39 protein-coding genes, 3 tRNA genes and 2 pseudogenes are annotated in these 47763 nt (G+C 41.5%); 21 read left to right on the forward strand and 23 right to left on the reverse strand.

What is annotated here, in order from left to right:
- From tuf to RI561_RS09175, 11 genes and pseudogenes are all read left to right on the forward strand, one after another.
- A pseudogene (gene tuf, locus RI561_RS09125) lies at positions 1-406 on the forward strand (elongation factor Tu); the annotation flags it as partial.
- Between the two features lie 64 nt (positions 407-470).
- Positions 471-543, forward strand: a tRNA-Trp gene (locus RI561_RS09130).
- A 17-nt stretch (positions 544-560) separates the two neighbouring features.
- Positions 561-743, forward strand: coding sequence for a preprotein translocase subunit SecE (secE, locus tag RI561_RS09135; protein ID WP_395079929.1), 183 nt, complete (start codon positions 561-563; stop codon positions 741-743).
- Positions 744-745: 2 nt separating this feature from the next.
- Entirely contained in the window at positions 746-1303 is a 558-nt protein-coding gene (nusG, locus tag RI561_RS09140) for a transcription termination/antitermination protein NusG (protein WP_395079930.1), read from the forward strand.
- Between the two features lie 73 nt (positions 1304-1376).
- On the forward strand, positions 1377-1808 hold the full coding sequence (gene rplK, locus RI561_RS09145; protein ID WP_395079931.1) for a 50S ribosomal protein L11: 432 nt from the start codon (positions 1377-1379) through the stop codon (positions 1806-1808).
- A 12-nt stretch (positions 1809-1820) separates the two neighbouring features.
- Positions 1821-2519: a 50S ribosomal protein L1 gene (gene rplA / locus RI561_RS09150; protein WP_395079932.1), complete on the forward strand. Its 699-nt coding sequence runs from the start codon at positions 1821-1823 to the stop codon at positions 2517-2519.
- A 17-nt stretch (positions 2520-2536) separates the two neighbouring features.
- The gene (rplJ, locus tag RI561_RS09155; RefSeq protein ID WP_395079933.1) at positions 2537-3058 is read left to right on the forward strand and encodes a 50S ribosomal protein L10; all 522 of its coding nucleotides are present in this window, start codon (positions 2537-2539) and stop codon (positions 3056-3058) included.
- Between the two features lie 55 nt (positions 3059-3113).
- Positions 3114-3494 carry a 50S ribosomal protein L7/L12 gene (gene rplL, locus RI561_RS09160; protein ID WP_395079934.1) on the forward strand — a complete coding sequence of 127 codons (381 nt, stop codon included), beginning with the start codon at positions 3114-3116 and terminating at the stop codon, positions 3492-3494.
- A gap of 146 nt (positions 3495-3640) precedes the next feature.
- A complete protein-coding gene (rpoB, locus tag RI561_RS09165; RefSeq protein ID WP_395079966.1) occupies positions 3641-7456 on the forward strand; it encodes a DNA-directed RNA polymerase subunit beta in 3816 nt (1271 codons plus the stop codon).
- Positions 7457-7486: 30 nt separating this feature from the next.
- Positions 7487-11803 (forward strand): DNA-directed RNA polymerase subunit beta', encoded by a 4317-nt coding sequence (gene rpoC / locus RI561_RS09170; RefSeq protein WP_395079935.1) that lies wholly within the window; start codon positions 7487-7489, stop codon positions 11801-11803.
- 135 nt (positions 11804-11938) lie between these two features.
- Complete coding sequence (locus tag RI561_RS09175) at positions 11939-12190, forward strand: hypothetical protein (RefSeq protein WP_395079936.1); 252 nt, start codon at positions 11939-11941, stop codon at positions 12188-12190.
- A 108-nt stretch (positions 12191-12298) separates the two neighbouring features.
- On the opposite strand, the gene RI561_RS09180 is transcribed toward RI561_RS09175, so the two are convergent.
- From RI561_RS09180 to RI561_RS09200, 5 genes and pseudogenes are all read right to left on the reverse strand, one after another.
- On the reverse strand, positions 12299-12445 hold the full coding sequence (locus RI561_RS09180) for a DUF86 domain-containing protein (RefSeq protein WP_395079967.1): 147 nt from the start codon (positions 12443-12445) through the stop codon (positions 12299-12301).
- Between the two features lie 143 nt (positions 12446-12588).
- A complete protein-coding gene (locus RI561_RS09185) occupies positions 12589-12918 on the reverse strand; it encodes a nucleotidyltransferase family protein (protein WP_395079937.1) in 330 nt (109 codons plus the stop codon).
- 160 nt (positions 12919-13078) lie between these two features.
- Positions 13079-14629: pseudogene (locus RI561_RS09190) on the reverse strand (M20/M25/M40 family metallo-hydrolase).
- Positions 14630-14799: 170 nt separating this feature from the next.
- Positions 14800-15201, reverse strand: coding sequence for a DoxX family protein (locus tag RI561_RS09195; RefSeq protein WP_395079938.1), 402 nt, complete (start codon positions 15199-15201; stop codon positions 14800-14802).
- A gap of 172 nt (positions 15202-15373) precedes the next feature.
- Complete coding sequence (locus RI561_RS09200) at positions 15374-15721, reverse strand: rhodanese-like domain-containing protein (RefSeq protein WP_395079939.1); 348 nt, start codon at positions 15719-15721, stop codon at positions 15374-15376.
- Positions 15722-15912: 191 nt separating this feature from the next.
- Between RI561_RS09200 and RI561_RS09205 the strand changes: the two genes are divergently transcribed.
- Entirely contained in the window at positions 15913-16602 is a 690-nt protein-coding gene (locus RI561_RS09205; protein ID WP_395079940.1) for a hypothetical protein, read from the forward strand.
- A 22-nt stretch (positions 16603-16624) separates the two neighbouring features.
- On the opposite strand, the gene RI561_RS09210 is transcribed toward RI561_RS09205, so the two are convergent.
- The 3 genes from RI561_RS09210 to RI561_RS09220 form a co-directional block, all read right to left on the reverse strand.
- Positions 16625-17761 carry an amidohydrolase gene (locus RI561_RS09210; protein WP_395079941.1) on the reverse strand — a complete coding sequence of 379 codons (1137 nt, stop codon included), beginning with the start codon at positions 17759-17761 and terminating at the stop codon, positions 16625-16627.
- A gap of 2 nt (positions 17762-17763) precedes the next feature.
- Entirely contained in the window at positions 17764-18219 is a 456-nt protein-coding gene (locus RI561_RS09215) for a Rid family detoxifying hydrolase (protein ID WP_395079942.1), read from the reverse strand.
- 132 nt (positions 18220-18351) lie between these two features.
- Complete coding sequence (locus tag RI561_RS09220) at positions 18352-19641, reverse strand: aminotransferase class V-fold PLP-dependent enzyme (protein WP_395079943.1); 1290 nt, start codon at positions 19639-19641, stop codon at positions 18352-18354.
- Between the two features lie 229 nt (positions 19642-19870).
- Here RI561_RS09220 and RI561_RS09225 point away from each other — a divergent pair, with 229 nt between their 5' ends.
- Positions 19871-21034, forward strand: a complete 1164-nt coding sequence (locus RI561_RS09225; RefSeq protein ID WP_395079944.1) for a DUF3179 domain-containing protein — start codon at positions 19871-19873, stop codon at positions 21032-21034.
- 80 nt (positions 21035-21114) lie between these two features.
- On the opposite strand, the gene RI561_RS09230 is transcribed toward RI561_RS09225, so the two are convergent.
- The gene (locus tag RI561_RS09230; RefSeq protein ID WP_395079945.1) at positions 21115-21438 is read right to left on the reverse strand and encodes a YtxH domain-containing protein; all 324 of its coding nucleotides are present in this window, start codon (positions 21436-21438) and stop codon (positions 21115-21117) included.
- Between the two features lie 615 nt (positions 21439-22053).
- Between RI561_RS09230 and RI561_RS09235 the strand changes: the two genes are divergently transcribed.
- A complete protein-coding gene (locus RI561_RS09235) occupies positions 22054-22302 on the forward strand; it encodes a hypothetical protein (protein WP_395079946.1) in 249 nt (82 codons plus the stop codon).
- A 94-nt stretch (positions 22303-22396) separates the two neighbouring features.
- Here RI561_RS09235 and RI561_RS09240 read toward each other — a convergent pair whose 3' ends face one another.
- The 3 genes from RI561_RS09240 to RI561_RS09250 are packed head-to-tail and all read right to left on the reverse strand — an operon-like array spanning position 22397 to position 30081.
- Complete coding sequence (locus RI561_RS09240; RefSeq protein WP_395079947.1) at positions 22397-25588, reverse strand: efflux RND transporter permease subunit; 3192 nt, start codon at positions 25586-25588, stop codon at positions 22397-22399.
- The gene (locus RI561_RS09245; RefSeq protein ID WP_395079948.1) at positions 25585-28713 is read right to left on the reverse strand and encodes an efflux RND transporter permease subunit; all 3129 of its coding nucleotides are present in this window, start codon (positions 28711-28713) and stop codon (positions 25585-25587) included. Before RI561_RS09245 ends, RI561_RS09240 begins: the two co-directional genes overlap by 4 nt.
- Positions 28714-28722: 9 nt before the next feature.
- Complete coding sequence (locus RI561_RS09250) at positions 28723-30081, reverse strand: efflux RND transporter periplasmic adaptor subunit (protein WP_395079949.1); 1359 nt, start codon at positions 30079-30081, stop codon at positions 28723-28725.
- Positions 30082-30276: 195 nt separating this feature from the next.
- Here RI561_RS09250 and fsa point away from each other — a divergent pair, with 195 nt between their 5' ends.
- Positions 30277-30936: a fructose-6-phosphate aldolase gene (fsa, locus tag RI561_RS09255; protein ID WP_395079950.1), complete on the forward strand. Its 660-nt coding sequence runs from the start codon at positions 30277-30279 to the stop codon at positions 30934-30936.
- Between the two features lie 356 nt (positions 30937-31292).
- On the opposite strand, the gene RI561_RS09260 is transcribed toward fsa, so the two are convergent.
- A complete protein-coding gene (locus RI561_RS09260) occupies positions 31293-31610 on the reverse strand; it encodes a hypothetical protein (protein ID WP_395079951.1) in 318 nt (105 codons plus the stop codon).
- A 157-nt stretch (positions 31611-31767) separates the two neighbouring features.
- On the opposite strand from RI561_RS09260, the gene RI561_RS09265 reads away from it, so the two are divergent.
- The gene (locus RI561_RS09265) at positions 31768-33963 is read left to right on the forward strand and encodes an acylase (protein ID WP_395079952.1); all 2196 of its coding nucleotides are present in this window, start codon (positions 31768-31770) and stop codon (positions 33961-33963) included.
- Positions 33964-34004: 41 nt separating this feature from the next.
- On the opposite strand, the gene RI561_RS09270 is transcribed toward RI561_RS09265, so the two are convergent.
- From RI561_RS09270 to RI561_RS09280, 3 genes are all read right to left on the reverse strand, one after another.
- Positions 34005-35483, reverse strand: a complete 1479-nt coding sequence (locus RI561_RS09270; protein ID WP_395079953.1) for a phytoene desaturase — start codon at positions 35481-35483, stop codon at positions 34005-34007.
- A 73-nt stretch (positions 35484-35556) separates the two neighbouring features.
- A complete protein-coding gene (locus RI561_RS09275) occupies positions 35557-36228 on the reverse strand; it encodes a septal ring lytic transglycosylase RlpA family protein (protein ID WP_395079954.1) in 672 nt (223 codons plus the stop codon).
- A 126-nt stretch (positions 36229-36354) separates the two neighbouring features.
- A tRNA-Thr gene (locus tag RI561_RS09280) sits at positions 36355-36426 on the reverse strand.
- A 120-nt stretch (positions 36427-36546) separates the two neighbouring features.
- On the opposite strand from RI561_RS09280, the gene RI561_RS09285 reads away from it, so the two are divergent.
- On the forward strand, positions 36547-37140 hold the full coding sequence (locus RI561_RS09285; protein ID WP_395079955.1) for a rhomboid family intramembrane serine protease: 594 nt from the start codon (positions 36547-36549) through the stop codon (positions 37138-37140).
- Between the two features lies 1 nt (position 37141).
- Here the strand turns inward: RI561_RS09285 and serC are convergent, their stop codons facing one another.
- Positions 37142-38221 carry a 3-phosphoserine/phosphohydroxythreonine transaminase gene (gene serC / locus RI561_RS09290; RefSeq protein ID WP_395079956.1) on the reverse strand — a complete coding sequence of 360 codons (1080 nt, stop codon included), beginning with the start codon at positions 38219-38221 and terminating at the stop codon, positions 37142-37144.
- 40 nt (positions 38222-38261) lie between these two features.
- Complete coding sequence (locus RI561_RS09295; RefSeq protein WP_395079957.1) at positions 38262-39473, reverse strand: DUF1015 domain-containing protein; 1212 nt, start codon at positions 39471-39473, stop codon at positions 38262-38264.
- 125 nt (positions 39474-39598) lie between these two features.
- Between RI561_RS09295 and RI561_RS09300 the strand changes: the two genes are divergently transcribed.
- On the forward strand, positions 39599-39919 hold the full coding sequence (locus RI561_RS09300; protein WP_395079958.1) for a DUF1844 domain-containing protein: 321 nt from the start codon (positions 39599-39601) through the stop codon (positions 39917-39919).
- Positions 39912-40337, forward strand: coding sequence for an NUDIX hydrolase (locus RI561_RS09305; RefSeq protein ID WP_395079959.1), 426 nt, complete (start codon positions 39912-39914; stop codon positions 40335-40337). Before RI561_RS09300 ends, RI561_RS09305 begins: the two co-directional genes overlap by 8 nt.
- A gap of 235 nt (positions 40338-40572) precedes the next feature.
- Here the strand turns inward: RI561_RS09305 and RI561_RS09310 are convergent, their stop codons facing one another.
- From RI561_RS09310 to proS, 5 genes are all read right to left on the reverse strand, one after another.
- Entirely contained in the window at positions 40573-41229 is a 657-nt protein-coding gene (locus RI561_RS09310; protein ID WP_395079960.1) for an energy transducer TonB, read from the reverse strand.
- 196 nt (positions 41230-41425) lie between these two features.
- On the reverse strand, positions 41426-42082 hold the full coding sequence (locus RI561_RS09315; RefSeq protein ID WP_395079961.1) for an energy transducer TonB: 657 nt from the start codon (positions 42080-42082) through the stop codon (positions 41426-41428).
- 182 nt (positions 42083-42264) lie between these two features.
- On the reverse strand, positions 42265-42663 hold the full coding sequence (locus RI561_RS09320; RefSeq protein ID WP_395079962.1) for a VanZ family protein: 399 nt from the start codon (positions 42661-42663) through the stop codon (positions 42265-42267).
- Entirely contained in the window at positions 42664-44163 is a 1500-nt protein-coding gene (locus tag RI561_RS09325; protein WP_395079963.1) for an NAD(P)H-hydrate epimerase, read from the reverse strand. It abuts the gene before it with no gap.
- A 243-nt stretch (positions 44164-44406) separates the two neighbouring features.
- Positions 44407-45873 carry a proline--tRNA ligase gene (gene proS, locus RI561_RS09330; protein ID WP_395079964.1) on the reverse strand — a complete coding sequence of 489 codons (1467 nt, stop codon included), beginning with the start codon at positions 45871-45873 and terminating at the stop codon, positions 44407-44409.
- Positions 45874-46476: 603 nt separating this feature from the next.
- Here proS and RI561_RS09335 point away from each other — a divergent pair.
- Positions 46477-46550 (forward strand) — tRNA-Met (locus RI561_RS09335).
- Positions 46551-46697: 147 nt separating this feature from the next.
- Positions 46698-47141 (forward strand): hypothetical protein, encoded by a 444-nt coding sequence (locus RI561_RS09340; RefSeq protein WP_395079965.1) that lies wholly within the window; start codon positions 46698-46700, stop codon positions 47139-47141.
- Positions 47142-47763: the final 622 nt, after the last annotated feature.

Consider the following 47763-nt stretch of genomic DNA (forward strand, 5'->3'; position numbering starts at 1 on the left):
GATGTTCCGCCGTATGCTCGATGAAGGGCAGGCGGGCGATAATGCCGGTATTCTGCTTCGCGGTATTAACAAAGAGCAGATTGAGCGCGGTATGGTGCTGTGTAAGCCCGGCTCGATTACCCCGCATAAAGAATTTGAGTGTGAGGTATATGTGCTGAGCAAAGACGAAGGCGGGCGCCATACGCCGTTCTTCAAAGGCTACCGCCCGCAGTTTTATTTCCGTACCACCGATGTGACGGGAGCATGTGAGCTTCCGGACGGAGTGGAGATGGTGATGCCTGGAGATAATGTGAAGCTGAATGTTTCACTTATCCAGCCGGTAGCGATGGAAGAAGGACTGCGGTTTGCGATTCGCGAGGGCGGACGTACCGTAGGTGCCGGAGTTGTAACTAAAATCTTAGACTAAGAAGTTACCTAAATAAGGCCAGTGCAAAGAGCAGTCGGATTCCGCCTGCTCTTGTGCGCTTTATACGGGTGTAGCTCAGTTGGCAGAGCACTGGTCTCCAAAACCAGGTGTCGGGAGTTCGAGCCTCTCCACCCGTGCAGATAAAAATAATAATATGAGTAAGATTACTAATTTTTTTGATGGTGTTGTATCGGAATTCAAGAAAGTTTCTTGGCCGACCCAAAAAGAATTGATAGACAACACAGTAATTGTGGTTGTTTTTTCAATCATAATATCGCTATTCATTTTTGGAGTAGATCAATTATACAGCACAATATTAGAAGCTATTTATAACTAATAATGAGTAAAGAACTAACACATGACTGGTATGTAGTCCGATGTTTTTCCAGTCATGAGAAAAAGGTTAAAGAGTTTCTTGAGCGAGAGATAGAAGACCAAGGTTTAGAGGATAAAATCATAGAAGTTTTGATTCCTACTGAGACAGTTGTTGAAATCCGCTCAGGTAAGAAGCGAACCAGGGAGAAAAATTTCTTCCCGGGTTATATCCTTTTGAATACTCATTATGATGAAGAAGTAAACAATTTGATACAAAGTGCACCATCTTGTCTTGGTTTTTTGAAGACAGGTAAAAATGAAACGGTGCCAACTCCACTGAAAGAGCACGAAGTTAAACGCATCATTGGCAGAGTGCGAGACAGTGGAGAAGATATGGGTAATATTGAAATCCCATATAGCGAAGGCGACTTGGTTAAAGTTATTTCCGGTCCGTTTAAAGATTTTGACGGAACTGTTCAGGAAGTAAATACTGAAAAACTTAAACTGAGGGTTATGGTTAGTATTTTTGGCCGTAAGACTCCTGTTGAAGTTGATGTAAACCAAGTTGAATCCGCAAATTAAAGAACCTAGTTGATGCACACTAGCTATTACGCAAACTAAACAGAAGTTATTAATTATAGGATCCTGAGAATCCATGGCTAAAAAAGTTGAAAATATCCTGAAGCTCCAGATTGTTGGGGGGCAGGCAAACCCTGCACCACCTGTTGGGCCGGCTCTCGGTCAGGCAGGAATCAATATTATGGAGTTTTGTAAAGCCTTTAATGCTAAGACTCAGGACAAGGCCGGAACTGTTGTTCCTGTTGAGATTACGGTTTATGCTGACAAGTCTTTTACATTCAAAACAAAGACACCGCCAGCGCCTGTTCTTCTCAAGAAAGCAGCGAAAATCAAGTCCGGATCAGGTGAACCAAACCGAAAAAAAGTAGGAACGGTTACCTGGAGCCAATGCAAAGATATTGCACAGGAAAAAATGGAAGACTTAAATGCGTTTGACATAGAAGCCGGTGCGGAAATGGTTGCAGGAACGGCTCGCAGTATGGGTCTTAGAGTAAATCGCGAAAAGTAAGGAATTGTGATCATGGCAAACAGAGGAAAAAAATATCAACAGGCCGTGGCACTCGTGAATCCCGAGGTAGAGTATACTTTGGAAGAAGCGTGCGATCTGGTTAAAAAAACATCTAATGCAAACTTCGATGAATCTGTAGATTTGGATGTGCGGTTGGGAGTAGATCCCCGGCACGCCGATCAAATGGTTCGTGGTACAGTGAGTTTACCTCATGGTACCGGTAAAGAAGTTCGTGTGTTGGCTCTCGTTAATGAGGCCAAACAAGATGAAGCCAGAGAAGCTGGTGCCGACCATGTTGGTCTTGATGATTACATCACAAAAATTGAAGAAGGGTGGGCTGATATCGACGTGATTATAGCTACACCTGACGTAATGGGAAAACTCGGTAAGCTTGGGCGCTTTTTAGGGCCCCGCGGACTGATGCCTAACCCGAAAAGTGGAACTGTAACAATGGATGTGGCTGATGCTGTTAAAACAGTAAAGGCCGGTCAAATTGATTTCCGCGTTGATAAAACCGGAATATTACATACATCTATTGGAAAAGTAAGTTTTGATGCAAGTGACTTAAAGGAAAATGCTGAAGCATTTCTCCGTACAGTTATGAGCCTCAGACCAGCTTCCGCAAAAGGACTGTACGTGAAAAGTGTTTTCATGAGCAGTACAATGGGACCTAGCATCCCAATAAGCAGAACCGCAGTAACATCCTTATAATAGGAGGAAATTGAATTATGCCTACTGCAGAAAAGCAAGCAGTTTTAGACGAAATTACTGAAAACCTGAAAAGCTCAAGTGCAATTTATGTAACGAACTATTCAGGAATGTCAGTACCCGAAGTCAACGATCTGCGAGGTGCATTTCGTAAGGGAGATGTTCGCTTCAAAGTGTATAAAAATAAGTTAATGAAGCTCGCAATGGAAGATGTTGGAGGATTTGAAGACATTATTCCTGAATTATATGAGCAGAATGCTTTTGCATTTGTTGAAGAAGAATTGGCTGCACCCGCCAAGGTATTGAAGGACTTTATCAAGGAACACAATAAACCACAGTTTAAAGCAGCAATCGTAGATGGAGATTTCTATGATGAAGAAAAACTGGACGTTCTCGCGGCTATGAAGTCGAAGGACGAGATTATTGGAGATATCCTTGGACTGTTAATGGCGCCACTAACAAATGTTGTAAGTGCGCTTGAATCTCAAGGTTCAAACCTTGTAGGTGCTGTGAAGACCATCGCTGAAAAAGGCGAAGAATAACCCTTATTTAATCAACTAGAATTTTTTATATCTAAAACAACTGGAGAAGAAACAAATGGCTGACGTTAAAGATTTAGCTGAACAGCTTGTCAACCTAACAATTAAAGAAGCAAACGAACTTGCAACTATTCTTGAAGAAGAATACGATATCAAACCTGCTCAGGCTGCTGTCGCAGTAGCTGGTGGAGCTGCAGGCGGCGGAGAAGCCGGCGGTGGTGAAGAGCAAACTGAGTTTGACGTAGTTCTTAAGAGTGCCGGTGCTAAGAAAATTGCCGTAATTAAAGAAGTACGCGGTATTACCGGACTTGGGCTGAAAGAAGCCAAAGAGTTAGTTGATGGAGCTCCTAACAACGTAAAAGAAGCTGTTTCCAAAGATGAAGCAGAAGACATCAAATCCAAGCTTGAAGAAGCTGGTGCTGAAGTAGAGCTTAAGTAACTCTTACTTAACAAATTCGTTGGTAGCCAATGCCGTGAAAACGGTATTGGCTATTGGCGTCTATAGTAATTGACCCCTTTTTCGTGGGTTAGCCCAAATCACATTTACCTTCAATCTAAGAGGAGAGGTTCCTTTTGAGCAAGAAGATGCAAACTATTCCAAACACGAACCGCCTGTCGTTTGGTAAAACCAAGCAAGTACTTGATTATCCTGATTTTTTGGATATTCAATTAGAATCATTCGAAAAATTCGCACAACTTGATATTGCTCCTAACGAGCGAGAAAATCAAGGGCTGCAAAGAATTTTCAATGAAAATTTTCCTATTCAGGATAGCCGTGAAACTCATATTCTCGAGTTTTTATACTACGATATTGATGTTCCGCGCTACACTGAATCAGAATGCCAAGACAGAGGTTTAACATATTCTGTACCCCTTAAAGCAAAATTAAGGCTCTCATCTGTTGATGAAAGTGATGAAGCCAGTGAAACTATTGAACAAGAAGTATTCTTGGGAGATCTGCCGTGGATGACCAATCGTGGTACATTCATAGTTAACGGAGCTGAACGAGTTATTGTAAGTCAGCTGCACCGTTCTCCAGGAGTGTTCTTTGGTCAAAATGTTCATCCAAATGGTACTCAGCTTTACTCTGCACGAGTAATTCCTTTCAAGGGTTCCTGGATTGAATTTACCACTGACATTCGTGATGTACTTTGGGCCTACATCGATCGTAAGAAAAAGGTGCCTGCAACTACCCTGTTACGTGCACTTGGATATTCTTCCGATATTGAACTATTAAGCTTATTTGAGCTTTCTGAAGATATTAAATTCGGCTCAAAAGCTGACTACAAAAAGAAATTGGTAGGCAAAAGACTTGCTGAAAATATTGTAGTAGAAAGCATGGAAGAAGTGGTCGATGATGAGACCGGTGAAGTTACCGAAGCTCTAAACCGACAAATTATTTTTGAACGTGATCATGAATTAACTGAAGATGATTATGGTGCTCTTAAAGAAGCAGATGTTGAAAAAGTATTAGTTCAGAAAATTTCAGCTGAAGAATCTGAGCGATCTGTAATGATGAATACATTACGTAAAGATCCAACGTATGATGAATCTTCTGCACTGGGTGAAATTTATCAACAAATTCGCTCCGGAGAGATGCCGGATCCGGAAACAGCTCGTTCTATATTAGAGCGTCTATTCTTTAGCGATAAAAAGTATGACTTAGGTGAAGTAGGTCGCTATAGATTAAATAAGCGACTTAAGATGGATCAAGAAAACGATCTGCAATATTTAACGAAAGAAGATATTGTAGCTATTGTCAAAGAAGTCATTCGCCTTAAGAACATGAAATCTCAGGTTGATGATATTGATCACTTGAGTAACCGTCGTGTACGTACAGTAGGTGAGCAACTTGGACAGCAATTCTCAATTGGGCTTGCACGTATGGCACGTACCATCCGAGAGCGAATGAATTCTCGTGATGCTGAGCAGCTTACCCCACAGGATCTGGTTAATGCACGTACTATTTCGAGTGTTATTAATACATTCTTTGGTACCAATCAGCTTTCTCAGTTTATGGATCAAACCAATCCAATTGCTGAATTGACGCACAAGCGTCGTATGTCAGCTTTAGGTCCTGGTGGTTTAACTCGGGAGCGTGCCGGTTTTGAGGTTCGTGACGTTCACTACACACACTATGGTCGTTTATGTCCAATTGAAACGCCTGAGGGTCCAAACATTGGCTTGATTTCTTCTTTATGTGTTCATGCTAAGGTAAATGACTTTGGTTTTATTGAAACTCCATACCGTAAGGTGAAGGAAGGAAAAGTTTCAAAAGACGTAGAGTATTTAGCGGCTGAACAAGAAGATGAGACTGTTATTGCACAGGCAAACGCAGAACTTGATGACAAAGGCATGTTTGAAACAGATGCCATTTTCTCAAGAACGCGAGAAGGTAATTACCTGCGTGTGAAGCCTGAAGAAATTGAATACATGGATGTTGCTACCAATCAGATTACTTCGTTGGCGGCGGCACTTATTCCATTTATTGAACATGATGATGCTAACCGTGCATTGATGGGATCTAACATGCAGCGTCAAGCTGTTCCTCTATTACGTCCTGAGGCCCCTGTAGTGGGTACAGGGCTGGAGCAGCGTGCTGCCCGAGATTCCCGAGCTATTGTTACTGCTGAAGCTGATGGCGAAGTGGTATATGTAAGTGCAACGGAAATCAGAGTTAAATACAATCGTACCGAAGAGGAGCAACATTGCTACTTTGATGGTGGTGTGAAAACGTATAAGCTTAATAAGTTTGTTCGAACAAACCAGGATACAACCATAAACCAGCGTCCCGTAGTTAAAATTGGTGACAAGGTTAAACAAGGTCAGGCATTGGCAGATGGTTGTTCTACTCACGATGGTGAGCTTGCTCTTGGGCGGAACCTGTTGGTGGCATTTATGCCATGGAGAGGGTACAACTTTGAGGATGCGATTGTAGTGAGTGAGCGTATTGTTCAAGACGATATTTACACTTCAATTCACATTACGGAATTTGAACAACAGGTACGTGATACTAAGCGAGGTGAGGAAGAACTGACCCGCGAAATTCCTAATGTTAGTGAAGAAGCTACTGCTGATCTTGATGAGCGTGGTATTATTAGAATTGGTGCTAAAATAGAGCATGGTGATATCCTGGTAGGTAAAATTACTCCTAAAGGAGAAACAGATCCTACCCCGGAAGAAAAACTACTCCGTGCTATTTTTGGTGACAAGGCCGGTGATGTGAAAGATGCATCCCTTAAAGTACCGCCAAGTGTTGAAGGTACAGTTATTGATACCAAGCTTTTTAGCCGAAAACGAGATGAGCTCATTTCCCGAAAAGAAGAGAAGAAGCGAGTTGAGCAGGAAGAAGAACGACATGCACAAAAAGTTGCTGAGTTAAATCAGCAATGGGCGGATAAAATGTATTCGCTATTGCGTGATAAAACTTCTCCCGGTGTATACAACTACAGCAACGTAGAGCTTATTCCGAAAGGCGAGAAGTACAAGAAGTCAGTTTTTGAAGAATTAGATCCTGTAAACATCAACGAAAATATTGACTGGGCCACAGATGGTGAGCTGGTTAAGAAAGTTAGAATGTTGTTTAAGAATTACCGCGAGCTTCGTCGTGAAGTAGATACCGAAGCTAAGCGTCGTAAATTTGCGATCCAGGTAGGAGACGAATTACCCCCGGGAATCATCCAAAAAGCTAAAGTTTATGTTGCTAAGAAACGTAAGCTGAAAGTGGGTGATAAGATGGCCGGTCGTCACGGAAACAAAGGTGTGGTTGCTAAGATTGTGCCACAGGAAGATATGCCGTTTATGGAAGATGGAACCCCGGTAGACATTTGTCTTAACCCGTTGGGTGTACCGTCTCGTATGAACCTTGGTCAGATTTACGAAACCATCCTTGGATGGGCAGCTAAGAAATTAGGTGTTACTTTTGCATCACCTATTTTTGATGGTGCTTCCATGGATGAAGTTAGAGAACAATTAAGAGAAGCCGGATTACCGGAAGATGGTCGAGTGAAGCTTTATGACGGCCGCACCGGTGAACCGTTTGCACAGAAAACAACCGTAGGTCAAATCTACATGCTGAAATTGAATCACTTGATTCAGGATAAAATGCATGCAAGATCTATTGGTCCATATTCACTTATTACGCAGCAGCCATTGGGTGGTAAAGCTCAATTTGGTGGTCAGCGTCTTGGTGAGATGGAGGTTTGGGCTCTGTACGCATACGGTGCATCCAGTATTCTCAAAGAAATGCTCACTGTAAAAAGTGATGACGTTAAAGGGCGCTCAAAAGTATATGAAGCCATTGTGAAAGGTGAAAACCTGCCAGATGGCGACGTGCCCGAATCATTTAAGGTATTACTCCGCGAGATGATGGGGTTAGGCCTTGAAATGCATATTGAATAATTTCACTGTTAATAAATTGGAGGAAGATCCTTGCCAGTAACAAAAACATTAACAGTTACCAAAGACTTTGACAGCGTTGGGGTATCCCTCGCTTCCGCTGAAACGATTTTATCTCGTTCTCACGGCGAAGTCTTGACTCCGGAAACTATTAATTATCGAACATTTAAGCCGGAAATGGATGGTCTTTTCTGTGAAAAGATCTTCGGTCCGGTAAAAGATTATGAATGCCATTGTGGTAAATACAAGCGTATTCGCTATAAAGGTATCATCTGCGACCGTTGTGGTGTAGAAGTTACCCGTAAAGCAGTGCGCCGAGAGCGAATGGGGCATATTACCCTTACCGTTCCTGTAGTACACATTTGGTATTTTAAATCACTTCCAAACAAGATCGCATACCTTCTTGGAATGTCTTCCAAGAACCTGGAAAAAATTGTGTATTACGAGACATTCGTAATTATTAATCCGGGTGTAGCTCGAGACTTGGGATATGCCCAGGGCGACCAGATATCTGAAGAAGAGAAATGGGATATCATCGAGCAATTGCCGGAAGACAATCAAGAGTTGGATGACGATGATGATGATAAATTTATCGTAAAAGAAGGTGCAGATGCATTACAAGCCCTTCTTGCTGATCAGGATCTTGATGAACTCGCTTACCAGTTGCGTTATGAAGTGAAGAATGAAACTTCACAAATGCGTAAGAAGAAAAAACTGAAGCGACTTCAGGTTATTGAATCTTTCCGTGCTGCAAATCAGCATACTGAAAACCGACCTGAATGGATGGTTCAAAGTGTAATTCCTGTGATTCCACCAGAATTACGCCCTCTTGTACCTCTTGAAGGTGGCCGATTTGCAACATCAGATCTGAATGATCTTTATCGTCGCGTTATCATTAGAAATAACCGACTGAAAAGACTTATTGATATTAAAGCTCCTGATGTGATTCTCCGAAACGAGAAGCGCATGTTACAGGAAGCGGTTGATTCACTCTACGATAATTCAAGAAAATCAAACGCTGTACGAAATAACAACCGACCACTTAAGTCACTTTCAGATATGCTGAAAGGGAAGAGTGGCCGTTTCCGTCAAAACCTTCTTGGTAAGCGTGTTGACTATTCCGGTCGTTCTGTAATTGTAGTAGGACCCGAGCTGAAAATGCATGAATGTGGTCTGCCAAAGGAGATGGCGGTTGAGCTTTACAAACCATTCATTATTCGCCGATTGATAGAGCGTGGATATGTGAAAACGGTTAAGAGCGCTAAAAAAGTAGTTGACCGACGTGACGCCGTAGTTTGGGAGGTCCTTGAAAATGTTATTGATGGACACCCGGTACTTCTAAACCGTGCCCCAACATTGCACAGGTTAGGTATTCAGGCATTTCAGCCGGTATTGATTGAAGAAAAAGCTATTCGACTTCACCCTCTCGCCTGTACAGCATTTAATGCTGACTTCGATGGTGATCAGATGGCCGTTCACCTTCCATTAAGTCATGATGCGGTAATTGAAGCATCTGTACTTATGTTAGGTTCACACAACATTTTGGCACCTGCCAACGGTGGCCCAATTGCCGTTCCATCTCAGGATATGATTCTTGGTCTGTATTATCTGACCAAGCCCGATGACGGTCGCAAAGGTGAAGGAAAAACATTTTCTTCCCCGGAAGAAGTACTAATCGCATTTGATCAAGGTAAACTTGATGCCCATGCAAAAGTCAATGTACGAATACCGGTTACGAACGAAGAAGGTGAAGAGGGCTTTGAAGTTATTAAGACTTCAGCCGGACGGGTGATCTTTAATGAGATTGTACCTGAGGAAATTCCTTTCATTAATAAAACACTTGGTAAGAAAGAGCTTAGAAATCTTATCGGTCGAATTCATGACGAAGTAGGAACAGCTAAAACATCTGCTTTCCTCGACGATATGAAGAAAATGGGTTATGAGGAAGCTACCATCGGTGGGCTTTCCTTCAGCCTGGATGATATTATTATTCCGGATGAAAAAGAAAAACTCATTACCGGTGCCAAGGATGAAGTGACGGACGTGCAAGGTCGTTACGAAATGGGTTTCATTACCGATAATGAACGGTATAACCAGGTTATTGATAAGTGGACCTCCACAACAAACCGTGTTTCTGAAACATTGTTTCAGGCACTTGCTTCCGATCGAAACGGATTCAACCCTGTGTATATGATGGCTGATTCCGGTGCTCGTGGTTCCAAAGAGCAGATTCGACAGCTTGGAGGTATGCGTGGTTTGATGGCCAAGCCGCAGAAGAGTTCCATGCAGCAAGGGAATGAAGTTATTGAGAACCCGATCCTTTCTTCTTTCAAAGAGGGACTGACTGTTCTTGAATATTTTATCTCTACTCACGGTGCGCGGAAAGGTCTTGCCGATACGGCACTTAAAACTGCTGATGCCGGTTATTTAACCCGACGTCTGGTCGATGTATCTCAGGATGTTATTATAAATGAGGTAGATTGTGGTACGTTACGTGGTATTAAGATGACGGCGCTGAAAGACAATGAGGACATCATTGAAAGTCTTGAAGACCGAATTCTTGGCCGTGTATCACTGCATGAGATATATGACCCAATTTCTGATGACCTCATTTGCGGGTCTAACGAGGTAATTGATGAAGAAGTAGCAAGTAATATTGCCGAGACTTCTATTGATGAAGTTGAAATCCGTTCTGTGCTTACGTGCGAATCGCCAAGAGGTGTATGTGCGAAATGTTACGGACGTGATCTTGCTCGCGGAACCATGGTTGAAAAAGGTGAGGCAGTAGGTGTTATTGCTGCTCAGTCTATTGGTGAGCCGGGTACGCAGCTTACACTTCGAACCTTCCACGTGGGTGGTACGGCATCTCGACTTGAGGCTGAATCACAGCACAAAACTAAGTTTGAAGGTAAAGTAGAATTTGAAAACGTTCGCGTTGTAGTCTATAACGACGGTGAAGAAGATCACAATGTGGTTCTTTCCCGAGCCGGTGAGATTAAGATCGTGAACGATGAAGGTACCGTATTAATCACGTATAACGTGCCGTACGGTTCCGAGATGTTAGTAGAAGAAGGTGACATTGTTCCTAAAGGAGCAGTGCTCTGTAAGTGGGATCCATACAATGCCCTGATCTTCTCTGAAATTGAAGGTACCGTTGAGTACAAAGATATTATTGATGGAGTAACTTCATCTGATGATACCGATGCTCAAACCGGTCACCGTGAAAAAGTAATTACTGATTCCAAGGATCGCTCACTGGTTCCAACCCTTGTTATTAAAGGAACTAAAGATCGAATTCGTGAAAGTACGCTTCCGGTAGATACGCACATCGTTATTGACGATGGTGAGAAAGTTGAAGCCGGTCAGGTAATAGCGAAGATTCCACGTGTAGCATCCAAGTCTAAGGATATTACCGCCGGTCTGCCGCGTATTACTGAACTGTTTGAAGCACGTTCCCCAAGCGAACCTGCCGTTGTTACTGAAATTGACGGTATCGTTGAAATGGGTGGACGTAAGCGTGGTTCTCAAGAGGTGTTTGTGAAGTCGAAAGATGGTACAGATGAGAAGAAGTATCTGATTTCGCTCAGTAAGCATATTCTTGTTCAGGAAAATGATTACGTGAAAGCAGGTCAACCGCTTTCTGACGGTACTATTCCGGCTCAGGATATCCTGAATATTCTCGGTCCTTATGCAGTACAGTCCTATCTCGTGAATGAAATTCAGGAGGTATACCGACTACAGGGTGTGAAAATCAATGACAAGCACATTGAGACTATTGTTCGCACTATGATGCAGAAGGTAGAGATTACCGATCCGGGCGATACCATGTTCCTTGAAGGTGATAAAGTAGATCGCTTCGAAGTAAACGAGCGCAATGATGAACTGATTGGTAAGTTTGTTGTTACAAACCCCGGTGGTTCTGAACTGAAGAAAGGAACGATCCTTGATCGCCGTGAAGTACGCGACCATAACAACGAGTTGATCAAAGAAGGTAAAGAAGAGCTCGAAACCCGAGAAGCAGAACCGGCTATTTCTAAGCCCATTCTGTTGGGTATCACAAGAGCTGCCCTTTCAACCGACAGCTGGTTGTCAGCCGCTTCCTTCCAGGAGACTACGAAGGTGCTTACGCAAGCTTCCATTGAAGCCAAGAAAGACTTCCTCCGCGGACTCAAAGAGAATGTGGTGGTTGGACATAAAGTACCGGCCGGTACAGGACTCCGGGACTACGAAGATATCGTGGTTGGATCCAAAGCCGATATGGAAGAAGGAGACGAAGACATTGCCAAAGTGTTTGAAGAACTTGGCGGTAGTGGAAACGGTGAAAGCGAAACCGCTGAAGCTGAAGACTAATACTTCGTTGGCCTTTTAAAGAATTGAAAGCCCCGTTCATTAAGTTGAATGGGTCTTTTTTGTTTGTATAGCCCGGTACAGTTGTTCACAAATTATTATAGATTAGATTTATAGAATTTAAACTCAGGAATTAATATGAAAGACAAATCTGGTAGCGATCAAACTCCATTAATTGAAAGAAATCCCTGGCTTTTTATAGTAGTATATGGAGTACTATTCTGGGGAGTAACAACAGCAGTATTGTACTCTGCACTCATGTCCTTTCTCTTTGATGATAGTATGTGGGATATATTTAGCTATTCCATCATCGTTTTTCCAATTGGAGGGTTCGCTTGGGGAGGAGCAATGTTATGGTGGTATAAAACAAATCAAAAAAAGAAAAGCTAAATGAGGTTATAGGTTTTAGTCTCGTTGAGTGACTCGCTAATCAAAGAAAGGAATAGTGCGAGCTTATGAATCAAAGCTAAACTCATATTTTGATTTGATCCTAAATTCTCAGCCTACTTCTTTCTTAAGTTTTGGAAGATGATTTGTAACAATATTCCAAACAATTAAATCATCTACGCTATCATAACCGTGAATGATGAAATTTCTGGTATCAACAATTCTCTGAGCATTGCTGATTTGTATAGAAGGATTCAGTTTTAAAAGTTGATTAGTGGCTTCAACCGATGATTTCGATTTCCCGTTCTACAGCACGACGAATAAGCTTATTGTTTTGATACTCCTTCAGTTCCTTTACGTTCTTCAAATAATCTTCGACAGATGTGATAGAAGTATGAATATCAAATAGATACTTCTTGCTGTTTTTGGTCATAGATAAGCACTTTTGTTTTATCAATGCTCTCAATAAAATAAGGATTGGAGAGAGAGTTTTTTGTCACAAGATCTATTTCTCTTTCAAAAAGATCTGTAAAAGCTTGACGGATAGAAAAGTAGTTTTCAGAGTACTCTTCAGGAGATAAGGTATCCTGAAAAGAGATCAAAAAATCAATATCACTGGATTCACTGGAGGAATTTGAAGCAGCAGATCCAAAGACATATAAAGATTCAACTCCAAATGTTTTACACAAGTTGGAAATATCCCGTTTATGATGTGTTATAATCGAATCCATAATTCAATATAATGGATTTGACCCAATATTTGAATCTCATACCAAACGTTCTCATAGATAATGTGAATAATTAGTTCGAATTACCCTCCGCAAATAAAAAAAGCCACTCCAATTACTCAAAGTGGCTTTCTCAGATTCATAAAATCAATTGGAGTTGGCTTTAGTTCTTCGTTCCATCCCGGTTGGGAGTTCGTGGCGAAGGCCATGTCATCTGCTCTCCGGTACGCGGATTTATGGGCAGTACAGCCCGGTCACGGGGGAAAGTTTCGGGGTCTTCGCTGGCCATGTAGGTTAAGATAGCCGTCAGGATTACGTTATTTCGGACGTCATCAAACACAATTTTGTCGTAGGTATCGCGATTGGTATGCCAGGTATAATTCCAGTAGCTCCAGCTTAGCGAGCTCAGGGAAAATCCGGGAGCACCTGCCGTCACAAAAGAGGCATAATCAGAACCACCACCGCCGGGAGTACCGGGAAAAGTCGTTTCAATATGACGGGTGATATCACGGGGGACAGGTGACAGCCAGCGCTGCATAAATTCATAAGAATGAAGAAATCCCTGACCTGAAATACTCACTACCCGACCGGTACCATTATCCTGGTTGAATAAACCCTGAAGGCCGTCTACTATCTCAGGGTTGTCTTCAACAAATGCTCCGGAGCCATTGAGTCCTTGCTCTTCACTACCCCAAAGTCCCACAACAATAGTTCGCTTTGGATTTGGATACAGCTTCTTCAAAATTCGAGCCGTTTCCATCATGGTGATGGAGCCGGTTGCGTTATCAGTTGCTCCGGTTCCGCCATCCCAAGAATCATAGTGGGCAGAAAGAATAATATACTCATCCGGCTTTTCCGTACCCGGTATAGTTGCGATGGTATTGAACATAGGAACATCACCCAGCTCTTTAGATTGTGCATTTACGTGTACTTGTGGATCATCTCCATACTCTACCATCCGGTAAAGCATTCCGTAATCTTCAAGAGATAGGTCAACAACTGGAATAGTTTCTGTGTTGGCACTAAAGATCTTGTTTACTCCAAAGCCATTTGACCAGCGAGACTGAAATAAACCAACCGCTCCGGCTTCCTCTAACTTGCTATTAAGATCTCTGCCGTATCCAATTCGGTTCAGGTTTTCTCTCCACGCACGACTTTGTTCCTGTCGCATTTCACGCATGTTATCGAATGACTCTTCCGTTGCGAATTCTTCCCAGTTATAATCCGGTCGGCCGGTGATCTGAGGTTGTGAAACAAGGATGATCTTTCCTTCAATGGTTTCAAGCCATTTGTCAAATTCGGCCTAACTTTCGACTGTTGGTAAAATATCAAGCGAAGCCGTTATACCACCTTCCGGCGTTGCAGGACTCCATGCTAGCTGTTGTCCTTCAAGAGAAACCACACGAGGTGAAATCAAATCAACATGGGTGATACCACGCTCCCAGCCGCGCCACATTCCAAATTGCTGATTTTCTGAATCAATACCCCATTCGTTAAATTGCTCCACTGCCCAATCATGAGCATGTTGCTGTTGCGGTGTGCCCACCAAACGGGGGCCGATTACATCCGTCAGCTGATGCCCTAAATATTCTAATTGTGAGTTTTCATTGGCCTCGTTTACGATAGCCTCCACCATATCATTAGTACTTTGTGCAAATACAGAAGTAGTTGTACATACCAATAAGACTGTAAAAATTTGAAGAAGTCTTTTCATTACCAATCTCCGATTATGTTAAAATTTTAGCCACAGAATATAGGTGTATGGAAGATGAAAGAGAGGAGGTATTATTTCTTTTTACGATTGAGATGTTATTTATAGAAATAGAAAACCCACAGCACCAATGAAGTTACTGTGGGAGTAATTAAGAAAGGTCGAAGTTAAAGTTAATCTTCAGCTGCGGGCGATTTATCCAGGGATGCTTCAAGTGAGTAACTTCCGGTTCCCATCATAGATATGGCTAAACTGGTCAGCATGAGCATGATTTCGAGGCGCATACCACTGAAACCTCCATCGCCCCCCATTTTTACGGTAAATATGGCGACCAGCATAGTGATGGCCAACAATATCCCGGGGATTTCAACTTTATATCCCACCAACATCATGATGCCGCCCAAAAATTCAACAAGCGCGACAACCCATGCCATGACACCGGCTAACGGAATCCCAATATTGCCAAAAAATTGTTGGGTTCCTTCAATTCCGGTGAGTTTACCCCATCCGGCTAAAATAAAAATAACACCTACTCCTATTCTAATCAGTAAAAGAGCTAAGTCTTTATTCTTCATTTATCCTCCGATTTTTTGTTAAAAGGCTAAGTACAATCTATCTGAAAAGAGTCAAACTTCAAAAAAACATTGATATGGTTAATTTTACTGTAAAAAGGGAAAAGCTAGAATAGCTATTAAATAAGAAAAGCCGCCTCTAATGAGACGGCCTGTTTAAATTTAATCGTAAGTGTTAGGCGTCTGTGCCAATCAATTCATAGCCTGCTTGGCGCCATCCGGCAAGACCTTCTTCAAAATCACTGACATTTGTATAGCCCATTTCTTCTAATTTTTGGGCAAGTTCAGGAGAGGCCGTGCAATCATTATTGGCACAATAAACTACAATTTCAGCGTCCATATAAGGGATGACTTCCCTGGCAATCTCAGCATTTTCAGTAGGAATATTGATAGAGCCGGGGATGTGCTTGGCCTGATATGCGTCCTTAGCCAAAGCGTTAATAATGATGGGTAAATGTTCCCCCGTTAATTTACGATGTAATGTTTCAGCGTCAATAGTTTGAAGTGTTGCTGTAAGCGTCATAATCTTAAGCTTTAGATTCGACTTTTATCTTCACTCACAAAACAAATCTCAACCGTATGACATTCAGATCAAAATGCGGGAGAAATATAAATGAAGACTTAAATAGAAAGAACTACAGCTTGATAATCTTTGGAAATTTCGTTTTATGTTTAAGAAACAAAATTAATTACTTACAGAAAAAAGGAGACGTTATGTTTTGTAGAAGGGGAACAAATTTAAGCCATGACTATACCGGGATTTTAATTGGTATATTAGTTTTACTGATTACTGCTTGTAGCGACAATTCTACTAATAGTAATGGAGATTCATCAACCCAGGCATTAACTATTGAAGCGGAAGTCCCGGGTTATGAATTAGGAGCTCAAGACCTTTATCAAAGTGAAGATTTCGTGGATTTGATTGAGGGTTCCATTGACGAAGAGGGAACTTTAACCGTTAACTTCTTAAGTGGTGAAGCAATTGCTGAGGCTTTAAAACCACTGGCTGATGATACCGATGTTTTTGTTGGGATGTATTGCAGGGAAGAGATAATGGGGCAAGTTGATTCCAATCATCTTTTTGTAGATGTGAACCTCTTTAATTTTACCTATGGTGAAGACAATAATACGGGTGCTATTGGACTGAGTTCGAATATGACAAATCGGAATGTGTATCCTCCTCAAAGTGATACCAAAGGTGATTATCAAGTCCGATGGATTTATGCATCCCAAGAAATTACAATTTCAGAAAACTGTCAGATTGAGAGCGACAAAACCGAAGAGGTAAATGTTGAATTTACCAAAGGGTGGAATGAAGTTATTTTTGATGTCAGTGATAGAGATAACAAAAAAATGTATACCGGTAACCGTCCTTCTGGAGTGAATTGGGTTATCGGCACTTAAGTTGAATCTGATACTTTATATGCTATAACAGCTTTTGCTCATAAATGTGGTAAAATATATTTGCTGCTGGTTCTATGATATCATCCGGAAAATCGTATTCAGGATCATGAAGATTAGGGGTGTTTTCTCCGGAACCATACCCAAATTGTACGCACTTGTTGGTGGCTGTGAAGTAAGCAAAATCTTCGGACCAATTGTTTGGGTGATTCATTTCTTCAAGTTCATAATTGTTGGAATGAGCTACCTTTCTGACCATATCAGCGCAATCCGAATTGTTTACAGTAGCAGGATAGATTTCTCCATAGTCATATGAAAATTCGAGTCCGTATTCACCCGCATATTTTGTTATGATAGATTCCACCTTCTCACAAAGGAGTTCCAGGTCCGTACCTTGATAAGCTCTTAATGTAATACCCATTTCAAGATCGGAGGGAGAGACTCCAAACGAAATTTCCCCCATCCTGATATAAATCAAAGTAGATATAACATGATCCCGAAATTCCTTTTTTGACTGTGTGAGTTGCTGAACATCCTCAATAATCTGGTGGGCAGCAGGGTAAGGTGGATTCCCTTTCTCGGGTTCGGCAGCGTGAGAAGTCCGCCCTCTCAGCTTGATGGTAATTCCACAGGAAGCAGCGGCAAAACTACCATTCTTTACCAAGATTTTATGCTTAGGCTCACCCGGAATGTTGTGTAAGGCAAACATAAAATCCGGAGAGAGCTTATGAAATTCAGGCGATTCCACTACATCCTTGGCACCAAGTTCCGATTCTTCAGCGGGTTGAAATAATAGGACGGCTTTACCTTTTTTAGGCCGGTTTTCTGAAATCAATTTCCCGAGATAAGCAATGATTGCCATATGTCCATCGTGGCCACAAAGGTGAGCCACTCCATCAATAGAAGAACGATGTGCCATTTTTGGAGATTGTTCCTGAATGGGCAAAGCATCAAGTTCGCATCGGAAGACGATCGTCTCTCCGGGTTCCTCTCCTTCAAACACAAACATTTTACCGGTTCCGGCTACGGGAATTTCTTCATCAGGATCAAATTGTTGTATGAAGGCAGAAATCCGTTTTGAAGTGTCAAACTCCTTTTTCGAAAGCTCAGGGTAGCGGTGTAAAGTCTTGCGAAGGTTAATAAAATCTTTAATATCGTTCATGGTTATTTGGCGGCGGTTATCATGATTTCAACTTTAGCGTCCAATGGAATTCGGCTTACTTCAACAACAGCCCGGGCAGGTGGATTATTGGGAAAGTACTGGACATAAATATCATTAAAAGTGCTGTAGTCATCCATATCAGCCAGGTAAACTTGTGATTTGACCACATCCGACAATGTATAACCGGAAGCGATTAATATAGCTTCAATATTTTGCAAAGTCTGATGGGTTTGAGCGGTAAGATCATCACCGGCTAACTCACCTGTTTCAGGAATCAAGCCAATTTGACCCGAAAGATATAAGGTGTTGCCAACCTCCACGGCTTGGGAATAAACCCCAACGGCAGCTGGAGCATTTTCAGTATTTATGGTGGTCTTTTTTTGAATAGGACTTTCATTTTCCGAGCAGGAAAAGATAAAAACAGCAGATATAAATAAAAGTATAATTGAGTTTTTCACGGTTTTCGTAATTGGATTAGTATATAGCGTTTGAACCAGGATTTCTGCAGGATATTGCTCGATTAACAGGATTTGGTAATTCTGATAATCTTTTTCATCCTTAATAATCTTGGTTCAAATTCTATTCTTGTCTCACACCTTAGCAATTTGTTCCTTCATGGCATCAATAAACCTGCCTATTTCTTCCATGGTGGTATATACATTCGGAGTTACCCGAATACCTTTAAACTGAGCATGATTGATTGGAGTTGTGATTATTCGATAATCTCTCCAAAGCGAGCTATTCAATTCACCCGGTTCCATGCCTTTGATTTCAACAGTAGCAATTCCACAGGCGTATTTGGGATCACGACTGGTATGGAGGACTACTTTATCACCATCCACCAGTTCATCGATCCAGACATCATTTAGATATTTGAGTCGGGCTTCTTTTCTTTCTGAGCCGATACCTTCATGAAAAGTTAAAGCTTCGGCAATAGCGAGATAATTGGCAGCGGGATGAGTCCCAATTTCTTCAAATTTTCGAATGTCTTCATCTTGCGATTCCATGGCAGCCATTAATGGCCAAAGGTCTTTGATCTTATCTTTTTTCACGTAAAGCATACCGGTTCCGTGAGGGGCAAATAACCATTTATGCAGACTGGTAGTGTAATAATCACAGTCAAGATCGGAGTGATTGAAATCAAAGTGGGCATAGGCATGAGCTCCATCTACAATAACAGGGATCCCTTTTTGGCGAGCCATGTTTACTACTTTTTTTACCGGAAGAATTTGTCCCGTAAGGTTGATGATATGGCACATCAAAATCAGCTTTGTTTTTGGGGTGATGTTTTCCTCAAAAAGCCGGACAATTTCCTCATCATTTTCTGCAGGAACAGGAATACTGAATTGCTTCAGCTTAATGCCCTCGCGACGTTCTCTTTGTTTGAATGTGTTGATCATTCGGGGATAATCCTGATCGGTGGTAAGTACTTCATCGCCCGGTTCAAGATCAAAGCCAAACTGACAAATTTGGAGACTTTCGGAGGCATTACGGGTCAGGGCTATTTCTTCCGGATCTACCCCAAAGTTTCGGGCAAGTCTTTTGCGAACGCCTTCTCGCTGAGGTTCCAGAATTCTCCACATGGTGTAAACCGGAGCTTTATTGGAGTAATCGAGGTGGCGTTTCATAGCATCCTGAACAAATTCCGGGGCCGGACTAACTCCCCCATTGTTTAAATTTATGAGGCTGCGGTCAACGGTAAAAGCTTGCTGAACTTGAGACCAATAGTCTTCATTCCGTGCAATGGCAGAAGCCGAGCCTGAAAACCCCTGAAGCTCTTTTGTGATATCCCTTGCTTTAAGGGGGCTAAAAAAAGCCCCTGTGCCAAGAATTGCAGCTCCGGTTCCAATTTTTTTAAGAAAGTCTTTCCGTGATTCCATAATCCCGAGATCTAATTTAATGTGTATCGGGAATTACCCATTGCAACGGAAAAATGCAAGGCGTAAAAATTCCTTTTCTTAAACATTGATTTAGTAATATGGTGATACAATTAGTAAAATTACGTAAGATGGTTTTGAGATAACCCATCAGAACTTTACGGACTGTTTTAGAAAGCTATTGTACCAAAACTTAATTGACCGTATCAATCAACTTAGAGTGGATATTAAAATGGAATACAATAGTAGAAACGGGAACTTACCTGAGACCAGTTTCAAGAGTTATAAAATAAATTTCTTTTTTGGAATCTTATTACTAACTATTGGGCTCAATTATGGTTGCGACGGAAAAAGTTCTATCACAAACAACAACAGTGAACAAGAAAATATTTATGAACAGGAGAGCGAATGGTTAGTACCTGAGCATGAGGTTATTGATGGGGGACCGGGGAAGGACGGGATTCCACCTATTGAAGACCCAAAATATGTAACAGTTAATGAGTCGGATTATATTCCTAATGAACGCAGGGTTTTAGGCTTAAAAATGTATGGCAATGTCAGGGCTTATCCTCATCAGATTTTAGATTGGCATGAGATTGTAAATGACAAAATTGGAGGAGTTAATTTCAACCTCACGTATTGTCCACTTACCGCAACGGGAATTGCATGGATTCCAAGAGTTGGGCCCGAATTTGGAACTTCAGGGTTGATCTTTAGAAATAATTTGGTAGCCTATGATCGAAATACAGGAAGTTTATGGTCTCAAATGCGTTTGAGAGCTATTAATGGTGAAAATTTGGGGGAAAGCATGAATCCGCTTAACGTGATTGACACCAAATGGGAAACATGGAAAGCCATGTACCCTAATTCAGAAGTACTTTCAAGAAATACAGGGCACTCCAGAGATTATAACTCTTATGCGTATGGGAAAAACTTTCAGAATAGTCATGGGATCATTGTTTTTCCAATAACTCATGGAACGGACACGAGGCTAAAGGCAAAAGAAAGAGTTCATGCTGTTTTCCCAGATGATTCACTGGAAGAGAGTTCGACAGTCAGGGTTTACCAATACAGTAAATTTGGAGACGGAATAAGAGTAATATCAGATTCTATCAAAACTAATGAATACCTGATAGTTGGAAGTACTTCCCTCGATTTTGTTGTAGCCTATAAGATCCAGTCAGAAAGTACTAAAGAGTTAAAATTTGAACCGGTCCAAAATGAATTGCCTATAATCCTCAAAGATAATGAAGGAAATAAATGGGATGTTTTTGGTGAAGCAGTTGAGGGACCCCTTAAAGGGGTAAGGCTAAAACCCGCAAGATCATATTCAGGATATTGGTATGCATTCAGGGATATGTTTGATCGCCCCGAGATTTACCAATTTGGTGAATAGTCGGGATGCTCTAAATAAAAAACCTCGTCCAGTAAGTGAACGAGGGTAATTATATAATTTAGTTTATGATCGGAAGCTAATTAAGCCTCAGAAGCTTTTTCCTTCTTTTTTGCAGTCTCAATAGACTCTAACAAATCTTCGGCTTCTTTAATAAGTCCTTCAGCTTTTTCTTTGGCTTCTAAAACTACTTTATCGCCTTTTTCTTTGGCTTCAGAAACCAAAATTTCCTTTTCTGCCCGTAACTCGTCGATAAGATCATTGAGCTCATCGTAATAGTTACTCAATTGATATGACAAACGATCGCGGGTATTTTTTCCCGTGTCGGGTGCATAAAGTAAAGCGATAGCTGCACCAACAAGTGCTCCTGAAATAATTCCTGATAAAAAATCTGATGATCTACTCATAATGTTTTCTCCTTTTCTTATTTAAATGAAGTATAGTCAGAACACGTTCCAAAATCCAAGTGATGTAGAATAAAAAATGAGTCACAGAAAATAATTTGCAAAAAAAAAATAATTTAATTCGCTTAAACAATAACAAATAGATACTTAAAATGGATTTTAAAAAACAATTAAGTAAAAAAATATTCAGTGTATTAATTTTAACCATATTGATGGCCGTGAACATAAAGGTAGGTCTAAACTTTGATTCCGAAAAAGCCACTCTAATGGAAAGCATCGAGCTTAGTCTAGATACAAATGAAGTGACCGCACAGTCTCCCTGTGCTCAGCGGCAGTGTTATTCATCTGGGTTAGAGGATTGTGCTGGTACTGGATGTATAAATAAGCGGAGATGTGGAGGTTTATCCTGTGACTGTAGCTTTGACTGGGTTAAATATACTGGAAGTCATACCACAGGAAAATGTAATTATCCGCAGGAATGAGGTTAATTATCTTTAGAAAACAGCTCTAATTTTTAATTATTAGTTAAGGGTCTTATGAAGCAAACGACTCAGAGACGATCCGCTTTGACTCGTTTGCTTCATAAGACCCTTATTTTATAAAGAATACTCAGAATATGTGGATGTATTCGTTATTGGTGATAATAAAGATTTCTTGAGCCAGTATGAGGCTGAATTCCCAACAGTACTTCTTGAAACTAATTCTATTATAACGGAACCTGAAATGGATCATCTTAACCCATATGCTTATCTAGTAGATTCCAAGGGTAATATTCAAAACATGTATTATGCAGAGGTTGGTAACGAAAAGAAAAGCAACCTCTTTTACAAAAGAATGAGTGATTTTATTGAGACTATCAATAATTAGTATTGTCGAATATCAATGAAAAAATTATGCTTTTCCTACCTACAGGAAGACAAACTGTTTGAGTACAAATTAGATGATGTTTTAGCATAATTTACTAAGCTTTCACCGTTTCCCCTCTTTGCCTGCTAAACAACTCCTTAAACCACTCAATCGTCATACTTAGTGAAACGGAAAGTACCGGGGTAATGAACAAGGTCAGGATAGAACCAAACATCAACCCGCCAATAACCGATTTAGCCAATGGAGACCAGGTTTCTGCACCGGAGCCAAGTTCGAGTGAAAGCGGAATCATGGAGCAAATTGTGGTGATTGCGGTTAACAAAATAGGACGCATTCTTCGCCGGCAGGCTTCCAGTATTTCATGTAAGAGTTTAGAGTCCTTAATGGTTGGCTTTTCCTTCCAGAAAAAGACGGGAATAAACAAGTTTTTCCAGCTTACTGATTTACGGTTCAGCATATCATAATCCATTCCCTTGGTGTAAAGGTGCATATAATCCACCAACACAATTCCGTTGTTCACGATAATACCAACCAACATGAAAATTCCGATTTGAGCAGTAGTTGTCAGAGGGTCACCAATTAGGAACAAGAATGCTATGGCACCAAACATGGCTAATGGAATACAGAGCCAGATCACAAAAGGATCACGGAAGTTTTCGAAGAGGGATGCCATGATCATGAACATCAAAATCAGTGCAGCAAGCAAGGCAAAACCAAACTCTGCAAATCCCTCTTGGGTTTCGGCAGTTCCGCCGGTAAATTCATAGCGGTAACCATCGGGTAACACAATTTCAGACTCGATGAAATTTCTGATCTGTTCTTCATACTCTAAGGCATTACCCTGAATCTGGATATTTACATCTAATACGGTCTCACGGTCTCTTCGCTGAAAGGAATCAACGCCACGTACCGGAACAAACTCTCCAACGGCCTGAACCGGAACCCGTTGGCCTTCATACTCAAACACTTCAAGATCAAAAAGATCTTCGCGGCTGGTAAGGGCTTCTTTCTGTGTGCGAACCTCAATGGGAATTTCACGTCCTTCGTTGATAAAATAACCGGCGTTGTTGCCCAATGTTTGTGTTCGTAAAGCTCCTGCCACGGTATTTAAATTCGTGCCCATGCGTGCCAGTCGTTCCCGGTCGGCGATGAAGTGTAATTCCGGAGTAGGGTCCGTTCTACCGTTATCGACATCAATGACGGTAGGGTCTTCCATTAAATTCGCTTCAATTTGTGCTGAAATAGCCAAAAGTTGCTCTATCTCAGGACCTATGAGGCTAAGTCGAATGGCGTTGCCACCGGAATCCCAACCGCGACCAAAACTTAAGCCACCGCCTTCAACCCGAACTCTTACATCAACACCCGGAGCGGTAAGATCTTCCCGAAGTTGGGCAGCAAATTGTGTACTGGTGACTTCCCGCTCTGTCTCAGGAACCAATGTTAGGCTAATTTCACCCCGGTTACTGGAAGTACTCCAGCGGCTTCGGCCAATATTGGTAATCATGGTTTCAACTTCCGGCATGTCTTCAACCCTTCGGCTAAAATCATCCAATACATCGGCGGTTTTGATGAGTTGACTTCCCTCTGGTAAACTAATCGTTACATCAATTTGTCCGGAATCGGCTTCCGGGAATCCCTCTTTTGGGATGCCGGTGTACAGAAGTACAGTAGCAACCGCAATAACTACCATAGCCGTAAGTGGAATCCATTTGTGCATGAAGAACCAGCTTAAAACTTTGGTGTATCCTTTTTCCAGTTTGGCTATACCCCGGAAAGCGAGATTCTTGGTGTTAAATTGTTTTGAATCAAGCGTGAGTAAAGAGATAACGGGAACCAAAATCACGGAAGAGAGGAAGGAAAACCCAATGGAGAAACAGATGGCGTATGCAAATTCTCTGAAGAATGCCCCTTGGGTTCCTGAGATCAAAATAATGGGAATGAATACACCTAAAGTAGTCAGGGTTGAACCGAGGAGGGCACCGATTACTTCGTTGGTGCCTTTGAGGGCGGCATCAAATCGGGAGAGTCCTTCTTCCAGTTTTCGGGCAATACTTTCGGTTACTACAATGGAGTTATCTACCAACAGCCCGATGGCCAAGGCCAGTGCAGAAATGGTGAGGATATTGAGTGTTAAATCGGCTGCATACATAGCTGCAAAAGTAGCCGCTATGGAGACAGGAATCGTAGAGGCTACAACAAGAGAGATTCTCCACCCACCCATAAAAATCAAAATGACTAAAATAACAACAACAAGTGCAGCTAAAGCAGATTGGGAAAGATTATTGATAGAGTCTTCAATGGTTTTACCTTCATCGGAAAGGACCCTTAAGGTTACGCCGGGCGGTAAAATTTCATTGATTTCGGGGACCATTTCTTTTACGGCGTTTACCACATCGAGGGTGTTGGCATCGGAGTTTTTCTGAACTTCGACTGATACACTGTTTTTGCCGTTCACTTTTACGAGACTGGTGACATCTGTAAAGCCATCGCTTACATCAGCTACATCTTTCACCCGAATTGGAATCTCATTCTCAGACATCTGAATGATCGTATTCCTAATTTGGTCTACGGATTCGTAGGTTGATTCAGCGCGGATACTGTAATTAGTTCGGTCGGAAACTACATTACCAATGGGCAACTGCACGTTGTTTGAACGAAGAGCATTTTCAATATCCGAGGGAACGAGGTTGTGTTGCGCCAGCGACATCGGGGAGACATCCACATAAATACGTCGTTCAAGTCCGCCTTGGGTTTCGGCTGAAGCAAGTCCTTCAATACGTTCCAGTCGCGTTTCTACAAGTTCAAGGCCAATATTTCGAAGTTCATCCAGTCCGCGATTATCTGCATCGATACTAAGTCGCATAATGGGCCTGTTTTCGGGATCGAATTGGAAAATAACGGGCTCTTGGGCTTGCTGGGGGAGTTCACCCCTAACCTGATCTAAGGCTTTTCTGACTTTTAGTTCCGTTTTTCGAATATCGGAACCTTCTCTAAGGCGGAGAATAATAAAAGCACTTCCCCGGTTTACCCGCGCTTCCAATGACTCTATACCTTCAATAGCGGATAGCGCTCCTTCAATCGGATTAACAATTATGCGGTTGATATCCTCCGGGGCTACATTGTTATACCCGGTAGATACTGCCAATACCGGAATATTGAAGGAGGGATATAGCGTAACTTTTAAGTTACCTAATGAAAATACACCGAAACCGATCACGATTAACGTCATCATGATGACGGTGATGGGTCGTTTTAAAATGCTGCCTGCTACTGAGAATTTTTTCATGCCAGGGCCTCTTTTGGTTTAGCTAAAGGATCTTCTTTGTGAACCGCATCAAAACCAAACTTTTCAACGAGTCCGTTAATGATGTTATAAAAACAGGGTACTACAAAAAGCATCAATAAGGTACTCATGGTCAAACCACCGATTACGGTTCGTGCCATAGGGCTCCAGGTTTCTGAACCGGCGCCAAGTTCAAGTGCCAGCGGCACCATCGACAAAATAGTGGTAAATGCGGTCATAAGAATAGGACGTAAACGTCTTGTTGCTCCATCAACAATTGCTTTTTCACGAACGATTCCACGAGCCTGTAAAATTTTGATATAATCGATCATAACAATCCCGTTGTTCACAACAATACCGGTAAGCAGAATCAAGCCCACCATGGATGTCACACTAATGGAGGTACCGGTGATCCATAAAATGATCAATACACCGGAAAGTGCAAGCGGAATAGTTAAAATGATAATGAAGGGTTCTACCAAGCTTTCAAACTGTGAAGCCATCACCATATAGGTTAGAATACCCGCAATCATAAATGCGATCATCAGGAAGCCAAATGATTCAGCTTGTTCTTCTGCCGTTCCTGAAATTTCATATCGATATTCATCGGGCCAGTTTACCTGATCCAGGGTAGAGCGAGCTCGTTCGGATGCTGCAGCGAGATCAATGCCATCTAATTCTGCTGTTACTTCAGTCACACGTTCCTGATCAATTCGTAAAACATTGGTAGGACCTGTATAGCGTTCAATACGGGCAAGGTTTTTAAGGGGCATCCAGTCACCGGCCGGTGTCTGAACCTGAATGTTAGATAGATCAACTGACTGGGCCTTGTCTTTGGGGGCAAGTTCAACCACCACTTCATATTCAACACCCTGATCTACAAAAGCAGTAGCAACGTTTCCTTTCACTGCATTACTTACGGCACTGGCAACCTGGTTGGTGGTCATGCCTACTCTTGAAATCCGTTCCCGATCCATGATGAGTCGCAACTCAGGCCTTCCCTGATCGGAAGAGCTGAATACGTTATTTATCCCTTCAATATCTAACAGGCGGTTTTTAACGCCGTTAGCTAATTCTTTTTTAGTGCCGGGGTCATACCCAAAAATCTGGACTATCAGACCATTTTCGCCATCCGGACTCAAGGGGTCAATGATGATTTCCTGAATTTCTACACCCGGAACAATTTGAAGATCACGGAGCAGGGAAGCCGTAATCTCAGATTGAGAGCGTTGACGTTCACTTTGCCCAACCAATTCAACCCGAACTGTTCCGGTAAATCCACCGGGATCATCAGCACCTTCAATGCCTTCTTTGTCGCCATAATCGGAAACAATAAGACGGGCCTCCGGAACTTCCTGTTGCACTATAGATTCAACCTGAGCCATTGAACGCTCGAGCTCAAATAAATTAACACCGGGTTCACGCTGAACTTCTAATACAAAAGCATTTTCATCGACCCTTGGGAAAAATTCGCCGCCAATCACATAAAAAAGCGGAATAGTAGCTCCGAAAAAGAGAAAGGCGATAAGGACAATGAGTCCACTTTTGCCAATCACTCTTTGAAGCTGTGATTTATAGGTGGCTTCAAGTTTATCCAAAAGGCCACCGAAGAAATTGGCGATTTTGTTGTCGGCACTGATGTTTTGGACGGTGTCCTTGTAAAACTGGGAAGCCATTAGCGGAATGAGAGTCAGTGCTACCAAGGTAGATACAACCAGTGAAAATGATATAGTCAGAGCAAGGTCCCTGAATAAAAATCCGGCAATTCCGGGTACAAACAGAATTGGTAAAAATACTACTAAGGTGGTGAGGGTTGAGACAATAATCGGAACGGCCACCTCTTTAGCTCCATCTACAGAAGCTTCATCTCTGCTGGCACCTTCTTCTCTAAACTTGAAAATATTTTCGAGCACCACCACTGCATTATCAACTACCAAACCCACAGCAAGCGTCAACCCTGAAAGTGAGATTATGTTCAAACTTAAATCGGCTATATCCATTACCATGAACGTAGTGACGATAGAAACAGGTATAGATATGGCAATAATGGTTGCTGATCGTCCGCTCCTCAAGAAAGCCAAAAGAATCAAAACCACAAGAAATATTGCCTGAATACCAGTCCATAACAAGTTGCTTATGGACTGCTCAATAAAATCTGCTTTGTTAGTAAGTACGCTCACTTCAACATCTGAAGGCAAGCTGTTTTTAATTTGGTCAAGTCCGTCAACAACAGAATTCGCAGCTGTAACTACATTAGCATCACTTTGCCTGTATACATTTACTACAATTCCATCTTCGCCATTCACTCGAACATTTCCGATGGGTTGCTGTATGCCGTCATCCACATCAGCCACATCTTTAAGTAGTAAAGGCTGTCCCTCTCTTACCGTAATAATGGTATTTCGAATTTGGTCTACATTTTGAAATTCACCGATGGTACGTAGCGAATAATTGGTGTTACCCTCAACGAGTTGTCCGGCCGGTATCTGGATATTTTCTTGCTGAAGTTTCTGCGCGATCTCAGATATAGATAGATCATAGAGACGCATGCGCTCATTGTCTATGCGGACGTTAATTTGACGCTCAAGCCCTCCGGAGGTTTCTGCGGACGCAATACCATTAATCCGTTCAATGCGCTGCTCTAAGACCTGTTTTGAGTATGTGCGAAGTTCCCGCGAGCTTCTGGCATTGGAGGTAACTGTGAGAACTACGATAGGCTCTTGGTTCGGATCATAAGAAAATACGAGAGGCGTTTCAGCATCATCGGGAATAGATCGCTCCACGAACCCTAATTCTTTTCGGACATCATTTTCAGCCTGGTAAAGATCGGTTCCCCATTCAAAATTAAGTTTTACTACCGAAGCCCCCTGACTTGAAAGCGAACGAACCCTGCGAATACCGCTTATACTTCCAACAGATTCCTCAATAGGTCGGGTTACAAGGGTTTCGATATCTTCCGGTGCAACACCTTCATAGCTGGTATAAACAGTGATGGTAGGAAAGGAAACATCAGGATACAGGTTCAGCCTTAAATTCTGGAGGCCATATAAACCAAAGCCCAGCAGAATCAGGGTACTCATTAAAAATGTTATTGGACGGTCAACCGCCAGTTTGGATAAAGATCCCATTATATATCCTTAGTTTGAAGTTGAATCAGCAGTTTCAGCTTGTTGCTCACGCAGTTCCCTTAAATAAGCCATTCGCTCTTCGCGAGACATTCCTTGCATTGCTTCGCGTGCTTCAGCTCGTTCTTCTTCACTCATATTTGCTAATGGATTTTGCTGCCCGGTTCTGGATGTGTTTTGGTTGGCTTGTCCATCAATCTGCCGTTCTTGTGGAAGCTGGAAACGATCTCCGGTTGCTACCGATATCCGTGAACCATCCTCAAGACCACTTTGTCCGGTTACAATAATTTTGTCGCTGGGTAACAGTCCCGATAGAACTTCAATATTTTCGCCTTGCTCAATTCCAAGTTCCAGTTCTCTTCTCTCAGCTACCGAATCACCTCTTGATACAAATACAGAGTACGTTCTTTCAAGATCAATGGTATTTGTTTCCGGGTTGATTACCGTTTCAACTTGTTCTACCAAAGCACTTCGGAGCACAATCATGGCTTGTTCTTTCGTGGTAATATTGATCACATTTTCGACCAATACACCGGGATAGATATCATTTCCGGTTTGGGTAAGTGTGATTACAACTTCTCCCAATCCGGTAGTTTCATCCAGTTGCGGGCTTTTTCGCGATACAACTCCCCGGGCGCTTACATCACTTTCGTTAGATACCCGAAGTGCTACTTCATGGCCGATTTCGACATCTCTCCAATCCTGAGAGGGTAAATAAATGCGAGACTCGTATCCGCCGGTGCTGGCAATCTGGAATAGTTCAGTTCCGGTAGAGGCCAGGTCTCCTTCTTCAAGAGCTCTCAGTGTTATAACTCCATCAACAGGTGCTTTTACTTCTGTATTATTAAAATCTTCAAGTGCCTGTGTAAGCTGCGAACGAGCAGACTCAAGCTGGGCTAAAGAATTTTGATAAGAAGCCTGGGCAATATCTAATTCAGATTCGCTGGTAAGGTCTTGTTCCATCAATTCTTGTTGTCGAGCATACTCTGCACTGTCGCGACGGACAGCTATGCGGCTTTGTTGTACTTGGGAACGAGCCTGGGCAAGTTGGTCTCTGAATGTGTTATCACGAATTTTTGCGAGCACCTGTTCTTGGCTAACCGTATCTCCTAAATCAACATACATCTCCACAATTCGATTGCTTACCTGGGGAACTACCGAAATTACATTCTGGGCTTTCACATTACCATAGGAGCGGACCTGTTCAGAAATTGTTCCAATTTGAATATCACTGGTTTCAACGCTGGTAGTTCGTTGCCCCATATTCCCTGCAAACATGGAAAAGTCGGAACCACCGCCGGAATCACTTTCTCCCCCGCAGCTAATGATGAATACACTAATAAAGGAGAACAAAAAAATTGTCTTTTTCACTTGATCTTAATTTTATGTTAGTTCTAAAATATTTTACTCTATTGTAATACATATAAGTTCAGCAGAAAGTTTTGTTTTACAAGGGCAAATTTTGTAAAAAAAAGAAATTATATGTTTCGAAATGCAATGAATGAGAGTAAATGAATAGTTATCTTTACCTTTGATGCTAATCAACCAATAAACTTTCGCCCACACATGAAATTTTTTATAGACACAGCCGACTTAAACGAAATTGAAGAAGCCCACGATTTAGGAGTGCTTGATGGGGTAACTACCAACCCCAGTCTTTGCGCTAAAATTGGAGTAAAAGATTTTGAGGGACATATTGCTAAAATTTGTGATATGGTAGAAGGTGATGTTTCTGCCGAGGTAGTTTCTACAGAATACGAAGACATCATTAAAGAAGGTCGCGAAATCGCTGCAATTGCAGATAACGTAGTGGTGAAAGTACCTTTGATTAAAGATGGTATTAAAGCTATTAAGACTTTTTCTGAAGAGGGAATCAAAACCAACTGTACTTTATGTTTTTCTCCAACGCAGGCGCTAATTGCTGCTAAAGCGGGAGCAACGTACATATCGCCGTTCTTGGGAAGGTTAGATGATATTTCCACCGAGGGCATGCAGCTGATTCGTGATATCGTTCAGATATATGACAATTACGGATATGAAACCGAAGTACTGGCGGCAAGTATCCGTCACCCCATGCACTTGCTCGAATGTGCTAAAGAAGGAGCAGATGTTGCAACAATGCCGCTTAAAGTTATTAAGAGCTTATTGAAGCATCCGCTAACTGATATCGGACTGGAGCGTTTTCTCTCTGACTGGGATGACCTTCAAAAGAGCTTGAATAGCTAATTTAGGTGAGTTCGATATAAAATTAGCTGTTAGATAATTTGATGACAACTACTTGTTAGTTTTCCAAATAATTCGGTAAAGTCCTCCCTTGCCTGTCCCGTACACATGTGTCGGGGAGGGAGGTGCCGGACTGAGCGCATGCGGAGTCTGGCGGAGGGTGTTGGTGCTAAGGGCAATACTTCTTTTACTATCCTATTATCCCTATTAGCTTTGATTCTGAGTTGTATCAAATTACACTTTCCTTGGCACCAACACCCCTCATCCCGAATACTCGGGAGAACAACTGACCGATTTATCTACCCTCCCCGATGGTCGGGACGCCAGCGCAAGGGGAGACTTTACTTTTTTAACTTTAGTTAGATAGACAAAAGTAGAATAATTGCTAAGATAACATTCGGGATACTCCCAAATTTGGCATCTTCCCAATCTCGCCAAATAAGGGTTTGAGAGAGTAAAATTCCTGTAAATCCAAGCCCAATAAAGTAAGCGTGTCCTTGCAAATATATAACGGAAGTCAGCACAAACGTCAGTGAGGTAATCAGCCAAATGATTCCTGACGGCTTGGTAACAGGCATCTTTAATTCTTCAATTTCTGCTATACCAAAAGCTTTTAGAAATCCTAAGGAATGAATGAGTCCGTGCAGCAGAATAAGGATTGCGAATGCGATCTTCATAACAGGGCATTTAGTAGGTATTCAATGAAAAGCTACGGGCTATACATGTAGATTCGATGAATTCCAGATTGGCTGATACCATCCTTTACATTTTACCCTTTTTGTTTTTGGCTTACTAAAGCTACATTCTGATGATATTTTAACTAAGCCAAAATCAATGCAAAAGCCTTTACTATTTTTATTAGCCGTTCTTTTTGTCCTAACCGGATGTCAGCCACAATCTAATTTCACCCAAGAAGAAATTGCGGCCTGGGAAGAGCAGGTATCAAATATTGAGATCATAAGAGATGATTTCGGTATTCCCCATATTTATGGAGAAACAGATGCAGATGCCGTTTTCGGAATGGTGTATGCGCAGGCTGAAGATGACTTCAACCGCGTAGAACGAAATTATATTTGGGCTATCGGAAGATTGGCAGAAGTTGAAGGGGAGGAAGAGTTGTACAGTGACCTGAGAGCCCGGCTTTTTATGAGCAAAGAAGAGGCGATAGAATATTACGAAAATGCACCTGCATGGCTCCAGAAATTGTGCGATGCCTGGGCTGCAGGATTGAATTATTATTTGCACACCAATCCGGAGGTAGAGCCGTCTTTGCTCACACGATTTGAACCTTGGATGCCCATGTACTTCAGTGAAGGCTCAATTGGTGGTGATATCGAACGTGTTTCAACCCGCAGAATTCAGGCTTTTTATGAAGAACAGGAATCATTGGCACTTAATGAATTTGGTAACGGACTTACGGTAACAGACCCGTATGAAGAACCAAAAGGCTCTAACGGAATTGCCATTTCAGGTGATCTTACCGAATCCGGAAATGCTATGCTGCTGATCAATCCACACACTTCATTTTATTTCAGGGGTGAAGTTCATATGGTGAGTGAGGAGGGCTTGAACGCGTATGGGGCCGTCACATGGGGACAATTTTTCATATACCAGGGCTTCAATGAAAAAACAGGATGGATGCACACCTCAACCTATACGGATGTAATCGATGAATTTAAACAGGTTATAGAGGAAAGAGACGGACAGTTAATGTATAAATACGGGGAAGAATGGCGTCCGGTTGAAACTATGGAAGTAACCCTGAAATATAGAAATGGGGAAACGTTGGAAGAAAAAACTTTTCCGATATACAGAACTCATCAAGGCCCAATCACACACATGATAGATGATCAATGGGTAGCGACCTCGTTAATGTGGGAACCGGTAAAGGCGTTGGAGCAATCATATATTCGAACAAAGAAAAGCAATCATGATGAGTTTCGGGATATGATGAACATCCGAACAAATTCATCGAATAACACCGTTTTTGCTGATGCCGAAGGTAACATCGCTTACTATCATGGCAACTTCATCCCCATTCGTGATACTCAGTTTGATTACACGCAGCCGGTTGATGGAAGTAATCCTGCTACAGACTGGCAAGGACTTCATCCCGTAGATGAAGCTATAACCGTTTTCAATCCCGGTAATGGCTGGATTCAAAATGCGAATTCTACCCCTTTTACATCAGCAGCAGAATACAGTCCCAAAAGGGAGGATTATCCAAACTATATGTCGCATGCAGGTGAAAATTTTCGGGGAGTTCATGCCATTGATTTATTGGAGAACGCAAACGGATTGACCTTGGACGGCCTGATTGAATTGGGCTATGATCCCGGTTTACCGGCCTTTGAGAAAATGATACCCGGTTTGGTGGAAGCCTATGATAATGCTGAAAACCAAGATCCGGCGTTGGAAGAGGCAATCGAAGTTATGCGAAACTGGGATTTTAGAACTTCTGAAGAATCAGTGGCTATGTCCTTAGCTCATTTTTATGGAATGAATTATTTATACAACGGGGAAAGACCCGATAAGCTGAATTTCATGGAGCGTATGGATTATTATGGGGGGGGATCTCCGGAAGAAGAGCGATTAACAATATTCAAACAAACGATAGAGCAACTGGAAGAAGATTTCGGAAGCTGGAATACTCCTTGGGGTGAAATAAATCGATTCCAGCGATTAGACGGTTCCATAGAAGCAAATTTTGATGATGCCAAGCCAAGTCTTCCGGTTGGACTGGCTTCAGGTCGTTGGGGCGCTTTGGCTTCCTATGGATCGAGAACCTACGATACCAAGAAGCTTTATGGTACTTCAGGAAACAGTTTTGTGGCTGTAGTTGAATTCGGTGACAGCTTAAAAGCAAAAAGTATTTTAGCCGGCGGACAAAGTGGCGACCCCGAGTCCCCCCATTTCTTCGATCAAGCACAGCGCTATGTAGATGTAAACTTCAAAGAGGTACCCTATTACAAAAGTGATGTGGATGCAAGAGCTCAGGAACAGTATCAGCCAGGTAAGAGAGGTAGTTAATTTAAAATTCTGTAATCATAGAAATATATTCATGGGAAAAATTAAGCCTCGCCTATTAAATCTTCTGCAATTTTTGAGGAAGATAATACACCCGGTAAGCCTGCACCGGGATGTGTTCCTGCTCCCACAAAATACAAGTTATCTACATCTTCAGATTTATTATGCGGACGGAACCAAGCTGATTGTGTTAGGATAGGTTGCACCGAAAAGGCCGACCCTTTGTAACTGTTCAGCACATTCTGAAAGTGAAGCGGATCAATATAATGCTCAGCTACCAAATTCTCCTGAAGATCAGGTAAGTAATTTTCTTCCAGGAAATTCATGATGGCATCGCGATACTTAGGCCCCATTTCATTCCAGTCTACATCGGCATCAAGGTGGGGAACAGGAGAAAGTACGTAAAAGCCTTCGTGTCCTTCCGGCGCCATAGATGGATCGGTAATGGTAGGCATGTGAAGATATAGCGAGAAATCATCGGCCAGGTGTTTTTTATTGAAGATGTCTTCAAGTAGTCCTTTATAACGCTCGCTCAAAATAATGTTATGATGTGCCAACCCGGAATCCAAATATCGTTTCTTGGTTCCAAAGTATATCACAAAAAGTGACATACTGTACTTGGTGCGCTCTATCTTGCGATCAGTGTATTTTTTGCGGTGTTTGGGGTTAATCATATTTTTGTAGGTGAAGGCAACATCGGCATTGGAGACGATTTCATCGGCCTCAAGCTTTTCTCCGTTTTTAAGTCGGACTCCGGTCGCCTTTCCATTTTCCACCAGTATTTCTTCCACCTCAGTTTTGGTATGGATTTTACCTCCCTGTTCCAGGATCAACTTTTCTAAAGCATTCACAATAGCCCCGGTTCCACCCATGGCATAATGGACGCCCCATTCGCGCTCCAGGTAATGAATCATGGCATAAATAGACGTGGTATCAAATGGATTTCCTCCAACTAAAAGCGGGTGAAATGAAAAACAACGCTTTAAGAAATCATCGTCTATAAATTGTTCAACATATTTGTACACAGTTTTATAGGATTGAAGTTTGATCAGGTCCGGTGCCACTTTCAGCATGTCGGTGAACTTCAAAAAAGGCTTATCGGCCAGTTCCACAAAGCCTTTATCGAAAATAGCCTTCGTGGTTTTTATGAATTTCTCATAGCCTTCTACATCATCAGGATTGCGCTTGCGGATTTCTTCCAGGGTGAATTCATGATCGTTGTTGTAATCAAATTTTTTACCCTCTGCATCAAAAATACGGTAGAACGGATCACAGGGAACGAACTGTACATAATCTTCCCGCTTTTTGCCGGCGGCTTCAAAAATGTTATCAAACATAAACGGAGCCGTGATGACAGTGGGACCGCCGTCAAATTTAAAGCCGTCCATTTCATACACGTAAGCACGGCCACCCAATTTGTCTCTTTTTTCGAGGATGGTGACGTCGTGTCCGGCACTTAAAAGTCGTGAAGCGGCACCGAGTCCGCCAAATCCGCTTCCTATAACAATAATCTTTTTTTTCATAGTGGAGTTAAAATGAATTCTTTATTTAGTGCGGAAAACAGAAAAAAGAAAAGAATCAATCCCGAAGAGGACATTAATTTTCAATCTGCTTCACAAAGCCGTCAAATCCCTGATCTTTTAATTGCTCCATCTGAACTTTAGCTTTGGCAGGATCGGTATAGGTTCCAAAATATACACGATAAAATGTTTGAGCACCATTCTCTATAATCTCAATTCGGCTTCCTCCAACTCTATCCATATGTTTTTCTGCTTCACTGCGATCCTGGTAAGAGCCAAGCTGAACGGTGTAGGTGGGTACTTTTATATCTGTAATACGTGAATTTTCAAGATCACCTTTTAACAAGTAGAGCTTTACGGGAGCAGTTCCGGGACCGATCATATCAATTTTTTCAGCGGCACCTTTTGATAAATCAATGATTCGGTCTTTGGCATAAGGCCCCCGATCATTGATCCGAACCTGTACCGTTTTACCGTTTTCGAGATTTTCTACTAATAAAATGCTTTCGAAAGGAAGTGTTCGGTGAGCGGCGGTAATTCCGTTCATATCGTAGATTTCGCCGGTCGCCGTTAACTTTCCGTCAAAATTAGGTCCATACCAGCTGGCAATTCCCTCCTCAATTAAAGGAGCTTCTTCTGACACCGGCAGTTCCGGCTTCGATAGATCGGTACCTCGCTTGGTGATTCCACACCCGGTTACCAAAATGGCAACAAAAAGCGGTAGTATGATAAATGTAAAAGATTTCATGCAGATGATATTTTAATAGCCACAAAAATATATACTGCTTTACTAAGAAATGCTATGTACGGTAATATTTGATTGAACCAGTGATCGGACTCGAACCGAGGACCTATCCCTTAACCCGATAATTTGAGCCAGTGATCGGATTTGAACCGACGACCTATTCTTTACGAGAGAATTGCTCTACCACTGAGCTACACTGGCTTTTGTCCAAATCGGCTCTGCAAAGAGCTTAGTTGTTTTTGAAACCATTTTAAATGTACGACTGTTTTCAATTCATCTGCAATACTTCCTTTTTCATCTTACCTTAAAAATAAAAAATACATGTCGGTAACCATTTCCATTATTGTCGCCAATGCGCTGATTTCTTTGGCAGCGCTATACGCCGTACCCCAAATGTTTGAAAAATTAATGCTAAAACCGCACCGGGTAGTCCGCGAAAAAACGTGGTACGAATTAGTCAGCTCAGGATTTATTCACGCGGGAATGGGACACCTGTTTCTGAATATGTTTGTGCTGTTTTTCTTTGGCTTGGTTTTAGAGCGAACCATTGGGCAGGGACATTTTTTGGTACTTTATTTTACCGGATTGATCGTCTCCAGTTTGCCATCAGTATATCGCCATAAAGATGATCCGGAGTTTGCCACTGTAGGGGCTTCCGGGGCAGTTGAAGGGGTGTTGTTTGGGTTTATTTTTCTTTTCCCGTTGGAGCCGATTTATATCATGTTTATCCCCATCGGAATACCCTCAATAATTTTTGGGGCACTCTTTTTAATTTACAGCGTGTATGCCAGCAAGGGAGGAGGAAGAATTAATCACGAAGCTCACATAGCAGGCGCCATTTGGGGATTTTTGTATCTGATTCTTTTCGTCCCCAACACCATTGATCATTTTTTAAGTGTGTTTGGATTGATTTAAATCAACCGTTTTTTGCTCTGAAATACTCCATAAAATCAGCCAGTGCTTTCACGGATTCAAGCCTACAAGCATTGTAAATACTGGCACGAATTCCCCCCACACTGCGATGTCCTTTTAAGGCAACTAAGTCATTGTTGGCTGCCTCTTCTAAAAACTTCTTCTCTAATTCTTCCGAGGGCAGGCGAAAGGTGACATTCATTTTTGAGCGAGAGTCTTTTTGAGCCGTTCCCCTAAAAAAATCATCCACATCAATGGTGCTGTACAGTAAATCTGATTTTTCTTGATTTAGTTTTTTGAAGTAGGGAATGCCGCCTTTGTCTTCAAACCATTCAAGCACTAAGTTCACCATATAAACAGCAAAGGTGGGTGGGGTATTTAAAATCCGGGTTGCATGTGAACGGTAATCCAAAAAAGTAGGAATGTTCTTTTTCGAGATGGATTCCAGAAACTCTTTTTTAACAATGACAACAGTGACTCCCGAAGGACCCAGGTTTTTTTGAGCCCCGGCATAAATAAGTCCATACCGATCCACATCAATTTCGCGCGAAAGAAAATCAGAAGAAGCATCGCATACTAAGGGAGCGCCGTCTGATTTTGGTTCCTGCTGAAACTGTGTCCCGTAAATGGTGTTATTGGATGTGTAATGCAGGTATCGGGGCTGGTCAGAAAGTTGCAGTTCATCATCATTGGGAACGCGGGAGAATTGTTCCTCCTCACTTGAAAAAGGGATATGCACGTTCCCGAAAAGTTTGGTTTCCTTGATCGCTTTTTGAGACCAAACACCGGTATTGATATAATCAGCCGTTTCATGCTCCTCTAAAAAATTCAAAGGAACCTGCATAAACTGGGCTGTGGCCCCGCCCTGCAAAAACATGATGTGAAAGTCGTTGCCAAGTCCCAAAATTCGTGTAAGCCGCTCTTTGGCCTGCTGATCCACTTCAGTGTACTCTTTACCTCGGTGACTTTTTTCCATGATCGAAGTACCGGTATTTTTATAGTCTAAGAGTTCTTCCCGGACTTTTTCCAAAACTTCTGTTGGAAGGGCTGCAGGGCCGGCGCTAAAGTTGTGAGCACGTTTCATAGAAGCTAAAGTTGGTGAATTATGTTTTAATCTGAGGGATTTAAAAAGTGTGAACTAAAAAGCCGGATCGTAATTTTGGTTCAAACCAGGTTGATTTTGGAGGCATTAACTGACCGGCATCAGAAACATCCAAAAGTTCTTCAATACTGGTTGGATACATGCTTATGGCCAAGGCAGCCTCTCCGTTATCCACAATTTTTTCTAACTCCTCAGTACCTCGTATTCCTCCGACAAAATCTATATTTGGATCGGTACGTTGATCTTTTATTCCTAAAAAAGGTTCCAGGACTTGGTCTTGCAGTAAAGAAATATCCAACTTTGAGGCAGGATCATCATTTACAGGTTCCTTAAGATTTAATCCAAACCACTTCTCTTCAAAATAGAGGGCAACGGTACCCTTTTGCCTTGGGGCGGGCTTTGCATTCTTAGTAACTTTAAATTCTTTTTGGAGGGTTGAAAGAAAGTCATCCGGGGCCGAATAAATAATCCGGTTGTAAGCAAGGATTTCCATTTGTTCTACCGGGAAAAGAACGGCCGGAAAGAAATTATAGGATTCATCTCCGGTGTGATTGGGATTTTGAGAAGCGAACTCCTTGGCAGCCCTTGCCGCACTTGCGCATCGGTGGTGACCATCAGCAATATATAGTTTAGGTATTCTGTTAAATGAAGAAGTCAAACTTTCATAGTCTGCCACTTTCCAAATCACATGCCGCACGTCGTCTTCAAATGTAATGTCATAAATGGGTTTGTTGCTGCTCATGTACTCATTCATGAATGTTGTAGTTTCTTCTGTGTCTTTGAAGGTCATCATCACAGGTTCCGCATGGGCTTTTTGGGTGACGATGTGTTTGGTTCGGTCATCTTCTTTTTTAGGGCGGGTGAGTTCATGCTTCAGGATTACTTCATTTTCATAATCTTCAACACTTATGCAGCCAAAAATTCCGGTTTGAGATCGTTCCCCCATTTCAAGGCAATAGATATAGAGGGATTCGCTTTCTTCCTGTGTAAAGAACTCTGAGCTTAGCAGCTCAGACAGGTTCTCTCTTCCTTTTTGATATACTTTCGGATCATAAATAGAAGTATTGGCCGGGACATCAATCTCCGGACGGATGATATGTAAAAAGCTATTTGGCTTTCCCTTAGCAAGGTTTCGGGCTTCATTTGTATCTATAACATCGTATGGTACACTCGCTATATCTTTTGCAAATTCAGGATTAGGTCTCCATGCCTTAAAAGGCTTTACAATGGCCATAAAAAAGGTTTTGTTTTTGGTTATCCTTGAGAAGTTATAAGGTACATAAATTTGAACTTTATTAAATTTGAGACTGCTATAATTAAAGCTGAAAACCAAGAAGATAAAAGGGATTAAAAATGGATATGAACAGAGAAAATTTAAACGAAGAGCAACAAGAAAAACTGTTATTTATGATGTTAATACAGCAGCATCAGCAGATTGCGATGATGGGGATGGGTAAAATTCAAAATCCTGCAACCGAGCAAATTGAAAAGGATTTATCCTCTGCGAAATATGCTATCGATACATTGGGGATGTTAAAAAAATACACAAAAGGAAATCTATCAGAGGAAGCAAACAACTATCTTGACCAAACGTTGACGAATCTCAGGTTAAATTACGCGGAAGAATCCAAAAAGGAGAAAGCTGAATCTTCTGAAGAAGAAACGGATTCAGATGAGTAGTTCTTCAGCTACTCCTATCACGGCCGGTGGGGGGATTGTATTTCGGCTTGAAAGAGAAAGCCGAGAACCCGAAGTATTGATGATATTCAGAAAAGGCAAATGGGATCTCCCAAAAGGAAAACTTGAGGAGGGAGAGTCAATAGCTATGTGTGCCGCCCGGGAGGTAGCTGAAGAAGTTGAGTCCACGATTCCGGCTATTGTTCAAAAAGTGGGTACAACCTATCACGAATATGAAGAAAAAGGAAAGACGATGGGTAAAACCACCCACTGGTATTCGATGATACTCACGAAAGAAGAGACACTGTATCCACAGCAAGAAGAGGGGATAACAAAAGTAGAGTGGATACCTTTTTCAAAAGCAGTTGAAATAGCTGGATTCGAGAATTTAAAAGAAATCCTCAGAAAATTTAAGACATAGAAAAGGAGTGATGATAATCACACCTTAGATATTAAGAATGTCTATATATTAACGCGTTTACCGATTGGAAGGATAGACCAGAAGAACCTACGAGCGTCCGTAGGTCCTCGTAGCGTTCGCCTTTTTAGCTTTATTGCCCGCAACGCGCAACGCTCGCAGGTTCTTCGGGTGCTTCGAGGTTACTTTACTCAGAGATTTTTTCAAGCCATTTTCTAACCGGTAAACACGTTATATATTAGTTGTCGAGACGAAAATTAACGTTTAGTGCAAACTGTACACGAACGGGGCGCCCACGCTGCATGCCAGGTTTAAATTTAGCTTTTTTTACAGCTTTTAGCGCTTCTTCATCACAATTTGCTCCAATACCACGAACAACACGTGCATTTTCAACATCCCCATTTTTATTTACGATAAATTGAACAGTAACTCTGCCCTCAATTCCGGCTCTTCGAGCCATTTCAGGATATTCTACATTTGATTGCAACTCTTTCATTCCCCCAATAAGCTCAGGATCTTGCTCAACCACTATAAAGAAATCTCGTTCGCCATCATCCTCTTCCTCAGGGGGAGGAGGTAAATCCATCGGAGCATCCATATCCAGTTCGGCATCCAAATCAATCATTTCATCCTCAATGATCTCATCATTTGGAACCTCAACGGGGACCGGTGGACGAGGAGGTGGGGGCGGGGTTTCAATTTGCTTGGTTTGTACAATTTCTTCCATCTCAACCACTTCCTGCTCGTCTAACTCAACAACTTGTGGTGGCTCGGATTCAAGGGTAACGTTAACTGCAATAATCATGACGAGAAGAGCAATGATCAAACCTGCTTCTAAATAAACAGTATATGACCTCTTCAAGTCAGCCTTTGGTGATTTTCTCTCGTTATGCATAATCATCTGGATATTTTATTAACTAAATAAGTAGTACTAATTAAATAATATAAGGATTGATATGCAAGAAAGAAATATTAAAGCTAATAGTGGGGAGGAGAGCGAACGAAAATAAAAGACAAAAAAAAAGACATGAACTTTAACATTCATGTCTTTGAATGGAGAAATAAAAATCTATTATCTCAAATACTTCCTGTTAGTTATCAAGACGGAAGTTAATATTTAATGCGTACTGTACACGAACGGGGCGTCCACGTTGCATGCCAGGCTCAAATTCAGCGTTTTGAACGGCTTTAAGTGCTTCTTCATCACAACCGCCTCCAATACCGCGAACAACGCGTGCATTTTCAACCTCACCATTTTCGTTTACAATAAACTGAACGGTAACACGTCCCTCGATACCGGCTCTTCGAGCCATTTCAGGATATTCTACATTTGATTGCAGTTCAGCCATTCCGCCAATAAGCTTAGGCATTTGCTCAACCACTACGAAGAAATCTTCTTCTCCGCCATCATCTTCTTCAGGAGGAGGAGGTAAATCCATCGGAGCATCCATGTCAAGTTCGGCATCCAAATCAATCATTTCATCTTCAATGATCTCATCATTTGGAACTTCTACCGGGACCGGTGGACGCGGAGGTGGGGGCGGGGTTTCAATTTGTTTGGTTTGTACAATTTCTTCCATCTCAACCACTTCCTGCTCGTCTAATTCAACAACTTGTGGTGGTTCGGATTCAAGGGTAACGTTAACTGCAGTAATCATGAAGAGAAGAGCAATGATCAAACCTGCTTCTAAATAAACAGTGTACGACCTCTTCAAGTCTGCCTTTGGTGATTTTCTTTCTTTGCGCATAATTCTAATACGGTTTTAAAAAATTATTAACGTTGTGAAGAACGTAATTTTATGACTGCGGTGCAAGTAGCCAAATGTTAATTTAACCAAATTGTCAGCAAATGTTAAGCACCTCACTGACTTCATGTTTCCTTGTAATTAATAAAATGCTTTAACAACGAAGATTAAATAGCATTTTCATGTTAATTGGAGGAAAACTGGGGTACAGTTTTCGACAAAATATACAAAGTTAAAATAGCAACGGCAGTTCCGGCAAAGTCGGCGAGAAGATCATATAATTCAAAACTTCTGCCGGTTGGTAACCAATGCTGAAGGATTTCAATAGTTATTCCAAATATCACAGCTACTATAAAAACGGAAAGTAGTTTATAATTATTCTTTAAAAATCGGACGATCCCAAAGAAAAAAGTCCAAGCTCCAAACATAATAAAATGGACCACTTTGTCGAGCCCATAAAAAGACTGAGGAACTTCATAATTAGTGGGGAACAAAGTTGCATATAATATGCCTGCTGTGGAAATAATAAGTAAACCCAGATATAATTTAACCGACCCTGTTAATAAATTAATTGTGTTCTTCATCTAAATAATATCAGTCGGTTCTAAAAAACCCTGCTGTGAATAGTAAAATTGAGTTGATTTATGATAGCCGTCCAGTAAAGCATGCATGCACGCTTGTTCACCGGTATCAAACAATATCCAGAATGCTCCGGTTTTTCCCGCCAGTACATCCCCGAAACCTGCTCGTGAAAAAATTCGAGTATCGTATCCGGTCAGGAAAGTAGCTCCATGTTCTGCCCCAACTACTGACGGCATCCCTTTCGACAAAATAGTAATATTTTTTTTTGAAGCGATATCTTTTGTAATCCTTAGTCTTTCATAATCATCTTTTACCGACATATTAAAAAGCTGGCTCATCTCGCCGGGATGAGGAGTGAGAATCCAATTTGAGGATTTCGGCTTTTCCCAATTCTCCATTTGTGATAATGCAAAAAGCGCATCTGCGTCGATAACGGCATCCCCATCAAATTCTTGCAATATGTTTTGGGTGAACCGAATAGTTTCCTTTTGGCGTCCAAGTCCCGGACCAATGAGTAACTTCCCGGGCTTGTCATCCAAAATTTCTAATACCGTATCCAAATGCGACTCCTTAAAAAACATATCATCACGATTTCCCACCGGTTTCTTTATGATTTGCTCAAGTTGCTTTTCATAAATTTCCAGCAATCCCTTTGGGGTGATAAGTGCCACCGCTCCCAATCCGGCTGACCAAGCACTTCTCGCTGCCAAAATACCTGCCCCTGTCAATCCTTCTGAGCCGGCGATTATGTAAAGTACACCTTCATCGTATTTATGTTTTCTCTCTTTTGGGGAAGGGGTGTTCGCTTTCACCCAACTTTCATCAATTAGAAACGCAGTAGGATTTTTGTATTTATTTGGAAAAGAAAGTTCACAGAGAATAACCTCACCTGTAGTATCAAAACCCTCATTTAGGTAAAAGCCCGTTTTCAATGAGCCAAAGCTAAGGGTGTAATCTGCCTGAATAGCAGAGCCCATTATTTGTCCGGAATCAGCATTCAATCCTGTGGGGACATCTAAAGAGAATACAAGGGCTTTTTGACTATTGATCCATTCAATGGCATCGGAATAAGGGGCGCGTACATCCGAATTCAACCCGGTTCCCAGCATTCCATCTACCACAAAATCGTATTCTTTTGGGGTGAAGTTCTCCCAAGTTAGGATTTCGATATCCGAATCAAGCTTATTAAGTAACTGAAAATTCTTATTAGCATCTGGGCTCAGGTCATCGGTTCCTGATAAAAAACAAACTGTAATGTTATACCCTTGTTGCGATAGCAGACGCGCAATCACCAAAGCATCTCCACCATTATTACCCTTCCCACAAAAGAAAACCCCATGGGAGCCAGTTGAAATTTCAGAGCTAATAAAATCAGCTGCACGCGTCCCGGCAATTTCCATCAAAGTAAACCCATCGATCCCAAATTCGGAGATAGTCTTCTCATCCATGAACCGGGATTGTTCAGCTGAACACAGATAATATGGATATGGGATATTTAGCATGTAATGATTAAGGTTTTTGTTTATAAAGAAAAGTTGTCATCCCGAGTGCCCGGAAGGTTACAAAAGTAAAAGTGGTTTAACACGAGGGATCTCAAAATTAAAATCTATACTGTTATAGTAAGATTTGAGATCCTTCGCGTTAACCAGTAAGGCCTTATTCAGTTTTAAGGCGCTCAGGATGACAAGTATCGAAATTTTAAAGAACTTAAAGCTTTGTGCTCTGCGAACATTGCGGTTTAAAAATTAGTATGACCGGGCAAACAATACTTTTTGCTTCGATGGTTTTCCGGTGACCATGCATTTTCCTTCTTCGCCTTCTTCTAAAGGAATGAGGCGGATGGTTGCTTTGGTTTCTTCTTTGATTTTTTCTTCAGTTTCATCGGTTCCATCCCAATGAGCCCAAACAAACCCGCCTTTATTTTTGATCACGTCTTTGAATTCATCATAGGATTCTACCTCACGAGTATTGTCTTTGCGACGTTTCTTTGCTTTCTCAAAGAGTTCATCCTGAATGTCATCCAATAATTTCTTCACGCGGGTTCCAAGCCCTTCACGACTTTCAATATTTTTGGATTGCAGATCACGTCGGGCTAATTCCACATTATTGTTTTCAAGATCACGAGGGCCAACGGCAATCCGCAGCGGTATTCCGGCTGCTTCATGCTCTGCAAATTTATAGCCGGGATTATAATTATCACGATCATCCACTTTAATACGAATACCAAGATCGGTCAGTTCATCGTAAATGGCATCTGCATATTCGAGCACGGCTGTGCGCTGTTCATCACTTCTGTAAATTGGAACAACTACCACTTGAGTTGGAGCCAATTTTGGAGGAAGTACGAGGCCCTGATCATCGGAATGGGTCATAATCAATCCACCAATGAGTCGCGTGGAAACGCCCCAGCTTGTGGCCCAAACGAGTTTATGCTCGCCGTCTTTATCCTGGAATTTTACATCAAAAGCTTTGGCAAAATTCTGTCCCAGGAAGTGAGAAGTTCCGGCCTGCAGGGCTTTTCCGTCCTGCATCAGCGCTTCTATACAATAGGTATCAACAGCTCCGGCAAAGCGCTCGCTAGCTGTTTTCACTCCTTTCAAAACGGGCATAGCCATCCATTCTTCAGCAAAGGTTTCATATACATCCAGCATTTGCAGTGTTTCGTCTACTGCTTCTTCTTTGGTGGCGTGAGCGGTATGACCTTCCTGCCATAGAAATTCCATAGTGCGCAGGAACAATCTTGTGCGCATTTCCCAGCGCACTACATTTGCCCACTGATTCACCAAGATAGGTAGATCGCGGTACGACTGTATCCACCCGCGATAGGTATCCCAGATAATAGTTTCTGAAGTTGGGCGAACGATGAGCTCTTCTTCCAAACGTGATTCCGGATCAACTTCTACGCCACCGTCTACACTTTTGAGCCGGCTGTGTGTTACTACCGCACATTCCTTCGCAAAACCTTCTACATGCTGTGCTTCTTTAGAGAGAAATGATTTTGGTATAAACAGGGGGAAATAGGCATTTTCATGGCCGGTATCCTTAAACATCTGATCGAGGGCATTTCGCATATTTTCCCAAAGCGCCATCCCATTCGGACGGATAACCATGCTTCCGCGCACCGGAGAATGTTCCGCCAGCTTACCTTCCCGAACCACGTCCAGATACCATTGTGAATAATCTTTTTCTTGCGATGTTATGTTTTTAGCCATGAACCTGTTTTATGTTGGTTTTCTTTGAACCGTGGAAGTTAAGAAATGTAGCGTAGAGAATAAGGGAAGGAAGTTGAATTTCTTGAAGACTTTTCTGCTTGTTAAAAAGCTCCTGCTTTGTAACGAAGTCCCGGAAGCTCCAGCTTCCAGTGGCTTATAACTGAAAGAGAGCCTTTAAAAACTTTCTTGTTCATTTTGGCTTGATCCAAAACGAACCAAAAGATCAAGAAAACACGCAGATGTCAGGCTTTTCGAACTCTTATTATATGATTGCTTACCGAACAATTGTAACGTTGATCACTTCTTTTCCAGTGTTTTCGAATTGCTCCTTTACCTCGTTACGAACGTCCCGTTCGTAATGCATACTGGAACCGCCGGTTCCAAAGAGTTGCTGAAAGCAAATGACTCTGAATCTATATAATTGTTCATTTTGGTTTGATCCTCCGGTTATCTGACACGTCCAAAACGGACCATCCCGCATACGCGGGATGACTGAGAAAAAACATTTTACCCTTTGTTATATAAACCCGTATATTTGATGCTCTCGAAAAACTGACTGACAAAATTATTAATTGTCATTTGGAATTTGAAAATTTAAAGTATGCCGTGGTAGCTCAGATGGTTAGAGCGCACGACTCATAATCGTGAGGTCGACGGTTCAATTCCGTCCCACGGTACATAAATAAAGCCTTAAGTAACTAAAAAACAGTTTCTTAAGGCTTTTTTATTTTATAGAGGTACAACAATGGTAAAACATATTAGTAGTTTATATTAATCGATTCATTTTCACTATTTACAAATTAATAGACAAATGTGGGTTTAATATGGATGATTACGATGCTTTTTTTAAAAAAATGATGGCTCAACTTGATGGCTATCAAGATATTAGTGACTTAATTACTGATTGTGAAGAACAGTTAAACAAGCTTAGAAACGAAAGTAATTATCATCTAAATGAATATTTAGAAAATGATTTTACTGAATCTCTTGCCAATTTAAAGCGTGAACATGAACATTGGAGAGCAGTTTTGTTGGGATTGTCGCATTTTGGTCATACTTCAAGTATGAAAGTTAAAGACATTGATAAAACTATTCATTTAATACGAATTTCTTCAATAAATCAAACAATGAATTCAGATTTACAATCAGGAATCAACTTTATAGAGAATAAATACTCAAATTTGTTAGCTGATATTCGACATAGGCAAGCTTTACTAATGGCGGGTATAGGTATATCTCTCTCTATTGTTTTGTCGTTATTTACTTAATTATTGGTAAAAGTATTGTGGGATAATCTTTATTTTTTTTTAAGGGCAGTCAGGTGTAATTAGGCATCCAAAGCCATAAAAGACACCTAAAATTAAAATTAGGAAAAGGAATAAATATATGTTGTTAAGGTTGTCTTCTTTATCTATATCTTTTATTGATTTACTTGTCCATTTAGGTTTGTCATAATCTTTAATAATTGATTTACCTTCATACTTCGTTTTGTAAAGTTCAACATATCTTTTTGCATACATTTGCCGATGATCTCTTTTATTTAAAATGCTTTTTTGAGACCACCTTTCCATTGAACGATCAATCTCTGAATCATACCCATATTTTTGTCTCAGTTGATTCAGTTTATTTTCATAGAATTTTGCATTGTAATCATATCCTTTGGGTAAGCTTTTCTTACCTCTATTTTTTAAAAAACTCTTTTCTTTATTTATTCTTTGTTGTTTAACTCTTTCAAATTCCTCTGCTTTTTTTTCCTTTTCCTTTTTTATTTGTTGTAGTCTGCTATCTTCTTGAATTCTTTGTTTCTCTAGCTCTAGGAGTCTGTCGGACTTTTTGGGGGTAAATTGTTAGTTTAGGATGAACTTTAATTGAACCTGAAACGCTTTTATG

Origin of the sequence: Gracilimonas sp. (assembly GCF_031581265.1) — a bacterium.
Lineage (GTDB): Bacteria > Bacteroidota > Rhodothermia > Balneolales > Balneolaceae > Gracilimonas.

Bases quoted from the DNA above. Each gene is read 5' to 3' on its own strand.
- secE (WP_395079929.1), top strand. From the start codon at position 561: ATGAGTAAGATTACTAATTTTTTTGATGGTGTTGTATCGGAATTCAAG.
- nusG (WP_395079930.1), top strand. From the start codon at position 746: ATGAGTAAAGAACTAACACATGACTGGTATGTAGTCCGATGTTTTTCC.
- rplK (WP_395079931.1), top strand. From the start codon at position 1,377: ATGGCTAAAAAAGTTGAAAATATCCTGAAGCTCCAGATTGTTGGGGGG.
- rplA (WP_395079932.1), top strand. From the start codon at position 1,821: ATGGCAAACAGAGGAAAAAAATATCAACAGGCCGTGGCACTCGTGAAT.
- rplJ (WP_395079933.1), top strand. From the start codon at position 2,537: ATGCCTACTGCAGAAAAGCAAGCAGTTTTAGACGAAATTACTGAAAAC.
- rplL (WP_395079934.1), top strand. From the start codon at position 3,114: ATGGCTGACGTTAAAGATTTAGCTGAACAGCTTGTCAACCTAACAATT.
- rpoB (WP_395079966.1), top strand. From the start codon at position 3,641: ATGCAAACTATTCCAAACACGAACCGCCTGTCGTTTGGTAAAACCAAG.
- RI561_RS09175 (WP_395079936.1), top strand. From the start codon at position 11,939: ATGAAAGACAAATCTGGTAGCGATCAAACTCCATTAATTGAAAGAAAT.
- RI561_RS09185 (WP_395079937.1), bottom strand. From the start codon at position 12,918: ATGGATTCGATTATAACACATCATAAACGGGATATTTCCAACTTGTGT.
- RI561_RS09195 (WP_395079938.1), bottom strand. From the start codon at position 15,201: ATGAAGAATAAAGACTTAGCTCTTTTACTGATTAGAATAGGAGTAGGT.
- RI561_RS09200 (WP_395079939.1), bottom strand. From the start codon at position 15,721: ATGACGCTTACAGCAACACTTCAAACTATTGACGCTGAAACATTACAT.
- RI561_RS09205 (WP_395079940.1), top strand. From the start codon at position 15,913: ATGTTTTGTAGAAGGGGAACAAATTTAAGCCATGACTATACCGGGATT.
- RI561_RS09210 (WP_395079941.1), bottom strand. From the start codon at position 17,761: ATGAACGATATTAAAGATTTTATTAACCTTCGCAAGACTTTACACCGC.
- RI561_RS09220 (WP_395079943.1), bottom strand. From the start codon at position 19,641: ATGGAATCACGGAAAGACTTTCTTAAAAAAATTGGAACCGGAGCTGCA.
- RI561_RS09225 (WP_395079944.1), top strand. From the start codon at position 19,871: ATGGAATACAATAGTAGAAACGGGAACTTACCTGAGACCAGTTTCAAG.
- RI561_RS09230 (WP_395079945.1), bottom strand. From the start codon at position 21,438: ATGAGTAGATCATCAGATTTTTTATCAGGAATTATTTCAGGAGCACTT.
- RI561_RS09240 (WP_395079947.1), bottom strand. From the start codon at position 25,588: ATGAAAAAATTCTCAGTAGCAGGCAGCATTTTAAAACGACCCATCACC.
- RI561_RS09245 (WP_395079948.1), bottom strand. From the start codon at position 28,713: ATGGGATCTTTATCCAAACTGGCGGTTGACCGTCCAATAACATTTTTA.
- fsa (WP_395079950.1), top strand. From the start codon at position 30,277: ATGAAATTTTTTATAGACACAGCCGACTTAAACGAAATTGAAGAAGCC.
- RI561_RS09260 (WP_395079951.1), bottom strand. From the start codon at position 31,610: ATGAAGATCGCATTCGCAATCCTTATTCTGCTGCACGGACTCATTCAT.
- RI561_RS09265 (WP_395079952.1), top strand. From the start codon at position 31,768: ATGCAAAAGCCTTTACTATTTTTATTAGCCGTTCTTTTTGTCCTAACC.
- RI561_RS09270 (WP_395079953.1), bottom strand. From the start codon at position 35,483: ATGAAAAAAAAGATTATTGTTATAGGAAGCGGATTTGGCGGACTCGGT.
- RI561_RS09275 (WP_395079954.1), bottom strand. From the start codon at position 36,228: ATGAAATCTTTTACATTTATCATACTACCGCTTTTTGTTGCCATTTTG.
- RI561_RS09285 (WP_395079955.1), top strand. From the start codon at position 36,547: ATGTCGGTAACCATTTCCATTATTGTCGCCAATGCGCTGATTTCTTTG.
- serC (WP_395079956.1), bottom strand. From the start codon at position 38,221: ATGAAACGTGCTCACAACTTTAGCGCCGGCCCTGCAGCCCTTCCAACA.
- RI561_RS09295 (WP_395079957.1), bottom strand. From the start codon at position 39,473: ATGGCCATTGTAAAGCCTTTTAAGGCATGGAGACCTAATCCTGAATTT.
- RI561_RS09300 (WP_395079958.1), top strand. From the start codon at position 39,599: ATGAACAGAGAAAATTTAAACGAAGAGCAACAAGAAAAACTGTTATTT.
- RI561_RS09305 (WP_395079959.1), top strand. From the start codon at position 39,912: ATGAGTAGTTCTTCAGCTACTCCTATCACGGCCGGTGGGGGGATTGTA.
- RI561_RS09310 (WP_395079960.1), bottom strand. From the start codon at position 41,229: ATGCATAACGAGAGAAAATCACCAAAGGCTGACTTGAAGAGGTCATAT.
- RI561_RS09315 (WP_395079961.1), bottom strand. From the start codon at position 42,082: ATGCGCAAAGAAAGAAAATCACCAAAGGCAGACTTGAAGAGGTCGTAC.
- RI561_RS09320 (WP_395079962.1), bottom strand. From the start codon at position 42,663: ATGAAGAACACAATTAATTTATTAACAGGGTCGGTTAAATTATATCTG.
- RI561_RS09325 (WP_395079963.1), bottom strand. From the start codon at position 44,163: ATGCTAAATATCCCATATCCATATTATCTGTGTTCAGCTGAACAATCC.
- proS (WP_395079964.1), bottom strand. From the start codon at position 45,873: ATGGCTAAAAACATAACATCGCAAGAAAAAGATTATTCACAATGGTAT.
- RI561_RS09340 (WP_395079965.1), top strand. From the start codon at position 46,698: ATGGATGATTACGATGCTTTTTTTAAAAAAATGATGGCTCAACTTGAT.